Source organism: Burkholderia sp. 9120, assembly GCF_000745015.1.
Taxonomy (GTDB): domain Bacteria; phylum Pseudomonadota; class Gammaproteobacteria; order Burkholderiales; family Burkholderiaceae; genus Paraburkholderia.
Window position 1 is genome coordinate 1,033,106 of record NZ_JQNA01000001.1, and the last position, 57,671, is coordinate 1,090,776.

The 57,671-nt window shown below is 61.2% G+C and carries 49 protein-coding genes and 2 tRNA genes (2 of these 51 running past the window's edge); 25 read left to right on the forward strand and 26 right to left on the reverse strand.

Annotated elements, in window-relative coordinates:
• A protein-coding gene (locus FA94_RS04535; protein WP_035547179.1) for a peptidoglycan DD-metalloendopeptidase family protein crosses the window boundary here: on the forward strand, positions 1–528 show its 3' portion. Its footprint begins 192 nt before the window's first position; the window shows 528 of its 720 coding nt (coding positions 193–720); the start codon falls outside the window, past its left edge; the stop codon is at positions 526–528.
• 125 nt (positions 529–653) lie between these two features.
• Positions 654–980 carry a hypothetical protein gene (locus FA94_RS04540; RefSeq protein ID WP_035547182.1) on the forward strand — a complete coding sequence of 109 codons (327 nt, stop codon included), beginning with the start codon at positions 654–656 and terminating at the stop codon, positions 978–980.
• 692 nt (positions 981–1,672) lie between these two features.
• Here the strand turns inward: FA94_RS04540 and FA94_RS04545 are convergent.
• The gene (locus FA94_RS04545) at positions 1,673–2,413 is read right to left on the reverse strand and encodes a pentapeptide repeat-containing protein (protein WP_035547184.1); all 741 of its coding nucleotides are present in this window, start codon (positions 2,411–2,413) and stop codon (positions 1,673–1,675) included.
• Positions 2,414–2,522: 109 nt separating this feature from the next.
• On the opposite strand from FA94_RS04545, the gene FA94_RS04550 reads away from it, so the two are divergent.
• The gene (locus FA94_RS04550; RefSeq protein WP_035549300.1) at positions 2,523–2,831 is read left to right on the forward strand and encodes a DUF2288 domain-containing protein; all 309 of its coding nucleotides are present in this window, start codon (positions 2,523–2,525) and stop codon (positions 2,829–2,831) included.
• A 77-nt stretch (positions 2,832–2,908) separates the two neighbouring features.
• Entirely contained in the window at positions 2,909–4,276 is a 1,368-nt protein-coding gene (locus tag FA94_RS04555) for an MATE family efflux transporter (RefSeq protein WP_035549302.1), read from the forward strand.
• A gap of 30 nt (positions 4,277–4,306) precedes the next feature.
• Here the strand turns inward: FA94_RS04555 and FA94_RS39055 are convergent, their stop codons facing one another.
• Positions 4,307–4,477, reverse strand: coding sequence for a hypothetical protein (locus tag FA94_RS39055; RefSeq protein WP_197070175.1), 171 nt, complete (start codon positions 4,475–4,477; stop codon positions 4,307–4,309).
• A gap of 198 nt (positions 4,478–4,675) precedes the next feature.
• Between FA94_RS39055 and FA94_RS39060 the strand changes: the two genes are divergently transcribed.
• The 3 genes from FA94_RS39060 (at position 4,676) to FA94_RS04565 (ending at position 5,570) form a co-directional block, all read left to right on the forward strand.
• Positions 4,676–4,852: a hypothetical protein gene (locus FA94_RS39060; RefSeq protein ID WP_176058502.1), complete on the forward strand. Its 177-nt coding sequence runs from the start codon at positions 4,676–4,678 to the stop codon at positions 4,850–4,852.
• Between the two features lie 376 nt (positions 4,853–5,228).
• Positions 5,229–5,387: a DUF3309 family protein gene (locus FA94_RS37775; protein WP_035547187.1), complete on the forward strand. Its 159-nt coding sequence runs from the start codon at positions 5,229–5,231 to the stop codon at positions 5,385–5,387.
• A gap of 106 nt (positions 5,388–5,493) precedes the next feature.
• A tRNA-Pro gene (locus FA94_RS04565) sits at positions 5,494–5,570 on the forward strand.
• A 273-nt stretch (positions 5,571–5,843) separates the two neighbouring features.
• Here the strand turns inward: FA94_RS04565 and FA94_RS04570 are convergent.
• Complete coding sequence (locus tag FA94_RS04570; protein WP_051980373.1) at positions 5,844–7,112, reverse strand: hypothetical protein; 1,269 nt, start codon at positions 7,110–7,112, stop codon at positions 5,844–5,846.
• A gap of 451 nt (positions 7,113–7,563) precedes the next feature.
• Here FA94_RS04570 and FA94_RS04575 point away from each other — a divergent pair, with 451 nt between their 5' ends.
• The 10 genes from FA94_RS04575 (at position 7,564) to FA94_RS04615 (ending at position 19,200) form a co-directional block, all read left to right on the forward strand.
• Positions 7,564–10,074: a type VI secretion system Vgr family protein gene (locus FA94_RS04575; RefSeq protein WP_035547190.1), complete on the forward strand. Its 2,511-nt coding sequence runs from the start codon at positions 7,564–7,566 to the stop codon at positions 10,072–10,074.
• A 53-nt stretch (positions 10,075–10,127) separates the two neighbouring features.
• On the forward strand, positions 10,128–13,136 hold the full coding sequence (locus FA94_RS04580; protein ID WP_081935678.1) for a lysozyme family protein: 3,009 nt from the start codon (positions 10,128–10,130) through the stop codon (positions 13,134–13,136).
• Between the two features lie 3 nt (positions 13,137–13,139).
• Positions 13,140–13,715 (forward strand): lysozyme inhibitor LprI family protein, encoded by a 576-nt coding sequence (locus FA94_RS37780; protein WP_081935680.1) that lies wholly within the window; start codon positions 13,140–13,142, stop codon positions 13,713–13,715.
• A gap of 40 nt (positions 13,716–13,755) precedes the next feature.
• Positions 13,756–14,007, forward strand: coding sequence for a PAAR domain-containing protein (locus FA94_RS04590; RefSeq protein WP_035549308.1), 252 nt, complete (start codon positions 13,756–13,758; stop codon positions 14,005–14,007).
• 847 nt (positions 14,008–14,854) lie between these two features.
• A complete protein-coding gene (locus FA94_RS04595; RefSeq protein ID WP_051980374.1) occupies positions 14,855–15,526 on the forward strand; it encodes a hypothetical protein in 672 nt (223 codons plus the stop codon).
• Between the two features lie 38 nt (positions 15,527–15,564).
• The gene (locus FA94_RS38505; protein ID WP_156126521.1) at positions 15,565–16,194 is read left to right on the forward strand and encodes a hypothetical protein; all 630 of its coding nucleotides are present in this window, start codon (positions 15,565–15,567) and stop codon (positions 16,192–16,194) included.
• An 11-nt stretch (positions 16,195–16,205) separates the two neighbouring features.
• A complete protein-coding gene (locus tag FA94_RS04600; RefSeq protein ID WP_035547195.1) occupies positions 16,206–16,457 on the forward strand; it encodes a PAAR domain-containing protein in 252 nt (83 codons plus the stop codon).
• Positions 16,458–17,059: 602 nt separating this feature from the next.
• On the forward strand, positions 17,060–17,290 hold the full coding sequence (locus FA94_RS37785; protein WP_081935682.1) for a SymE family type I addiction module toxin: 231 nt from the start codon (positions 17,060–17,062) through the stop codon (positions 17,288–17,290).
• A gap of 320 nt (positions 17,291–17,610) precedes the next feature.
• Positions 17,611–18,069, forward strand: coding sequence for a phosphohistidine phosphatase SixA (gene sixA / locus FA94_RS04610; protein WP_035547201.1), 459 nt, complete (start codon positions 17,611–17,613; stop codon positions 18,067–18,069).
• Between the two features lie 318 nt (positions 18,070–18,387).
• Positions 18,388–19,200, forward strand: a complete 813-nt coding sequence (locus FA94_RS04615; protein ID WP_035547205.1) for a GNAT family N-acetyltransferase — start codon at positions 18,388–18,390, stop codon at positions 19,198–19,200.
• Positions 19,201–19,300: 100 nt separating this feature from the next.
• On the opposite strand, the gene ppx is transcribed toward FA94_RS04615, so the two are convergent.
• Positions 19,301–20,926, reverse strand: a complete 1,626-nt coding sequence (ppx, locus tag FA94_RS04620; RefSeq protein WP_035547208.1) for an exopolyphosphatase — start codon at positions 20,924–20,926, stop codon at positions 19,301–19,303.
• Between the two features lie 202 nt (positions 20,927–21,128).
• On the opposite strand from ppx, the gene ppk1 reads away from it, so the two are divergent.
• Complete coding sequence (gene ppk1, locus FA94_RS04625) at positions 21,129–23,192, forward strand: polyphosphate kinase 1 (RefSeq protein ID WP_035547211.1); 2,064 nt, start codon at positions 21,129–21,131, stop codon at positions 23,190–23,192.
• 91 nt (positions 23,193–23,283) lie between these two features.
• On the opposite strand, the gene phoR is transcribed toward ppk1, so the two are convergent.
• The 11 genes from phoR to FA94_RS04680 form a co-directional block, all read right to left on the reverse strand.
• Positions 23,284–24,597, reverse strand: a complete 1,314-nt coding sequence (gene phoR / locus FA94_RS04630) for a phosphate regulon sensor histidine kinase PhoR (RefSeq protein WP_035547213.1) — start codon at positions 24,595–24,597, stop codon at positions 23,284–23,286.
• 160 nt (positions 24,598–24,757) lie between these two features.
• Positions 24,758–25,459, reverse strand: a complete 702-nt coding sequence (gene phoB, locus FA94_RS04635) for a phosphate regulon transcriptional regulator PhoB (RefSeq protein WP_028199153.1) — start codon at positions 25,457–25,459, stop codon at positions 24,758–24,760.
• Between the two features lie 26 nt (positions 25,460–25,485).
• Positions 25,486–26,190 carry a phosphate signaling complex protein PhoU gene (phoU, locus tag FA94_RS04640; RefSeq protein WP_035547216.1) on the reverse strand — a complete coding sequence of 235 codons (705 nt, stop codon included), beginning with the start codon at positions 26,188–26,190 and terminating at the stop codon, positions 25,486–25,488.
• Positions 26,191–26,219: 29 nt separating this feature from the next.
• Positions 26,220–27,068 (reverse strand): phosphate ABC transporter ATP-binding protein PstB, encoded by an 849-nt coding sequence (pstB, locus tag FA94_RS04645; protein WP_035547218.1) that lies wholly within the window; start codon positions 27,066–27,068, stop codon positions 26,220–26,222.
• A 17-nt stretch (positions 27,069–27,085) separates the two neighbouring features.
• Positions 27,086–27,982 carry a phosphate ABC transporter permease PstA gene (pstA, locus tag FA94_RS04650; protein ID WP_035547222.1) on the reverse strand — a complete coding sequence of 299 codons (897 nt, stop codon included), beginning with the start codon at positions 27,980–27,982 and terminating at the stop codon, positions 27,086–27,088.
• Positions 27,979–28,980 carry a phosphate ABC transporter permease PstC gene (gene pstC / locus FA94_RS04655; RefSeq protein ID WP_035547225.1) on the reverse strand — a complete coding sequence of 334 codons (1,002 nt, stop codon included), beginning with the start codon at positions 28,978–28,980 and terminating at the stop codon, positions 27,979–27,981. Before pstC ends, pstA begins: the two co-directional genes overlap by 4 nt.
• 152 nt (positions 28,981–29,132) lie before the next feature.
• Positions 29,133–30,164 (reverse strand): phosphate ABC transporter substrate-binding protein PstS, encoded by a 1,032-nt coding sequence (gene pstS / locus FA94_RS04660; protein WP_035547226.1) that lies wholly within the window; start codon positions 30,162–30,164, stop codon positions 29,133–29,135.
• Between the two features lie 345 nt (positions 30,165–30,509).
• The gene (glmM, locus tag FA94_RS04665; protein ID WP_035547229.1) at positions 30,510–31,868 is read right to left on the reverse strand and encodes a phosphoglucosamine mutase; all 1,359 of its coding nucleotides are present in this window, start codon (positions 31,866–31,868) and stop codon (positions 30,510–30,512) included.
• Between the two features lie 25 nt (positions 31,869–31,893).
• On the reverse strand, positions 31,894–32,709 hold the full coding sequence (gene folP, locus FA94_RS04670) for a dihydropteroate synthase (protein ID WP_408306276.1): 816 nt from the start codon (positions 32,707–32,709) through the stop codon (positions 31,894–31,896).
• Between the two features lie 172 nt (positions 32,710–32,881).
• Positions 32,882–34,777 (reverse strand): ATP-dependent zinc metalloprotease FtsH, encoded by a 1,896-nt coding sequence (gene ftsH / locus FA94_RS04675; protein ID WP_035547231.1) that lies wholly within the window; start codon positions 34,775–34,777, stop codon positions 32,882–32,884.
• A 189-nt stretch (positions 34,778–34,966) separates the two neighbouring features.
• Positions 34,967–35,629, reverse strand: coding sequence for an RlmE family RNA methyltransferase (locus tag FA94_RS04680; RefSeq protein ID WP_035547234.1), 663 nt, complete (start codon positions 35,627–35,629; stop codon positions 34,967–34,969).
• Positions 35,630–35,830: 201 nt separating this feature from the next.
• Between FA94_RS04680 and FA94_RS04685 the strand changes: the two genes are divergently transcribed.
• Positions 35,831–36,361, forward strand: coding sequence for a YhbY family RNA-binding protein (locus FA94_RS04685; protein ID WP_035547237.1), 531 nt, complete (start codon positions 35,831–35,833; stop codon positions 36,359–36,361).
• A gap of 230 nt (positions 36,362–36,591) precedes the next feature.
• On the opposite strand, the gene FA94_RS04690 is transcribed toward FA94_RS04685, so the two are convergent.
• From FA94_RS04690 to gloB, 7 genes are all read right to left on the reverse strand, one after another.
• A complete protein-coding gene (locus FA94_RS04690) occupies positions 36,592–37,104 on the reverse strand; it encodes a DUF4149 domain-containing protein (protein ID WP_035547239.1) in 513 nt (170 codons plus the stop codon).
• Positions 37,105–37,124: 20 nt separating this feature from the next.
• Positions 37,125–37,601 (reverse strand): transcription elongation factor GreA, encoded by a 477-nt coding sequence (greA, locus tag FA94_RS04695; protein ID WP_035547241.1) that lies wholly within the window; start codon positions 37,599–37,601, stop codon positions 37,125–37,127.
• Positions 37,602–37,752: 151 nt separating this feature from the next.
• Positions 37,753–41,007, reverse strand: coding sequence for a carbamoyl-phosphate synthase large subunit (gene carB, locus FA94_RS04700; protein WP_035547244.1), 3,255 nt, complete (start codon positions 41,005–41,007; stop codon positions 37,753–37,755).
• Between the two features lie 148 nt (positions 41,008–41,155).
• Complete coding sequence (gene carA, locus FA94_RS04705) at positions 41,156–42,310, reverse strand: glutamine-hydrolyzing carbamoyl-phosphate synthase small subunit (RefSeq protein ID WP_035547247.1); 1,155 nt, start codon at positions 42,308–42,310, stop codon at positions 41,156–41,158.
• A 440-nt stretch (positions 42,311–42,750) separates the two neighbouring features.
• Positions 42,751–43,992: an MFS transporter gene (locus tag FA94_RS04710; RefSeq protein ID WP_035547250.1), complete on the reverse strand. Its 1,242-nt coding sequence runs from the start codon at positions 43,990–43,992 to the stop codon at positions 42,751–42,753.
• Between the two features lie 194 nt (positions 43,993–44,186).
• Positions 44,187–45,887 (reverse strand): transglycosylase SLT domain-containing protein, encoded by a 1,701-nt coding sequence (locus tag FA94_RS04715; RefSeq protein WP_035547253.1) that lies wholly within the window; start codon positions 45,885–45,887, stop codon positions 44,187–44,189.
• 156 nt (positions 45,888–46,043) lie between these two features.
• Entirely contained in the window at positions 46,044–46,835 is a 792-nt protein-coding gene (gene gloB / locus FA94_RS04720; protein WP_035547256.1) for a hydroxyacylglutathione hydrolase, read from the reverse strand.
• A gap of 19 nt (positions 46,836–46,854) precedes the next feature.
• On the opposite strand from gloB, the gene FA94_RS04725 reads away from it, so the two are divergent.
• The 5 genes from FA94_RS04725 (at position 46,855) to FA94_RS04745 (ending at position 51,477) form a co-directional block, all read left to right on the forward strand.
• The gene (locus tag FA94_RS04725; protein ID WP_035547258.1) at positions 46,855–47,730 is read left to right on the forward strand and encodes a class I SAM-dependent methyltransferase; all 876 of its coding nucleotides are present in this window, start codon (positions 46,855–46,857) and stop codon (positions 47,728–47,730) included.
• The gene (gene rnhA / locus FA94_RS04730) at positions 47,727–48,173 is read left to right on the forward strand and encodes a ribonuclease HI (protein ID WP_035547260.1); all 447 of its coding nucleotides are present in this window, start codon (positions 47,727–47,729) and stop codon (positions 48,171–48,173) included. Before FA94_RS04725 ends, rnhA begins: the two co-directional genes overlap by 4 nt.
• Positions 48,174–48,271: 98 nt before the next feature.
• On the forward strand, positions 48,272–49,006 hold the full coding sequence (gene dnaQ, locus FA94_RS04735) for a DNA polymerase III subunit epsilon (RefSeq protein ID WP_035547263.1): 735 nt from the start codon (positions 48,272–48,274) through the stop codon (positions 49,004–49,006).
• Between the two features lie 48 nt (positions 49,007–49,054).
• Positions 49,055–49,129, forward strand: a tRNA-Val gene (locus FA94_RS04740).
• Between the two features lie 470 nt (positions 49,130–49,599).
• Positions 49,600–51,477, forward strand: coding sequence for an ABC transporter ATP-binding protein (locus FA94_RS04745; RefSeq protein WP_035547266.1), 1,878 nt, complete (start codon positions 49,600–49,602; stop codon positions 51,475–51,477).
• Between the two features lie 97 nt (positions 51,478–51,574).
• On the opposite strand, the gene FA94_RS04750 is transcribed toward FA94_RS04745, so the two are convergent.
• The 3 genes from FA94_RS04750 to FA94_RS04760 all read right to left on the reverse strand — a co-directional run bounded on the left by FA94_RS04750 (position 51,575) and on the right by FA94_RS04760 (position 54,414).
• Positions 51,575–52,039 (reverse strand): DUF2214 family protein, encoded by a 465-nt coding sequence (locus FA94_RS04750; RefSeq protein WP_035547269.1) that lies wholly within the window; start codon positions 52,037–52,039, stop codon positions 51,575–51,577.
• A 151-nt stretch (positions 52,040–52,190) separates the two neighbouring features.
• On the reverse strand, positions 52,191–53,045 hold the full coding sequence (locus tag FA94_RS04755; protein ID WP_035549317.1) for a hypothetical protein: 855 nt from the start codon (positions 53,043–53,045) through the stop codon (positions 52,191–52,193).
• A 304-nt stretch (positions 53,046–53,349) separates the two neighbouring features.
• Positions 53,350–54,414, reverse strand: coding sequence for a glycosyltransferase family 4 protein (locus FA94_RS04760; RefSeq protein ID WP_035547271.1), 1,065 nt, complete (start codon positions 54,412–54,414; stop codon positions 53,350–53,352).
• Between the two features lie 696 nt (positions 54,415–55,110).
• On the opposite strand from FA94_RS04760, the gene FA94_RS04765 reads away from it, so the two are divergent.
• Positions 55,111–56,946 carry an ABC transporter ATP-binding protein gene (locus tag FA94_RS04765; RefSeq protein ID WP_035547273.1) on the forward strand — a complete coding sequence of 612 codons (1,836 nt, stop codon included), beginning with the start codon at positions 55,111–55,113 and terminating at the stop codon, positions 56,944–56,946.
• 148 nt (positions 56,947–57,094) lie between these two features.
• Here the strand turns inward: FA94_RS04765 and otsA are convergent, their stop codons facing one another.
• A protein-coding gene (otsA, locus tag FA94_RS04770; protein ID WP_035547276.1) for an alpha,alpha-trehalose-phosphate synthase (UDP-forming) crosses the window boundary here: on the reverse strand, positions 57,095–57,671 show its end. Its footprint extends 884 nt past the window's final position; 577 of the gene's 1,461 nt are visible here — the last part of the coding sequence; its start codon lies off the right edge, out of view; it ends in the stop codon at positions 57,095–57,097.

The window sequence follows — 57,671 nt, forward strand, 5'->3', positions numbered from 1 at the left end:
GACAGTATCGAAGTCGGCCAGGTGCTGCGCGTCGTGCCGCCCGGCGGCACGTCGACGAGCGGCGCCATCCGCAGCAGCGGCGGCGGCAGTGCTTCGGCCACGCCGCGCGCCGCGCCGGCGCCAGCCGCGGCGGATAGCGCACCGTCCGCAGCGCCGGCCTCGAGCATCTCGCTGGTCTGGCCGGCCGACGGCACGGTGATCCGGCGCTTCGACGGCAACAACTCGAAGGGCATCGACATTTCAGCGGCGGCGGGCACGCCGGTGATCGCCGCAGCGGCCGGCACCGTGGTGTATGCCGGTAACGGCTTGCGCGGTTACGGCAACCTGTTGATCATCAAGCACAACGCCGAGTACCTGACCGCCTACGCGCACAATCGGGCACTGATGGTGAAGGAAGGCCAATCGGTCACGCGCGGCGAGAAGATCGCCGAGATGGGCGACACCGATACCGACCGCGTGATGCTGCACTTCGAACTGCGCTATCAGGGCCGCTCGATCGACCCGTCGCGTTCGTTGCCGCCCCGATAGACGCGCGATCAGGCACGCTATCTGCAATCGGGGGTCAGGGAACCCGGCGCGCTTTAAAACGCCCAATCCGACACACGACGTGGCTTCGCGCCACGTCCTCCTCCGTTATCTGTAAGGAATTTGCCATGAAGAGCGCATTGGCGTCCGGCGCAACGGCCGCGGCGATCGGTCTCGGCCTGTTGAGCCTCGGCAGCCTCAGCGGCTGCTCAAGCACCACCACCATGACCTATCTGCCGAGCGGCGACACCGGCTTCGCGATCAACTGCAGCGGCAGCGACGCAAGCTCCAGCTGGGCCGAGTGCTACAAGCGCGCGGGTGAAGTCTGCGGCAACTACGGCTACGACGTCGTCTCGAAAGACGTCGACAACGGCGCGACCTCCGGCGGCACGATCGGTGGAATTTTCGGCGCCAACGTGAAAAACCGTTCGATGGTGGTTCGCTGCAAGCAGTAAGCGATTCGAATGGCGGCGCGCGTAAAGCCGCTATGAAGCCGCTATGAAGTCACTATGACCCACGTGAATCCCGTTGAAAAAAAGCCCGGCACAAGGCCGGGCTAACGGGGGTTCGGCGCATATCGGCAAAGGACCGGTTCACCATGCGCCAGAACGAAATCTAACAACCCGTCTTTACTAGCGCAATCTATTAATTTCGTCGTCAATGTGACACGACGCACGGATTCCGCATTACGTGAACCCTAAATGTCTGAAACAAACAGGATCATTTTGCCTTCAATCGCGGCGAGAAATGTTCTGGATATTGCGCGTCTAAATCCGCGAACCGCCCGCCCGGCGCTGCCTGACCGTCACTCGCCGGAATCGCGCTGAAAAGCCTGAAGAAAGGCGGCCGTCCGATTCCGGCTAGCGCACCGGGCCCAATCCCGCCATACCGCGCGCCGCATGGCTTTAGTGCGCCACCGCACCTTGCCGACGTATTAACCGATACTCAACCCATTCGAATAAAGCGAATTTCAATTCATCACAGGAAAATTCGCGAATAGCGAAAATATTAAATAGCTTTAAATCCCCCGACGAATTGCAAGTTGAAAATCCGCTGACATTATCGATTGATTCAACCCAATGATATGCAGAGACACGCGATCCTTCAAGCTGGCCGAACGGCTAATTCGACCCGCCTGAAAGCACGCTCACAACACCCGCAAACCCAGCTCCGTGATCAGCACCGCGGCCTGGCTATGCGAAATCGTCGCGCCTTTGAACAGCGCCGCGTCGACCAGACGCACGCCGCTCAGGTCCGCGTCGCGCAAATCGGCGCCGTCAAAGCGCGCACCCTTCAGATTCGCGTCCCGCAGACTGCCGCCGTCGAAAATCGCCTCGCGGAAATCCACGCCAGCGAGATCGGCGTCGGAGAAATCCAGTTGCTGCAGCGTGGCTTTGCGAAACGACAGGCCGCGCAGGTGCGCGCCGACCAGCAAGGTTTCGACGAAGCTCAAGCCCAGCGACGCGCACGCCTCGAAATTGGCGCCGGTCAGCTTGCAGCCGCGAAACGACGCCGACGCGAGCTTCGCGCGCCGCCAACTGGTGTTGTTCAGATCGCTGGACTGGAACGCGGCGTCGACCAGATCGGTGGATCCGAAATCGGCCTGACGGCCGCGGCAACGGACCCAGCGGGTATGCGACAGCGCCGCGCCGAAGAACGACGTCTCGACGATCGTGCAGCGCTCGAATTCGGCGCCACGCAGATCGAGCCGCGACAGATCGGCGCCTTCGAAATCGCAATCGGTGAAGCGCAGCGGCGCCCTGTTTCCGGCGGCGTTAGCGGCGTGATTGGCCGCGATCAGTTGTTCCACTTCGGCACGCGTCAGCGTGGCGTCGCTCACCGCCTGCGTTTGCGCGCCCGTTGCCGGCGCCGTTGAGTCCAATGACATGAAGGTTCAGAATCAGTTTCGAGAAACCCAAAGCGTACCGGAACGCGTGCCGCCCTGGCGGCTTACGCCGATGGTTTATAGTGACGGCCCCGTCAAACCCCGCCTTACGATGACTTCCAACGACGCTACCCACAGCCCGCTCTACGCCACGCTGCTCGCCGAAACCGCCAAAATCGGCTGGTCCGAACTCGAACGCTTTTTTGCGCGCGGCATCCTGCTGCGCGTCGCACGTGACCTCGATCTGGTGAGCGTCGCCGAAGCGATTGCGAGCGACGACACCACGCAGGTCACGCAATGGTTGTCCGCTGGGCTCGTCGAGCGTGTGCAGGCGGAAACCGCCGCCGATTTCGCCGCGCGCGACCCCAATCTGTGGGCGGTGGTCGTCTCGCCATGGGTGTGCGTGCAGGAACGCAGTTGAGCGACGGCGCGAAGCAAGAGCCGTTGGCGCGTGCCGCGGAGGCAGTCCCGTTGGGACTTGATCCGAAGGCGCCCTCCCTGGCGGCTACGCCGAACGACATTCCGTCGTCGACTCCTGCCGTTCCGGTCCACTGGCATCGTCGCGTGTTGACGCTGGCGTTCCCGATCGCGCTCGCCAATCTGACGCAACCAATCCTCGGCGCGGTCGACACCGCCGTCGCCGGTCATCTGGACGGCGCCTCCTACCTGGGCGGCGTGGCGCTCGGCGGGCTGTTCTTCAGCTTCGTGTTCTGGGGCTTCGGCTTTTTGCGGATGGGCACCACCGGTCTTGTCGCGCAAGCGCACGGTGCGGGCGATCAGGCCGCGCTGCGCAACGACGTGGTCCGCGCGTTGTTGCTGGCGGGCGCGATCGGCGCCCTGGTGCTGGTGCTGCAAGCGCCGCTGATCGACTACGCACTGCGCGCGCTCGGCGGCAGCGACGCCGTGCAGCGCCACGCGCGACTCTATTGCCACGCGCGTATCTGGGCCGCGCCGCTCGCGCTCGGCAACTACGTCGTGCTCGGCTGGCTGCTCGGTACGCAGCGGGTGCGGCTCGCGCTGCTGTCGCAGGTGTTTATCAATAGCGTGAACATCGGCGCGGTGCTGTTGTACGTGTATGGATTCGGCTGGGGCGTGGCCGGTATCGGCGCGGCCACCGCGACCGCGGACGCACTCGGCTTTGTACTCGGCGCCGCGCTGCTGTGGCACGGCAGGCCGCGCGGCCTGGCCGCGTTGAACCGCGTCGCGCTGTTCGACGCGACGGCGCTCAGACGGCTGGTGGTGCTCAATCGAGATATTTTCGTGCGCACGCTGTGCCTGCTGTCGTCGTTCGGCTGGTTCGCACATCTGGGCGCCGCTCAGGGCGACGCCACGCTCGCCGCCAACGCGCTGCTGCTCAATTTTCAGACCTTCATGGCGTATGGACTCGACGGCTTCGCGCACGCCGCCGAAGCGCTGGTCGGCGCGGCGATCGGCGCACGCGACCGGCATGCCGTCGCGAAAGCGATCAAGGTGACGGCGCTGTGGTCGGCGCTGGGCGCGCTCGGTTTTTCGCTGGTGTATTGGGGCGCGGGGACGTGGATCATCGAACGCCTGACCGATCAGGCCTCGGTGCGCGCGGTCGCGGAAACTTATCTGCCGTGGGCCGCGCTCATGCCGGTGATTTCGGTGTGGGGGTTTGTGCTCGACGGCGTGTTCATCGGCGCGACCCGCACGCGGGCGCTGATGATGTCGATGGTGGTATCGTTCGCGGTGTTCGTGGCGGCCTCCTGGGTGCTGCTGGCCTGGCACGGCAATCACGGCTTGTGGGCCGCGATGTCGATCTTCATGGCCGCACGCGGCGTCACGCTGGCGCGGTATCTGCCTGAGATGTTGCGCGGGATGCAGTCGCCTCCCGTTACGGCTTGAACTCAAGATAGGCGTACGCCTGAACGCCGCTCACGGGGCGGGCGGCGTGGGCATCATTGTGGGCGGCCGGTTGTCGGTCGGCACGCCGTGGTAGTCCGCAGGATCTTGCGGCGGCGGGCCACCGTGATGGCCGGACGGATCGTTCGCGCAGCCGGCGAGGCCAGCTAGCAGCAGCAATGCAATCATCGGAACGCGGATCATGAGGCGATAGTCTCTCGAATCGGAATGAAGTAACGGCAACCCGGCATACGGTGACGATGAAAATCGGACCGCCGTCCGGCGCGCCGAGAGTCTACCTGCAAAGCGGTTTCGACGACGCCGCAACCCACGCGCCAGCCCTCCCATTTTGCGATGCGTGACCTACTATAAAGTCACAGCCGCATGTCATAGGAGACTGCCATGGACGCTGAATCGATCGCGGGTCTGGTCGGACTCGCAATAGGCCTGCTCGTGCTGCTCGCCCTGTCCATTTTCGAATCGAGAACCTATCGACGCGAACACGACGGCGAAGGCATGCTGCATCACTGGGCTCATGCGCACGCGCATCGGCCGAACTGGATGCGGCGTCGGCATTGAGACGCTGGTTGCGCTTTGTCTCTGTCTGACGCGTTGACAGGTTGGTTGACGCACTGGCGGTCGCGACGGTGTCGCGGCGGGTGCGTCGCGCTCCTTCGCCTCGCCTGACCTCGTCTCATCTCGCGTCTCGACGCATCTCGACGCATCTCAATGCCGGGTGCGTTGAATGTTTGATGCGCGCGCCTGAAATTATCCTGGTCGCGTTGCCCGCCTCTTTCTCCGCCCCGCCGGAACATCAGACGCATTAGGCACATGCCTTGCTGAATTGCTCCCTGCAAGGGACGCGCACAACGCGTCGACTGTCCCGGCGCTGATGCGCCGAACCATCCGGACTATGCGGCCCAGCCATCCCGAGGGCCCGACAGGGAGAACTCGAATGACCATCGGAACCATCCTGCTTATCGTGCTCATCCTGCTGCTGATCGGCGCGTTGCCGAGCTGGCCGTACAGCAGTGGCTGGGGCTATCGGCCGACCGGCCTGCTCGGCGTCGTGCTGATCATCGTGATCGTGTTGCTGTTGATGGGACGGATATAAGGCTGCGTGTTTGGCGCAGTCCTTGGCCTCTTTGCACGCTCATTTCAGCCCGACGCAATTGGGCATTGACTCTGGCACCCAATGCCGCGTAGAATCCCGGCTTCGTCGGAGCGTAGCGCAGCCTGGTAGCGCATCTGATTTGGGATCAGAGGGTCGAAGGTTCGAATCCTTTCGCTCCGACCACGAAAAAAGCAGAACGAACAAGGACTTACGAGCTAACGCCGTAAGTCCTTTTTCTTTTCCCCATACCGACTTACCTCCCGTTACCTTCTGGCTACCGGATTTGCGGTAACTGCGAAACCGTTACTGTCCCGGTGCCGCATGTAGCCACGGTCGGACTCTGCACCTTGGGGATCAGTGTCCAGAAAAAACCCGTCCTGCATATCGATTCGCCAGTGAACTACCGGCCAGTCACTATGTTCGCCAAACCTTAGCCGCATGGGCATCATGACCGCATCAATCGGCTTGTGAAGCCGCTTCATACCGGCGCTTGCGGCGCGTCTTCTCGCGGGTAATCTGCGCCATGAAATTGCATTGGGCGCACCAGTTGCCCGACGTTATGTTTCTAGGCCGCGCCCACCATCGATGACCACGCGCGCACTCCCATTCCAGCCTTGCCTGGTTATCGACGTAGGTATCGGACAGACACCGCCCGCCACGCTCTTCCGCAACCGCATGCATTGTTTCGATGCCGCGCTGCTGCCGGTCCTCGGTGCGACAGGTCGGGCACCAGCTTCCTTTAAGAACCTCTGAGCCCCACGCCATCCATTCATGCTCTCGCTCGCACTGGAACGGATTGCGGCTCTTTATACGTAGATAACCTGACGCCAGGCATTTGCCGCCCCAACGTTCGGCGGCTTGCTGAAGCTCCGCCAAACCATCCGGTCGGCGCAACCGGTCTGCGAAGCATTGCGGGCACCATGCCTTGCGCATCACCTCCATACCGCACGCCTCCCATTCATGCCCCTGAGCGCATCGGAACAGGTATTGCGCCATCTTTCCGTTGTACGTCGTGGAGAGACATTCCCCGCCGCGCTCGCGGGCACGCTCCTGTATCGGGAGAAGCCCACCTTCGGCCCACAGCTGGCGCTCGGCCCTTCTTATGTTTGAGCACGCGGGACACCAACTGCCCCCCAACGTGATATCTGCTGTCGTCTGAAACTCATGTCCAATTGCACAAACGAACCGGTATCGGCCATTCAACCCAAGATACGAACGGGTCAGGCACTCACCGCCCGACTGAGTGGCAATATCGTGCATCCGCTTCATGACACCTTCGACCCGGCAATGTTCGCACGCGATGCGGGCAACGCGTAGCAGTTGCTGGCCGCCGCGCTCCCATTCGTGCCCTTGTGCGCATCGCAATCGATACCGGGCGTTCTGTCCGCGCCAATCCGTGTCAAACAAAGCTGTTCCCGCATCGACAAATTTGCGGCGAATCAAGTCCAACTGTTCGTCGCGGGAACGTTGGGCTGACAGAGCGGACGATTTCCGTTTTCGATAGTGGAGTAAAAGCAGAACCGCCTGGTAAGCGGTTGAAACGTGCCCTTCCTGCGCACGCGCGGCCTGCGTGATAGTCAAGCCGTCGACCAGCACAGATCGCGCCATCGCCGCGCTGCGATCAGAGATCGATCTTCCCCGCTTGCCCGGCTGCCTCGCCGCGGTGACCAGCATCTCGAATTCCTCGCGCGTCAGGCTCGGCAGGTTGGCGGACCGGCGTGGCATGCTGTTTTCTCTCCTGAAATTGATCGGGTTATGCGCTATGGGATAGCTCGCAGCCGTTCTTCGTAAAAAGGCCGTTGGTTTTGAAAGGGACTTGCTAAGGTTTCATGGAATCGTACAAAGATGCTTCCGGAATTTTAATAAAAATGTCGTGTTTTATTTGTCCAGTAGAGTCGAACAGTTTGTTTCCATTTACAAATTTTGACACGACCTCGATATGGCGTTCGCTATTGATTCCGGTAGAATCCCGCGCAGAACGAGGTAATCGATGATGCTGGGCGATTGCCTTTCATGCAATATGGATAAGTGAATTTGAATTGTATGTTGCAACAGGTTTGATAACGGACCCAATGCCCGAAGACTAGTCTTCCAGAGGCAATGATAGACGAAGTAAAAGAGGCCGCGCCACTCTGTATAGCGGCCAGGTTGTGTTTCCTGAACACGGGGTTTCCGCATGGCTTCCGAAGTGCTGGACAAAGCGCTGCGCGCCGGCTATACGCAGCTCGGCCGACTCATCAAACTCGATACGCCGCTTGGCGACGACTGGCTCGTACCGATGTACGTAAAAGGCTCGGGTCGCCTCGGGGGGAATTTCGAATTCACCGTTGATGCCGTGTCGACGTATGGCGAAAAGATCAAGCTCGGCGCGCTGGTGCTCAAGCCGGTCACCCTCTGGATTCAGCAGACCGACGGCAGCTATATGCCAATCCATGGTTATGTGCAGCATGCACGCCGTCTCGGCAGTGACGGACCACTGACTTCTTACCAGATTCAGTTTTCGTCGTGGCTGAGCCTCCTCAAGCTCAGCAGCGATTGTCGCGACTGGCAGGAAATCGACGGTAGGCAGATTCTCTCCGACGTGTTCGCAAAAAACCCGCAGTCTCAGGGACAGTATCGCTTTGATCTGCGCTCACCGATCCGCTCGTATTCGCAGCGGGTCCAGTGGGAAGACGACTGGAACTTTGTCTACCGCAGCATGGAAGAGGTTGGCGTCTTTCCACGCTTTGAGTTTGCGAAGGACGGTAAATCCCACACCGTTGTCATTACGGACGATCTGTATTTCGTGCCGCCATTGCCGCAACAGGTCGTGACATTCAGTCGTTCGGCGACAAACGAGGAGTTCGACGGCCTGACGCAGTGGAGCGAGCAGCAGGATTCGCAAAGCGAATCCATTACAACGAACACGTTCGACTACATGCGCCCTGACCTGCCGAAGGAAGTCAGTTCCCCAGCATTCAATCAGGACGAACTGCCCGCGCAAGGTGAGAAGTTCATTTATACCGGTGGCTATTCGTGGTCGGACAGCGACATGGGCGAACAACAGGCGCGCATCCGCACGGAGGAAATGGCAAGCCGTTCGAAGCGCTATTTTGGCGTCGGCAGTCTGCGGTGCGCACTGCCGGGCTATTGGTATCAACTCGACGGCCACCCGGTTCACGATAGCGAACCGGCAAACGACCGCGAAATGGCGATCATCGCCGTCGACTGGCTGATCCAGAATAACGTGCCGGGTATTGAAGCGCTCGCGCAATTCCCACGGAGCCTGCGCGCCGAAGTCGAACAGGTGCGCGCAGCGGGCGTCGGATCGACGGTTCGCCACACGGACGGCAGTACGGGATTCTTTCAGGTCGAGATCGAAGCACAGCGTCGGCGCGTACCGTTCCGTAGTCCGCTCTCCCATCACAAACCCGAAATGCATCTGCAAACGGGCATCGTCGGCACGCCGGATAACGAAGAGATTTTTATCGACTCCCTGAACCGCTCGAAGGTCTGGCTTTCGTGGAGTCGCAAGGACCGCAACGAACGGGCGTCGGCGTGGATACGCGCGGCGATGCCGGATGCGGGCAGCCAGCGCGGCGGACACTTCGCCTTGAGGAAGGGTGACGAAGTGCTGGTCGGCTTCGTGAATGGCGATTGCGATCGACCCGTAATCATCTCGAGGCTGCATGGGGGCGCGACGAAACCGGTGTTCCACTCGCACGGGCTGTTTTCTGGGCACCGTTCGAAGGAGTACGGGGGCGACGGGTTTAACGAATTCCTGATGGATGACGCAAGCGGACAGAACCGCATGAGCCTGTCCTCGACGAGCTATGCGACAGGTCTGCAGATGGGCTATCTGATCCAGCATACGGACAACACGCGTGGCGCATTCATCGGCACGGGCTTTGATCTGAAGTCGGGCGCTTACGGGGCGATCCGCGCCGCGCAGGGCATGGTCATTTCGACGCAGCCCGTCGCCGCACAGCCGCTGAACGTAGCGGCAACGACCGGGCAGTTGGCCGGTGCCGAGGCGGTCCTTGACACCGTCTCCAAGGCGAGCGAGACGAATCGGGGCGAGAGTCTGCAGGACGGGCATGACGCACTCAAGACCTTTACCGATTCGACCCAGCACAGCGTGGCGGCTTCGGTCGGCAAAGGTGGCCGCACGGCGGGCGGCGGCACGGGCAACGCGAACGGTTTTTCGAAGCCGGTCATGGTGCTGTCGAGCCCCGAGGGCATCGCGGCGACGACGCAGCAATCCGTGCATATCACGGCCGACGAGCACATCAACACCGTTGCCCGGAAGAACGTCATCTTCGCCGCAGGTAAGTCGTTGCTCGCGAGTGTGATGGACGGCATCAGCCTGTTCGCGCAGAACCTCGGCATCAAGCTGATTGCGGGCAAAGGGAAGATCGACATCCAGGCGCTCAGCGATGCGATGAACCTGCTTGCGCAACTGGACGTGAAAGTTGAGAGCGCAACGGGTCGGCTTGTCCTGACAGCGAAAGAGGAAGTGTGGATCGGTGCAGGCGGCTCGTATATCAGCATCAAGGGCGGGGGAATCGAGAACGTCACGACTGGGCACATCCTGGAACGCTGCGCGTCGTGGGACAAGCCAGGCGGGGCAAGTGCGACGAACCTCGACCCGTTGCAGGCGACTCCTGTTGCGACAAAGGGTGGCCGCGGCCTTGGGTTTTCGGGCTGAGCGAAACCTGACTACAGCACTTCACGCAGAAATAACAATCGGAACCGGGTTCTATGAGCAACACGCATCACCACCCTTCGCACCCCGCGCAGGCTCCCGCCGCCCCAGCCGCGCCCGCTACGCCGCCGTACAAACCGTTGCCCTTCAGCTATCCGTTTGTGCCCGCTGACAAAAGCGATGCCGCCGATCCGATGACTTACATGAAGGCACTCGGAAACGCCGGAGGCGGCTTTTATCCGCTCGGTGCGAATGGCCTGTGGCACGGTGGAGTTCACTTCGACGGACAAACCGGCGGTGTGCTGAAGCAGGACGGTGGCGTCCGCACGATTGCGGACGGTACGGTGGTCGCGTACCGGCTCGATCACAAATATCCCGAGCTCGAATACAGGGACAAACGCGCGGCGCTCTACTCGACGGGCTTCGTGCTGATCCGCCACGAGTTGACGTTGCCGCCAGTGCCGGCGCAACAACAGGGTGCGGCTCCGCCGCAAGGTGCGTCCAGCGCACCAGCGACTCCGGCCTCTGCTGCTGCCCCGGCTTCTGCTGCCGGAGCGGCGAGCGCGCCTGTGCAACCCGCACAACCGCCGAAGCCCCCAGCCGCCGACACGCTGGTATTTTTCAGCCTGTATATGCACCTGATGGACTGGGTGGGATATGAAATGGCGATGGAAGCCGGGAAGGAAGCTCCCGCCGACAAGAACGCGCCACACATCGAACCGATGCCGTTCTGGGAAGGCGATCGGTACTACCGGGTCGGAGCCAAGGCCAAGGGCAAACAGAAAGCACCGAAACCGAAGACAACGCAGCAACCTCAGAATGTCGACGACCCGATTGGAAGTTTGATCCAGGATAATTTCAAGCCGCCCGCTCAATCGGACGACGCCGATGACGCCCCGCCGCCATCGCCTGTTTCTGGCATTGGCATATATGATCTGGCCGGCGGCAAGATCATTGGCTTGCTCCCGATGGGATCGGAATTGTCCGTATCTGCAACGGAGAAATCAAACAAGCCCGACTGGGCGAAGATCGCGACGATCAAAAGCGGCACGCCGGTCGGCGCGGTCGCGGGTCAGGCAGCCTCGCCGCATGTCCCGTATGGGTGGGTGAACACGAAGGAGCTGGACATCGTGGTGGACCCCAAACCACTCGATCAGGTCGTGGTGTTGAAAACTCCGTTTCCCGTGAAGGCGGGCGACGTGATCGGCTATCTCGGCCAGTATCAGGATTACGCCAGTTCGAGTTCCTTGCCGCCGGGGCGCACCAATCCGATTCTGCATCTGGAAACGTTCGCTGGCCCGGATTTGCCGGCGTTCATCAGCAGAAGCAGGGATCGGGTCAAACAGTCACCCCAGGCACAGGCGAAGACGTTTCTGGAAATCTTGCCGGGTGCGCTGCTGGTAACGGACCTGCCCAAACCCGACCAGACGCTGAAGTCAACGCAAACGCAAACTCAGCCCAGCCTGCATCTGGTGCCGGTCGGTGAAGCCAAGGGTTCGCGCTGGGTCAAGGTGCAACCGAAAGTCCCCCACCAGCCGACGACGCCAGCGGCATCCGGTCAACCTCATCAGGGTAACCACAGCGGGCATCACGGCGGGCATCATCCGGCACCCGCACTCGATAATCTCGGGACACCGCTGTGGGTCGATGCCAGTCTGGCAAACACGGTCACAACCGCGGAGGTGAAAGGCTGGAGCGATTTCCCGCTGAAAGTCGCGAACGCGAAGGGCCCGGGCGCGGATTTCCGGGATGTCTTTCGTCGAGTCGATCTTGATAAGCTCGGCCCGGAGAATGTCGCGAAGGATGACAAGGGGCAAACCTGGTGGAACATTACCATCGGCACGAAGGACGGCGCGACGCGGCAGGGCTGGGTGTGTGATACCGGGCATCCGCTCACGCGCATGTGTGGGCCGTGGGACTGGCCTAGCTTTGATCTGGTTGATAGCAGCAGCACGAAGCCGGTCGACATGCTCAAGCGCTATTTGTACGTGACGGAACAGTTGATCGAAGGCGAGGAGAAGTCGGAGTTCGAGCCGAGCATGTCGCTGGTGAATGCGGGCGAACTGATCACGAAGCTGGAAAAGGCCATCGATACGAATCACGACGGCAAGATAACGGCGCAGGAACTGAAGGCCGCGCAGCAGACCCCGTGGTTGGCCGAAGCGATTTCGCATCTGGTGGTGCGATACGAAAGCGAGTGGGGTGGTGATCCGGGCAAATGGGACGCGTTGTCGCCGTTGATGAAGAAGCTGCTATGGCTCTGGAAGAGCGAGCTTGAGCGCATCGGCAAGTTGCAATGGTGGGAGCAGGTGACCGGCGTCGACGGCTTCCCGACGGAGCCAACGCCTTGGCATTTCCATCCGATTGGGTTGATTGGAAACTTTGCTGGTGCCTGTACCGAGGAGTGTAAGACAGAGGTGTTTGATTTTCAGACATCTGAGGGAACGTTCTATTGCTCGAAGGAAGCGTTTGCCCTTGTTCTGAGAAACGAAGGATATGGCGAAGTCCCCTATGTTCCCCATATGAGTGGCGATCAATCCAGCGGTGTGACGATTGGCTACGGCTATGATTTGGGGCAGCAAAACGCAGCTCAAGCATCTACCGATCTCGATGGGTTGTTAACTCCTGCGGAAATTACGAGGTTGCTAGGTGCCATAGGAAGGCACGGGGACAATGCACGGGCGCTGATTCCATCTCTTTCTGACATAAAAATTTCGAATCCTAACGCCCTCGAACTGGCAAAAAGGATGAAACGGCGCTACGCACAATATACCGTTGACGCGTTTCCAGGCGTTACGAATTTGCACCCCCACTGTCAGGGGGCATTGCTTAGCCTAGTTGTGAACCGTGGGTCGGGCTTGGTAGATAAACCAGGACAAAAAACGCGCGTACACATGAGGAATATAAGGACGGCAATCCAAGAAAATAATTTATCTGACGTGCCCACACAACTTCGCGGAATGAAGGTGCTTTGGAGTCCAGTGACTGAGCGAGGCTTGATAACAAGGCGGGAAGAAGAAGCTCAGTTGTTTGAAAAAGGTATTAATTGCAATTGTTGGAGATAATTTATGATAAAGATAATTTTTGTTTTGTTAATGGCATTAGTATCGAATCTCGCCTTTTCCAAGGCAGTATGTGATGGGCAGACGAACGCTGAACTTGAGAACTGCGCGCATGCTAATTTTGATGCGACAGACAAGGAGCTCAATCGAAGCTATAGTGAACTATTGAAGAGAATGCCTGCCTCAGATAAGCCGAATTTCGTTGCCACTCAAAGAGCATGGGTGAGCTATAAAGAAAAGTATTGCCAGTCTGCATATGATGCTACTAGCCCAGGGGAGGAAGCGGGCGTTGACAAATGGTCCTGTTTTGCCTCAGTGACAGAAACGAGAACGAAGGAAATTCACTACCTTGATTCGTCCGTTGGAATGGGCGACTTTAGAAAAGCATTGGCCGTCATGGCCAGCGTTTACGAGGGCGGGGACACTAACAAGGTGGTTTCGAAGCTGATAAACCAGACTCCAGACGGAAAGAATCCAGATTGGCGCAAGTATGTCGATTTGAACTGCAAAATGACGGCAGCGAAGCTCCAGGAAGAGCATGACGCCTGTGTCGCGAGACTTAATTTCTACAAGAATTGGTAGCCGAGACACGCGATTTATGAATTCTGATGCCGGTGACAACATGATGAATCTAATTCGTGTCGACGACGACACCGACCACGGCGGCAAGGTAGTGACTGGCTCGACGACGATGAGTTACGAGGGCCGCTTCGTTGCGCGCAAGGGGGATCATGTATCGTGCCCGAAGCATCCCGATGTTTCGCCGAACGTGATCGAGGAAGGCGATACATTGATGACGGACGGCGGCATCGCGATTGCACGGCACGGCCATCGCGCCACGTGTGGCTGTCATTTGATTTCGAGCTTAACCTGACTGCGACTTAACAGGATCGACGCTCGCGATCGACGGAATGGGCGGTGCTGGATTTCTGCGCGTTCGTCTTCGATAGGCTGAAGTCTTTCTGACTAAGGTTTCCCGATAGTGCGCACGGAGAGACCGCTGACGGTAAAGCCGGGACGCTATGCATTTTTCTCAGTTCGGCCAAGAGCTGTCATAGGTCCGCTCTCACCAAGCGGCAGTTGGTACGCGGAAAGCGGACGGACTTCGTCATACAATGACCAAGCGTTTTCGAACGAAAAATGGATGTGAACGAGATCGTCGTTGGACTGAATGCTTGGATTAATCCACGACGGAAAATATGCGAAATTCATACGCGGCAAGCTGCACAAAAGCTGCGAAAGAGGCGCAGCGTAGACTAGCCAAAGGCCCATAGTTGCATCCTCAAGGTTTCTACCTCGGACGCATCCAGCGTCATATTTTCTGCGCCCGGCAGCGCCCTGCTGAGCCATGTCACAACCTTCTGGGGTTAAGGCATACTTCATGTCGCTCTGATTCGCGAACTGCGCCACGCTTGAGCTTACGGGTAACGGTGACATCTCGTTGCCGGTAGAGGAACCAAAGAGTAACGGTTAGCATCGCGGGCGGGCACTATCAGTCGTCCAAGAATCCTTAAAGAACAAACCGGGAAAAATGATAGATCGCTTCACTGAAGGTCCCAACGCACGCGAGACGCTCATTCGCGCCCTGTTGAAGCAAACGTTGGTCGAACACGATGAAAATCGGGCCAACTTTCTAGCCAGTTGGTAGCAAATGACTCGACTCAGATCGTTTACCTCAAAGGTTGGCTAGATCGTGTGGATGACTGTCTTACGGTGAGTATATGAAAAAGACACGTTCGGCCCAGGTCTGGACAAAGGCGATTGCCGGCATCGCGCTCGCTTATTCAGTCAACGGCGCCTACGCTCAGGGTCCGTTCTCGGGCGACTGGAAATATGTGGAGCGTGCTGACGCCTCTGGAAAACCCTACTCGACGTTTGAGGTGAAGTTGACAGAGCTCGCCGATGGCCAACTCCAAGGGTCCTATTGTTTCGTAACACAGAGCGGCAACCGAATCGACTGTGACCCCGATCGGAAAGCGATCAACATAACGGGCCTTGTCGCGCCAGACGGCAAGTCAGCCGAAGTTCACTTCTATTCTTTCTTCGGCGCAAAGGACGGAGTTGCCGAGCTTGCGACACCGGGTAGCGATCTCAATTGGAGAGTCACCCAAAACCCCCGTGGCGATTTCTTTTATGGTCCGTACAAGGTCAAACTAAAAAGGACACCAACTGACGAGCATCGCGGCGAGCGTCAAGTTGTGACTGCCAAAGCGTATTTATACGATCAACCTTCCCCTTTGCCAGCCACTAAGACCTATGTGGTGAAGGGAGACTACGTAAAGCTACTAAGCGTGTCGGACGATTTTAAGTTTTGGAAAGTGGAGTGTGTCAGCGGCAATGGTGTCGTGATCGAACGCTGGATAGACTGCAATGCGATAGAGTCCTGTCCTTGAATGAAAGCCGCCCCTGTTTTCGACGGACGTACAAACCTATGTTTGTAAAATATGGCCTGATAGCATGGGTTACTGCTTTCACGTCGATAAGCGTTGTTGCCTCGGCTGCGCCGCCGCTGTTCGGTAGCTGTGACAACGACGGTGAGTGTTCGGCTGTGTTTGATCGTTCTGTGCCGGAGGCGCAATCGCTTTGTGGATCGAAAACTACATCAATAGCGTGGCGGAAAAACGCGACAGAGCTTTTACTTCAATGCACCGGTTCAGATACGGCCGAAAATAACAGGAACTATGTTGTTGACGACAGCAATGTGATCGGTCTGAGCTATGGTCGTTACGTGAAAATCAGCTTCCTACAGCAGAACCCAAGCGCAGCTGTCCCAGATAAATTTGGTTCGACACTGGTTTGCGCTGCTGCTGATATCGAGAAACTGCATACAAGTACGTTTGTTTTACTCGACAAACGGCCGGGCGAATCGGGAACCTCGTATTGCTATGGCATCACTTACCTAGCGTTCAAAAGTGGCGCGTTCCAACTTAGCACCAACAAAAATTCCATAAGTGCAAGTGACCACGAGCATTATTTGGCTCATGTTTCAAGTCAGACAAAGCAACGCGCCCAGCGTCTGTTAGAGGTATTCCGGAAGTGGCAGGGCGAACAGCCAAATTGAGGTCTGCAGGGATGATGAATCTGATTCGAATCGACGACGACACCGACCACGGCGGCAAGGTAGTGACTGGCTCGACGACGATGAGTTACGACGGCCGCTTTGTTGCGCGCAAAGGGGATCATGTATCGTGCCCGAAGCATCCCGATGTGTCGCCGAACGTGATCGAGGAAGGCGACACATCCATGACGGACGGCGGCATCCCGGTTGCGCGACACGGCCATCGTGGCACCTGTGGCTGTCGCTTGATTTCCAGCTTGACCTGACTGCGACTTTACAGGTTCGGCGCTCGCGATCGACGGAACGGGCCGTGCCAGGTTTTCGCAAACGGTTTCTCGGCAGTGCGCAGGAAAGGACCGCTAACGGCAGAGCCGAAACGTTATGCATTTGTCTCAGTTCGGCCGTCAAACGTCGTTCGCCATAGCAGAAACAGTGCCATTCACACCACCTAGGCTTTGAGATGTGCAGGCTCACAATAAGGAAATGAACGATGGCAAATCCCGTCTTTGACATGTTCAATGCAGCGATGACCCTAATGAACTACAGGGAAGCTCAGAAAAATATCTACAAAGAAATTATCGAGCCCCTCTTCAAAGATCTGCAGGAGTCGACCGCATATTTTCACGCTAGCGTAACGGACTGCCCCTCACGCGGAAGCGCTCTGCCCTCAAATGCTCAAAATCTCATACAACCCAATTTCATTTAACGATATAGATATTTCCATTAAAATACGACAAAGCCTTCCGCATTAAAAATCGCATAGATGATCGATTCAAAAGGCAAACCGTTGAAGTAAACGAAGCGCGGGCGATGAGTGCTACCAACACTCACCGCCCGCTAACCACCACCAACTTACAAGGAGTTGACAATGGCTGACGCCAATCTTAATGCATTCCCCGCTCATCCGGAGCGCCGCGCCACGGTACAGGAATTGATGCGCTGGCGCCCCTGCCCAAAACCGGGCCGCCCGTGGCGAACGCCTTCATTTTTTCCGTGGCTGCGCATCGCAGGCAAGTGGCTCGAACAGGCTGGCTTCCCACCTGGCCAGCGCGTGACGATCAAAGTTCAATACGGCCAGCTCGTGATTACGCCCGATTGACTTAAACCCAAGTAACAACAAACCCAGCTCGACAACTGGGTTTGTTGTTACTGGCTGGCGTTAGGCAAATAACACGGCAACACACGGGAAAAGAGACGACCTAACAGTGTCACCCCGCATACCAGCGCAAAAAAGGCTTCCACCCCACCCGTCATATCCAGACAGCCGCCCGCTCTTGCAGCCGCGACTCGCACCGCGCCTCCCCCGACAAGCTATACAGCCCATTAGCGCCACCGCCTTGCGGCCTCCCTCGCCCCCATGCGACAGTGCTCAAACCCGGCGCGCTCCCACGCGCCGCAACCAGAGTCAAGGAGACACTCATGGACCTGATCCTCTGGCGTCACGCCGAAGCCGAAGAATTCGCCGCCAGCGACCTGACACGCGCGCTCACCACGCGCGGCCGCAAGCAGGCGCAAAACGTCGCCAAATGGCTGCGCACTCGCCTGCCGGAAGACGCATTAGTACTCGCCAGCCCAGCCACCCGCACGATCCAAACCGCCGAGACCTTGAGCGACCAATACCGCGTAGTGCGCGAACTCGCGCCAAACGCCAGCGTGGACGACGTGCTCAACGCGGCCGGCTGGCCTAGGGGTGTAGCGCAGACGGTAGTAATCGTCGGCCATCAACCAACGCTTGGCCATGTAGCCGCGCGGCTACTCGGCAATAGCGACGCGAGCTGGCCGCTGAAGAAAGCCGGCGTGTGGTGGATCGCGAGCCGTGAGCGCGACGGCGACGATCAGGCGGTACTGCGCGCAGCGATCACACCCGACCTGATTTGACTCGAACTGAGCTGAAGCGCAGCGGATGAACAGCACGTGCGGCGCGCACCGCACTACCAGCAAGAACGCGCACGACAGGAGGCAACATCACTCGCCTCACGTGCCCTGGTGAACCGCGCAAACCACCCCACCCATCACGCATCACCCCCACACTTCGCACGAAAACAACACTCCCCGCTCCACCCCCGACATTACAACCCCCGCCCACGCAGCTTACGGGCCGTCACCCAATCGTCATGGCATTGCCATGCGAGCGTCACCAGGCGTTACTACATTGGCGAAAAAAGAAATCTCCCTTTTTTCGACCAGGACGCCCCAATGCGAGAACTGCCGACGCCCACCCCGCCCCTGGCTTCGCTCTTCGAAACGCGCCGTCTGCCGCGCGCCGAGGAAACGGTCACCGCCCAGCATCGCCTGCAAGTTACGTGGGCCCGTAGCGACGACGAACTGCGCGAAGCGCAGCGTCTGCGCTACCGCGTGTTCGCCGAGGAAATGGGCGCACGTCTGACCGGCCCCGCCGGTCTCGACGTCGATTCGTTCGATTCGTACTGTGACCATTTGCTGGTGCGCGATCTCGACACGCTGAAAGTAGTCGGTACGTATCGCGCGTTGCCGCCGCACCAGGCCGCGCGTATCGGCCGTCTGTATGCGGAAAGCGAATTCGATGTGTCACGTCTGACGCACCTGCGCCCGAAGATGGTCGAAGTGGGCCGCTCGTGCGTGCACCCCGACTATCGCAGCGGCGCCGTGATCATGTCGCTGTGGGCCGGCCTCGCCGCCTACATGAAGCACAACGGCTACGAGACCATGCTCGGCTGCGCGAGCGTCGCGATGGTCGACGGCGGCCACTATGCGGCGAACCTGTATTGCGCGCTGCGCGACACCGCGATGACCGCGCCGGAGTATCACGCGTTCCCGCACACGCCGCTGCCGGTCGACGAATTGCAGACCGGCGCCGACGTCACGCCGCCGCCGCTCGTGAAGGGCTATCTGCGCCTCGGCGCGAAGATTTGCGGCGCACCGGCGTGGGATCCTGATTTCAACTGCGCGGACTTTCTGACGCTGCTGCGTCTGTCGGAAATCAACGCGCGTTACGCTCGCCATTTCCTCGGCGATGCGGCATCGCGCTGAGCGCAATCGCACCGCGCGTCCAACGCGCGGGTAGACGAGACGATGCACGTAAAAAAGCCCGGGACGTACCGGGCTTTTTTTCATTCAACGAGCGATCGCGTCAATCGCCGGTATAAACCACACGATACGGAATGCCGACCTTTTCCCACTCGGCGGCTTCCTGAATCAGGCTGTAGTCGGTCAGCGGATTGTTGGCCACCCACTCGTTCGGCAAACGCACCTCGTAGCCGCTATTGACCTGCGAAACCGCGATGCCGGGCAACCCGACATCCGCACGCCGACGACACAACAACGCCGCGAGCCGCAGACAGAACAGCAACGGCCATTCCACTTCACGCGTTTGCGACAACTTACCGAGCTTGCCCGCATGCCCCAGCACGAGCGCAGCAAGCCGTGCCTGATCGGTGCGCGAAAAGCCCGGCATATCCGCATTGCTGGCGATATAAGCCGAATGCTTGTGATAGGCGCTATGCGAAATCGACAAACCGATCTCATGCAGCGCCGACGCCCAACTGAGGAACATGCGATTTTCCGCGCGACGCTCGTCGTCGGGTTCGGCAAACTGATCGTAGAAACGCACCGCGAGTTCGCCGATGCGCCCAGCCTGCGCACGATCCACGCCATAGCGGCGCATGAAGCCTTCCGCCGTCACCGTGCGCATGTCTTCGTGTTGCGAACGCCCGAGCAGGTCGTACAGCACGCCCAGACGCAACGCGCCGTCTGTCGTATCGACGTAATCGACGCCGAGTTCGTCGAACACCGCGATCATGATCGACAGCCCGCCGGCCAGCACCGGAATACGGTCACCCTTCAACGAGACCAGCTTCAGACGATTGACGTTCTCCGCCTTGATCAGCGCGCGCTTGAGCCGTTCGAGACCGCCGCGCGTAATGCCATGCGTGACACCCGGATCGTTGAAACCGTTCGCCTCGACCAGTTCGGCCAACGCGCGCGCGGTGCCCGACGAACCAATCGCCTGTTCCCAGCCGGTTTTCTTGTACTCGGCGGAAATGATCTGGATTTCGCGGCCCGCGGCGAGTTCAGCCTGGCGCATCGTGTATTCGTCGACATTGCCGGCCGGGAAAAACGCGCGGCTATGGCTCACGCAGCCGATATACAGACTCTCCATCTTGATCGGCGTGTAGTGCGAGCCGATGATGAATTCCGTCGAACCGCCGCCGATATCGACCACCAGACGCTTGCCTGCGCTAGCCGGCACGGAGTGTGCTGCACCGGCATAAATGAGACGTGCTTCTTCACGCCCGGCGATCACTTCGATCGGAAACCCGAGCGCGGCTTGTGCCTCGCCGAGAAATTCGCCGGCGTTCTTGGCGATGCGCAATGTATTAGTGGCGACCGCGCGAACGTGATCGGGATGAAAGTCGCGCAGGCGTTCGCCGAAGCGCTTGAGCGCGTCCCAGCCCCGCACTTGCGAGGCACGATCGAGCATCTTGTCACGCGACAGACCGGCGGCGAGACGCACCGGTTCACGCAAAGCATCGACCTGATAAATCTGGCTGCCCGCGTCGGTTTCCTCGACCCGGCCCACGATCAGGCGAAAGCTGTTCGAGCCAAGGTCGACGGCGGCGAGGAGTTGGGGCGTTGTGACCATCGAGTAAGCGGACTCCATGCGCGCGAGCGCGGCGGCGGTGGACGCCGAAGTTGGCGTATGTCCACCCGATGTTTTGGGCGCCTTATGGCCGGCCGCGCTGTTCAAAGACGCCATTCTAAGCGTACCGGGCCTCACGATGTCACCTCGCAGCAATGGGGGTGCCGTATGGTCCCATATGGACTGCGTCATATTGACGACACGTGACGAATCCAGCGTAGAATTTATAACATTCAAAATGTCATAACAACGTCATCATACTGTGAGAATTTCCGAGCGTCTTTCCGCCTCTCTTCCTGACATTCCATTCTCGCTGCCGATGTCCATCCGCTACCCCCTCTTGAATCGCGAGCTGGGCATTCTGGGTTTCAACGAGCGTGTGTTGGCACAAGCTGCCGACCCTGCCGTCCCCTTGCTCGAACGCCTGCGCTTCATCTGCATCACCAGTAGCAATCTCGACGAATTCTTCGAAGTCCGCATGGCCGGACTGCAGGAACAGATGCGCGACAACCCTGGCGCACTGTCGCCGGACGGTATGTCGTTGCAGCACGTGTACGACCTCGTGGTCGAGCGCGCACAGAAGCTCGTGCATCGTCAGTACACGATGCTGCACGACACCGTGCTGACCGCACTCGAACAGGAAGGCATCTATTTTCACGGCACCGAAGCGTGGAACGAAGCGCAGACCGAATGGGCGCGCAACTACTTCTTCGACGAACTGCTGCCGGTGCTCACGCCGATCGGTCTCGATCCGGCCCACCCGTTTCCGCGCGTGCTCAACAAGAGCCTGAACTTCGTCGTCGAACTCGAAGGCAAAGACGCGTTCGGCCGTCAAGCCATGATGGGCATCGTGCAAGCGCCGCGCGCGCTGCCGCGGCTCGTGCGCATGCCGCAGGACCTGTCGGGCTATCCGCACGGCTTCGTGCTGCTGAGCTCGCTGCTGCAACGCTTTGTCGGCGAGCTGTTTCCGAATCTGGTGGTGCGCAGTTGCAATCAGTTTCGCATCACGCGCAATAGCGAACTGTTCGTCGACGAAGACGAAATCACCAATCTGCGCGTCGCGTTGCAGGGCGAATTGCCGGCGCGCCATCTGGGCAATGCGGTGCGGCTCGAAGTGTCGGCGGAAACACCGTCGCATGTCGTGCGGCGCCTGCTCGACGAAAGCGATCTGTCCGATAAAGACTGCTATTACGCCGATGGCCCCGTCAATCTGGTGCGGTTGATGCAGTTGCCGGAGATGGTGGACCGGCCCGATCTGAAATTCGTGCCGCATATTCCGGCGATTCCGGCGCAGGTCGCCAACAGCGCCAGCATGTTCGACGTGATCGATCAGGGCGACGTGCTGCTGCATCATCCGTACGAGAGCTTTCAGCCGGTGCTGGAACTGCTGCTGCAGGCCGCCAAAGATCCGAACGTGATGGCGATCAAGCAGACCATTTACCGCACCGGCACCGATTCGCCGCTAATGGACGCGCTGATGCAAGCCGCGCGCAACGGCAAGGAAGTGACGGTGGTGGTCGAACTGCTCGCGCGCTTCGACGAAGAAACCAACATCAACTGGGCGTCGCAGCTCGAAGCGGTGGGCGCGCACGTCGTCTACGGCGTGGTGGGTCACAAGTGCCATGCGAAGATGATGCTGATCGTGCGGCGCGTGTCGTCGGGCGGCAAGACCACGCTCAAGCGTTACGTGCATCTGGGCACCGGCAACTATCATCCGCGCACGGCGCGTCTGTACACCGACTTCGGCCTGATGACCGCCGATCAGAAAATCTGCGAAGACGTGCATCACGTGTTCCAGCAACTGACCGGCATTGGCGGCGAGTTGAAGCTGCACGAGTTGTGGCAGTCGCCGTTCACGCTGCATCCGAAACTGGTCGAAGCGATTCGCGCCGAAGCCGAGCATGCGCGCGCCGGCAAGAAAGCGCGCATCGTCGCGAAGATGAACGCGCTGCTCGAACCTACCGTGATCGCCGAGTTGTATGAAGCGTCGCAGGCCGGCGTGAAGATCGATCTGATCGTGCGTGGCGTGTGTTCGTTGCAGCCGGGCGTGGCGGGTCTGTCGGAGAACATCACGGTGCGCTCGATCGTCGGGCGCTTTCTCGAACATCACCGCATTTTCTATTTCTACGACGGCGGCAAGGAACAGGTTTATCTGTCGAGCGCCGACTGGATGGACCGCAATTTCTTCCGGCGCGTGGAAGTAGCGTTCCCGATCACTAATCGTCGATTGAAGCGGCGCGTGATTGCCGAAGGTCTGTCGGCGTTTCTCGGTGACAACCAGTCCGCATGGCTGATGCAGAGCGACGGTCACTATCGTCGTCGGCGTCCGGGCAAGTCGTCGCGTAACGCGCAGATGAGCTTGCTGGGCAAGTTCTGTTCTTGACGCCGATCCTTCTCCGCAGGAAATAAAAAAACCGCCTTCATTCAGGCGGTTTTTTTTCGGACTGGCGGCGCGAGCGTACCCGCGACTAACCTCAAGCCGGCGTCGGATGGCGACGCGCCGTGCGATACACCGGAAAGCGCACGGTGAACGTGCTGCCGCGTCCCTCCTCGCTCTTCACGTCCAGTTGCGCATCGTGCCGCTGCAACACGTGCTTGACGATCGCGAGACCGAGGCCCGTGCCGCCCGTGTCGCGCGAGCGGCTGCGATCCACGCGATAGAAGCGCTCGGTCAGTCGCGGAATGTCGGCCGCCGGAATCCCCAGGCCGCTGTCCGTGACCGAAAACACCGCGCAACCACCCGTTGCATGCCAGTTCACCTTGATCCCGCCGCCGTCCGGCGTATAACGAATCGCGTTCGTGACGAGATTGCCCAGCGCGCTGAGAATTTCCGTTTCGACGCCGGTGACGGTGAGCCCTTCGTCGACGTCGAAACTGATCTTGTGATGGTCGCTCGACAGGTTGTCCGCGTCGTCCCGCAGATGGCGAATCACCGCGCGCATATCGATCATCTGATCGCTCGGCGGCTTGTTGTCGCCTTCGAGTTTGGCGAGCACCAGCAGGTCGTTGACGATATGCCGCATGCGCGACGCCTGCTGCTCCATCAACTCGAGATAGCGACCGCGCTCGGCTTCGCTCAATGGCAGTTCGCGCATGGTCTCGAGGAAACCGGACAGCACCGTGAGCGGCGTCTTCAGTTCATGCGAGACATTGGCGACGAAGTCACGCCGCATCGCGTCGGTCCGCTCCAGCTCGGTAATGTCTTGCGACAGTACCAGCTTGCGGTTCTCGCCGTACGGAAACACCTGCACCGACAGCACGTTCTGACGCTTCTCGCCCATGCCGCGCATGATCAGCATCTGCTCGTAGCGCTGCGAATTCAGATAACGGACAAAGTCGGGCTGACGCACCAGATGGGTGATGTGCTGGCGCAGATCGCGCTTCGCGTCGAGACCGAAATGGAGTTCGGAGATCGCATTGCACCACTCGATCTGATCGTGATCGTCGAGCATGGCAACGCCGTTCGGCGATGCCTGAATGGCCTGGATGAAACGCGAATGCTGCTGCTCGACCTGGCGCACCTGCGCATGCCAGCGCTTCGCGAGCTTATGCAGACGGTAATAGATTTCGCCCCAGATGCCGGGAGCGCTCGGCACTTCGCCGTACACCGGCGCGTCGAGCAGGCGCCACAGGCGCTGCTTGTGAAACGTGCTGAAGAAGCTCTGCGCGAGCAGCATGACGATCGCGAGGACGAGCGCTGCCTTGACGTTCACGAGTGCGCCGACCGCCGCGCACAGAACAGCCAGCAGCACGATCGACACGATGGAGCGCGCCCAGATGATGTTCATGTTCTAGCGATCGAAGAGAAAAGCGTACGCGCCGGAATAGGAGAAAGAATAACGCGGCGACTAGCGTGATGAAGATGAAGAACCCGACCTGGCGAATGCCGGTGGCGCGCCAGAACGGTAACGGACTACGTACGCGTTCCAACCTCGCCACCGTGACGCTTCAGGCGCTCTTCGCAAGCCGGTAGCCGCTGCCGCGAACCGTCTCGATCATAGCATCGCAGCCGGCCGGCTTCAGTGCCGCGCGCAGGCGCTTGATATGCACGTCGACCGTGCGCTCTTCAACGAACACGTGATCACCCCAGACCTGATCGAGCAGTTGCGTGCGGCTGTGCACGCGCTCCGGGTGCGTCATGAAGAAATGCAGCAGGCGGAATTCCGTCGGACCGAGATCGAGCTTGATCTCGCTGCCTTCGGCGTGCGCGGCCACCCGGTGCGTGGCCGGGTCGAGCTTCAGACCGTTGATCGCGACCAGATCTTCGGTGAGCTGCGGCGCGCGGCGGCGCAACACCGCCTTGATACGCGCCATCAGTTCCTTCGGCGAAAACGGCTTGGTGACGTAGTCGTCCGCGCCGATTTCGAGGCCTAGCACCTTGTCCTGCTCATCGCCACGTGCGGTCAGCATGATGATCGGAATGTGCTTCGTGCGTTCGTTGTTGCGCAGGTCGCGCGCGAACGCAATGCCGGACTTGCCCGGCAACATCCAGTCGAGCAGGACCAGATCGGGCAACACGTCGCTGATCAGGTTCTGCGCCTGCTCCGCGTTGTACGCGCGAATCGGGCAGTGTCCGGCGTGTTGAAGATTGACCGAAATCAATTCGGAAATGGCGGGCTCATCTTCAATGACGAGAATGCTGCTGGGCATCGGCACCTCTGGTCCTTATCTCTGGATTAGCTGAGTGCTTCGCGTTCGAGCGCGTCGCGCGACTTGTGCCGCACGTCGGTGCCCTTGACGATGTAAATGATGAATTCCGCGATGTTCTTCGCGTGGTCGCCGATCCGTTCGATTGCCTTGGCGATGAACAGAAAATCGAGGCCCACGGAAATGGAACGCGGATCTTCGGTCATGTACGAAATCAGCTTGCGCACGAACGCGCGGAATTCTTCGTCGATCGCTTTGTCGTCGCGCACGATCTGCGCGGCGGCAACCGTATCGAGACGCGCGAACGCGTCCAGCGCGCGGCGCAGGATCGACACCGCCATTTCGCCCGACAGCTTGATCTCGGCAATATTGATGGTGCGCGACGCGCCGTCTTCCATCAGACGCTTGGTACGCTTGGCGATTTTTTCGGCTTCGTCGCCGGCGCGCTCGAGGTTCGTGATGGTCTTCGAAATCGCGATCAGCAGACGCAGATCACGCGCGGCCGGCTGACGGCGCGCGATGATGTTGCTGCACTCTTCGTCGATATCCACTTCCATCTGGTTCAGACGAGCTTCAGCGGCGATCACCTGCTCGCAGATATCGAGGTCGAACTCGTTGAGCGCCTGCATGGCGTGGACGATCTGCGATTCGACGAGGCCGCCCATTTCGAGCACCTTCGAGGAAACCAGATTCAGATCGGCGTCGAACTGGCTGGACAGGTGTTTGTCGGACATGTCGTACTCCGTTGTTTTGGCTTGGCGGCTTAGCCGAAGCGGCCAGTGATGTAGTCCTCGGTTTCCTTGCGGACCGGCTTGATGAAGATCTTTTCGGTGTCGCCGAATTCGATCAGTTCACCGAGGTACATGTAGGCAGTGTAGTCCGAACAGCGAGCGGCCTGTTGCATGTTATGCGTGACAATCACCACCGTGTAATCGCTTTTCAATTCGGCGATCAGTTCTTCGATACGGCCGGTCGAGATCGGGTCGAGTGCGGAGCACGGTTCGTCGAGCAGCAGCACTTCAGGTCGAATCGCGATGCCGCGTGCGATACACAGACGCTGCTGTTGACCGCCGGACAGGCCGTAGCCGCTCTGGCCGAGCTTGTCCTTTACTTCGTTCCACAGCGCCGCCTTGGTCAGCGCCCATTCGACGCGGTCGTCCATTTCCGAGCGCGGCAGCGATTCGAACATCTTCACACCGAACGCGATGTTGTCGTAGATCGACATCGGGAACGGCGTCGGCTTCTGGAACACCATGCCGATCCGCGCGCGCAGCAGCGAAATGTCGCGCTTGGAGGTCAGCAGGTTTTCGCCGTCCATCAGGATCTCGCCTTCGGCGCGTTGTTCCGGATACAGTGCGTACATCTTGTTCAGCGTGCGCAGCAAGGTCGACTTGCCGCAGCCCGACGGGCCGATGAACGCGGTCACCTTGCCTTCGGGAATCGCCAGGTTGATGTTCTTCAGCGCGTGATACTTGCCGTAGAAGAAGTTCAGATCGTTGATCTCGATCTTCGGGCGGTTCGACGCCTGATTCTGGCCGCTTTGGGCGGGATCGAAACCGGCGGGCGCAGTCGGACGCACGGTCGGATTGAGTTGAGTTTCTGCCATATTCATCGGATTACACTCCGCCCTTACTTATTCGTGAAGATCGTGCGCGCGAGGACATTCAATCCCAGCACCGCGAGCGTGATCAGGAAGACGCCGGCCCACGCGAGTGATTGCCACTGCGCGAACGGGCTCATCGCAAACTTGTAGATCGTGACCGGCAGGTTCGCGACCGGTTGGCCCATGTCCCATGAGAAGAACTGATTGGACAGCGCCGTGAACAGCAGCGGCGCGGTTTCGCCGGCAATCCGTGCGACGCCGAGCAGCACGCCGGTGACGATACCTGCAATGGAAGCCTTCAGCGTGATCGACAGCACCATCTTCCACTTCGGCGTGCCGAGCGCGAAGGCCGCTTCACGCAGCGCGTTCGGCACCAGCTTCAGCATGTTTTCGGTGGTGCGGATCACGATCGGAATCTGCAGCAGTGCGAGCGCGAACACGCCGGCCCAGCCGCTGAAGTGACCCATCTTCGCCACCACCAACGCGTAGACGAACAGACCGACCACGATCGACGGCGCCGACAACAGAATGTCGTTGATGAAGCGCGTGAGGCTGGCAAACCAGCCCTTCTGACCGTATTCGGCGAGATAGACGCCGGCGAGAATCCCGATCGGCGTGCCGACGAACGTGGCAAGGCCAACCAGCATCAAGCTGCCGACGATCGCGTTGGCGAGACCGCCGCCATCGGTGTTCGGCGGCGGCGTCGACTGCGTGAACAGCTCAATCGACAAACCGCCGATCCCGAGACGCAGCGTCGTATAGAGAATCCACACGAGCCACAGCAGGCCGAACGCCATCGCGGCGAGCGACATGGTCAGCGCAACGGCGTTCTTGAAGCGGCGACGTCCTTGCAGACGCACGCGCATGGCTTCGAGCGCGACGGCGTCGTGCGAACCCGGCATATTCAGAGTGGGCTGGCTCATTTCGCGCCCTCCCCTTTTTCGAGGCGAAGCAGCATGAACTTGGAGATGGCCAGCACGATGAAAGTAATCACGAACAGGATCAGGCCGAGCTCCATCAGCGCCGACGTATGCAGGCCCGGATCCGCTTCCGCGAATTCGTTGGCGAGCGCCGACGTGATGCTGTTACCCGGCGAAAACAGCGAGACGTTATCGAGCAGATTGGTGTTGCCGATCACGAACGTGACCGCCATCGTCTCGCCGAGCGCACGGCCGAGGCCGAGCATCACGCCACCGATCACGCCGCTCTTGGTGAAGGGCAGCACGATCTTCCACATCACTTCCCACGTCGTGCAGCCGATGCCGTACGCCGATTCCTTCAGCAGCACCGGCGTGACTTCGAACACGTCGCGCATGACCGACGCGATGTACGGAATGATCATGATTGCGAGAATCACGCCCGCGCACAGAATGCCGATCCCGATCGGCGCGCCCTGAAACAGCGCACCCACGAACGGAATGCCGCCGAGCACGGTGCCGAGCGGCTTTTCGAACCACTCCGCGAAGATCGGCGCGAACACCAGCAGACCCCACATGCCGTACACGATCGACGGAATCGCGGCGAGCAGTTCGATCGCGATACCGAGCGGACGACGCAGCCAGGCCGGCGCGAGTTCGGTCAGAAAGAGCGCGATGCCGAAGCTGACGGGCACCGCGATGATGAGAGCAATGAGGGAGGTGGCAATCGTGCCGTAGATCGGCACCAGTGCGCCGAACTGCTTGCTGGGTGGATCCCAGTCCGCGGTCCACAGAAAGCTGAGACCGAATTGTTTGATCGACGGCATGGACGCGACGATCAGCGAAACGATGATGCCGCCGAGCAGCAATAGCGTGATGATGGCGGCGAGGCGCGCGAGGCCGCCGAAGATCACGTCGCCGGCACGGCTGGGCGCTTTCTGCTGCGAGGCGCTGCCGGGCGGGGTCGAGCGCGAGGCGCCAGACGCTAATTGGATATCGGACATGAGAGCCTGATGGACCTGTTTCCAGTTGCCGTTCGACACTTGTCGTGCGGCGGTAATGCCGGTTATGCGGGGTCAATGCCATTGGCCGTCCTCAACCGGGGACGGCCAATGTGTGGCGAGAAGCGCGTGCCTCTCGCGTCGCTTACTGTCGCTTACTCGGCGATTGCCTTGCCCGAAGCGTCTTTCACTTTCGACTTCCATTGCGAACGGATTTCAGCCGTCACCGAATCCGGCAGCGAGATGTAGTCCAGATCGTTTGCAGCCTGGGTGCCGTTCTTGAACGCCCAGTCGAAGAACTTCAGCGTTTCCGTGCCTTGCGCCGGCTTGTCCTGCGCCGTGTGCAGCAGCACGAACGTTGCGCCGACGATCGGCCATGCGTCCTTGCCCGGCTCGTTCGTCAGGATCTGATAGAACGACTTCGACCAGTCAGCACCGGCTGCCGCTGCCTTGAACGTTTCCGTCTTCGGCTCGACCACTGCGCCCGTCGAATTCTTCATCGCCACGTACGTCATGTGGTTCTGCTTGGCGTACGCCCATTCCACATAGCCGATTGCGCCCGGCAGACGTTGCACGAAGGCTGCGACGCCGTCGTTGCCCTTGCCGCCCGTACCCGTCGGCCAGCTGACCGTTGCGCCTTCACCGACCTTCGACTTCCAGTCTGCGTTGACCTTCGACAGGTAGTTCGTCCAGATGAACGTGGTGCCCGAACCGTCGGCGCGGCGAACCACGGCGATGTCCGTATCCGGCAGCTTGACCTTCGGGTTCAACGCGACGATTGCCGGGTCATTCCACTTCTTGATCTTGCCCAGGTAGATGTCGCCGAGCACTTCGCCCGACAGCGTCAATTCACCGGCCTTCACGCCCGGCACGTTGATCGCCGGCACCACGCCGCCAACCACCGTCGGGAACTGGAACAGACCTGCCTTCGCGAGTTCGTCGTCCTTCAGGGGAGCGTCCGAGCCGGCGAAATCAACCGTCTTCGCTTCGATCTGCTTGATACCGCCCGACGAACCGATGCCCTGGTAGTTGACTTTGCCGCCGCCGGTTTTCTGATAGGCGTCAGCCCACTTCGTGTAAATCGGTGCTGCGAAGGTGCTGCCCGCGCCGGTGATGTCTGCGGCTTGCGCTGCGATCGCGAAAAGCGCGCCAGCGACGCCAGCGAACACGGTTTGCATCAATTTCATGAGACTCTCCAAGGTGTGAGCGGTGTGAGCGAATAACACGAACACCGCGAAGCTTAGGGTCTCTTTGTGACAGTAACGTGACTTACCGTGAAACAGATGTGACAGTAGGATTACGAGGGTGAAAGGCGTTTTGACGGACAAAATGCCGATTTGACGGAATTGCCGACGCCGTTCTGAAGATTAGGCGATAAAGATGGGGCGCGAACGTTTGCGTGCGGGTTTTGGGTTTGGGTTTTGCTTTTTTGATTTTTTTGCTGCAGGGGGTCCGCTGGATTGTCTGGCGGTAAACGGTCAGCGGCGGGGCGACCTCTCGATCGCCCCGCCGCTGTTCGACACATCCGAAATTTAGGCCGTTGCCTGCTTGACCGCGCCGGCAATCGCTTCCGCGTGACGGATCGCGTCATCGGCATGCTCGGCTTCCACCATCACGCGCAGCACCGGTTCCGTACCGGATGCGCGAATCAGCACGCGGCCGCGGCCATGCAGCGCCTCCTCGGCATGACTGATCGCGCGACGGATCGCGTCGCTGCCCTTCCAGTCCGCGTCGGGCTTCATCCGCACGTTGATCAGCTTTTGCGGGAACAGCGTCACGCCGTCGAGCAGATCGGCCAGCGTCTGCTCGCTGCGCTTCATCGCGGCCAGCACGAGCAACGCAGAGACGATGCCGTCGCCGGTCGAATGGCGGTCAAGGGAGAGAATATGGCCGGAGCCTTCCGCTCCGAGTTGCCAGCCGTGCTCGCGCAACTGCTCGAGCACGTAGCGGTCGCCCACCGCCGCGCGGACGAACTTCACACCGTCTCGTTGCAGCGCGACTTCAACCGCCATGTTGGTCATCAAGGTGCCGACCGCGCCTTCCACCTTGCCCTCTGTCGCGACGCGATCCTTGACCAGCACGTACAGCAATTCGTCGCCGTTATACAGGCGGCCGGCTGCGTCGACGATCTGCAGACGGTCGGCGTCGCCGTCGAGCGCAATGCCGAGGTCGGCGTGGTTCGCGCGCACCGCGCGCACCAGCGCGTCCGGCGCGGTCGCGCCGACGCCGTCGTTGATGTTGAAGCCGTTCGGCGCGACGCCGATCGGAATCACGTCCGCGCCGAGTTCGTGGAACACGTGCGGTGCGATGTCGTAGGCGGCGCCGTGCGCACAATCCACCACCAGCTTCAGCCCGCGCAGGTCGAACGCGGCCGGGAACGTGCTCTTGCAGAACTCGATGTAGCGGCCGGCGGCGTCGTCGAGACGTCGCGCCTTGCCGAGTTGCTCGGAAGCCGCGCAGGAGAGCGGCAGATCGAGCTGCTCTTCGATCTGCAATTCCACTTCGTCGGGCAGCTTGTTGCCGTCGGCGGAGAAGAATTTGATGCCGTTGTCGTAGTACGGATTGTGCGATGCGCTGATCACCACGCCCGCGGCGAGCCGCAACGCGCGCGTCAGGTAGGCGACACCGGGAGTCGGCATCGGGCCGGCCAGCATCACGTCGACGCCTGCCGCCGAGAAACCCGCTTCCAGCGCGGCTTCGAGCATGTAGCCCGACACCCGCGTGTCTTTGCCGATCAGCACGGTCGGCCGGGCGCCGCTCTTAGCCCAGCGGTCCGCGCCCGCGAGCACCTTGCCGGCCGCGTAGCCGAGCCGCAACACAAACTCCGGCGTAATCGGGCCTTCGCCGACCTTGCCTCGAATCCCATCCGTTCCAAAATAACGACGTGCCATGTTTTATCTTCCTCCTTGGCTTTTTTCAGGTTCTAGCCTGCGGGCGGCTTATCGCCGCATCGCGCATGGCTGCCCACACTTTCAATGCATCCACTGTTTGCGCGACATCATGCACGCGCAGAATCGCGGCGCCCCGCTCGGCGGCACACACCGCCGCGGCGACGCTGCCGGCGACGCGCTCCGGCGCCGGACGCCCAATCACCGCGCCGACCATCGACTTACGCGACATGCCCGCGAGAATCGGATACGGCGGCTTGGCCCGCGGCGCCGTGTCCTGCAGATGCGCGAGCAAAGTGTAGTTGTGTTCGATGACCGCTTTACCGAAGCCGAAGCCCGGATCCACGCTGATACGCGCGCGCGCGACGCCTGCTTGCGTCAACGCGGCCACACGTTCCTCGAGAAACTGCCGGACTTCGCCGATTACATCATCGTAGACAGGCTCGCCGAGCTGCATGGTTTGCGGCTCGCCGAGCATATGCATTACACATAGGCCACAGTTGCTGTCGCGTACCGCGTCGATGGCGCCGGACATGCGGAAGCCCCAGATGTCGTTGATCAGATCGGCGCCTGCGCTCAACGCATGGCGCATCACTTCGGGCTTGTAGGTATCGATCGACAACGGCACGTTCGCCGCGCGAAGCTGCTCGACGAGCGGAATCACCCGTTCAAGCTCTTCGTCGAGCGGCACCGGCGGCGCGCCGGGCCGGGTGGACTCGCCGCCAATGTCGATGATGTCCGCGCCGTCGAGCAGCATACGCTCGGCCTGGCGCAGCGCGTCGCCGCGCATGGCGTATTGACCACCGTCGGAAAACGAGTCCGGCGTGATGTTCAGGATGCCCATGACCAACGGGCGTTCAAAGGTCAGCTTGAAGCGTCCGCATTGCAGCGGCTCGGGCAACGGAGCGGGAGATAAATCGACTGTCGACACGTAGCGATGCATTAAATAAAACGAGATAAATGCAAAACGGGCCGGTGTGAAAACACACCGGCCCGCACTTTCTACTTCTGGCTCATCAAGCCGGCGCGGTCGCGCTACCCGGCTTGACCTCGGTGCCCGGGCTGCCGCCCGACGAGGCGTCGCTTGCCGACGGTGTCGAGCTGCTGGTCTTCGGCGAACGCGGCGGAAGACCTGCCATGATGTCGTTGATCTGATCGGCGTCGATCGTTTCCCACTCCATCAAAGCGGCGGTCATGGCTTCGACCTTGTCGCGGTTTTCGTCCAGCAGGCGCTTGGCGAGGTTGTACTGCTCGTCCAGCACGCGACGGATTTCCGCGTCGACCTTTTGCTGCGTCGCTTCCGAAATGGTCCGCGTGAAACCGCGGCCAAACGGCGTGGCGTCGTTTTCGTCGTCGACGTAGACCATCGGTCCGAGCGCGTCCGTCATACCGAAGCGAGCCACCATGGCGCGCGCGGTTTGCGTGGCCTTGTTGAAGTCGTCCGATGCGCCGGTGCTGATCAGATTCAGGAACAACTCTTCCGCTACGCGACCGCCGAACAGGATCGCCAGACGATCCAGCAGATAGTCTTTCGAGTACGTTTCGTTGTCGTGCTCCGGCAACTGCCACGTCACGCCAAGTGCACGGCCGCGCGGAATGATCGTGACCTTGTGCACCGGATCGGCCTTCGGCAACAGCTTGGCGATCACCGCATGACCCGACTCGTGGTAAGCCGTGGCGCGCTTCGATTCTTCGCGGATCACGGCCGACTTACGCTCCGGACCCATGAAGATCTTGTCTTTCGCGTCTTCGAAGTCGTTCATCTCGACGATGCGCTTGCCGCGACGAGCCGCGAACAGTGCCGCTTCGTTCACGAGATTCGCGAGGTCAGCGCCCGAGAAGCCCGGCGTGCCGCGTGCGATCACCGCTGCGTCGACGTCGTTCGAAATCGGCACCTTGCGCAGGTGAACCTTCATGATGTGCTCGCGACCGCGAATGTCCGGCAGACCGACATACACCTGACGGTCGAAACGGCCCGGACGCAGCAGCGCCTTATCGAGCACGTCCGAACGGTTCGTTGCAGCGATCACGATCACGCCAGAGTTCGCTTCGAAGCCGTCCATCTCGACCAGCATCTGGTTCAAGGTCTGTTCGCGCTCGTCGTTACCGCCGCCCATGCCGGCGCCACGATGACGGCCGACCGCGTCGATTTCGTCGATGAACACGATGCACGGTGCGTGCTTCTTGGCCTGCTCGAACATGTCACGCACACGAGCCGCACCGACACCGACGAACATTTCCACGAAGTCCGAACCCGAGATGCTAAAGAACGGCACTTTCGCTTCACCGGCGATAGCGCGCGCCAGCAGCGTCTTACCGGTTCCCGGCGGCCCGACCAGCAGCACGCCGCGCGGTATCCGCCCGCCCAGCTTCTGGAACTTCTGCGGATCGCGAAGGAAGTCGACCAGCTCAGACACTTCTTCTTTCGCTTCGTCGCAGCCAGCAACGTCGGTGAAATTGATTGCGTTGTTGTTTTCGTCGATCAGACGCGCACGGGATTTACCGAACGAGAACGCACCGCCTTTCCCGCCTCCCTGCATCTGTCTCATCATGTAGAACCAGAAACCGATGATCAGGATCGTCGGCCCGAGATAGTACAGCGCCGACACGAGCGCATTCGGTTCGTCGTCAGCCTTGCCGCTCACCTGAACGCCGTACTTCATCAGATCGCCGACCATCCAGATGTCACCGGGCGACACGATCTGGTATTTCTGGCCGTCTGCTGGAGTGACCGTGAGGTTACGCCCCTGGACAATGACGTTCTTGACTTTGCCGGCCTTCGCGTCGTCCATGAACTGCGAATAGGAAACGCCTTCCTGGACACGGGGCTTGTCGAACTGCTTGAACACCGTAAACAGCACCAGTGCGATAACCAGCCACACTGCTGCCTTCGAAAACATATTGTTGTTCAAAGCACCACTCCTTCACTTAGACGGGCGCCTACATTTGCCTTGCGGCACCACGAAAGCATTCTAATCCAGTCCGCAGACCCCTGCCATAAGGTTTCGCTACCACAGAAATAGCGTAGCGGGCATTTACCGCGCCGATTTCCGACGCCATGAAGCCATTATCGGCAGATGCGGATCCGTCCTGCAGCTTCCCTATGCGGGCCGCTTGAGATGCTTACCCAAAATAAACGTTTCTGACGACTTGTCCCGCGACGCTTTCGGCTTGCGGGCCGCCACCACCTTGAACTGTTGCTTGAACTTTTCGACAATCTGGCTGTAACCGCTGCCATGGAAACATTTGACTAAAAGGGCACCATCCGGCTTCAGGTGATTTTGCGAAAATTCCATCGCAAGATCGCACAGATGCTCGATTCGCGCGGCATCCGCCACCGCCACTCCCGACAGGTTGGGCGCCATATCCGAAATTACAAGGTCGACCTGACGTTCTCCGACCAATTCTTCCAGTTGGAGCACCACCGAGTCTTCGCGGAAGTCGCCCAGGATGAAGTGAACGTCGGAAATCGGCTCCATGGGCAGCATGTCCAGCGCGATGATGGTCCCGTCGATGCCGCCCTGACGTTCGGCGTCGCGCTGCGAGCCCTTCGCCAGCTTGTTGCGTGCGTACTGGCTCCAGCTACCCGGCACTGAGCCCAGATCGACGATCACCTGCCCCGGCCGGATCAGCTTGTCCTGTTCGTCGATTTCCTTGAGCTTATAGGCCGCGCGGGCGCGATAGCCCTCCCGCTGCGCCATTTTCACGTACGGATCGTTGATGTGGTCGTGCAGCCACGCGGTATTGAACTTGTTTTTTGCCATTAAACGTTGAACTCTTGCTGCGTCATGTCGCGCTTTAGCGGATAATACGCGGTTAATTCGCGCGGACACCGCCAAAACTGGCTGCCATCCGCGATTCTGATGTTCTGACGCGCCGCCCTGCCGAACCGCCCCGATCGAGCCAATCGAACGACTGGATCGGAAACGCAGGTGCCGCCATTTTAGTCGAGTCTCCCACTTTCCATGTCTGCCCTCAAAGTCTCTACCGACCAACGCGCCGAGTTGCGCTCCCAGGCACATGCGCTCAAACCGGTCGTGCTCGTCGGCGCCGAAGGTTTGACCGACGCTGTGCTGACCGAAATCAAGGTTCACCTGGGCGCGCACCAGTTGATCAAAATCCGCGTGTTCGGCGACGAACGCGAAGAACGCATCGCGATCTACGAAGAAATCTGCGACAAACTGAATGCCGCGCCGATTCAGCATATCGGCAAGCTGCTGGTGATCTGGAAGCCGGAAGCGGCCGAAAAACCCGCAGCGAAGACCAAGCGCGGCGCCCTGCCGAGCGCTCGCGAAGCCGCTGTCGAAGCCAAGCCGGGTAAAGGCCGTGCACCGCGCGTCGTCACCGTGGTAAAGCCCAGCGAAATCCCGATGCGCAAGCCGAAGGCCAAAGCAGTCGTCGTGCGTGGCAATGAACGCGTCACGCAAGGCGGCAACATCAAGCGCGCCAAGAAGCGCCAAACCAGCGCGAAGCGCTCGCATCAGTCGTCGAAATAAACGGGTGATGAGAGGTGCGGGCGAGGTCCGCACCTTGGGTTCAGTCGGCACAGGTCCCGCTTTCCTGGACTTGTGCCGACAGCAGCAGCCGCCGGGAATTTAGCAGCGCGATCGTGCAGCACTGCATCGACCAGATTGCGGCTTGTTGAGCAACGCTATCAGCCAAGCCCAACTCAACCCGCCACGCGCGCACTAACCGGCGCCGCGGTTATAGCACACCACCGCCGCGCTCAGCCGGCAACCTTCCCCGCCGTATCGCGAGCAGCACCCTGCTCCGCTACTACAATGCCGGCGCCCGCGGGCAGCTTCCACACCAGCGCGACGCCCAGCAGGCTCTCAATCAGATAGAACAGACTCGACACGCCGTGCAGAATGCCAAAGCGAGTCGCGTAAGCCGAATGCCCGACATCCGTGCCCGCCTGCAGCGCGGCAATGCGTATTGCATTCATAAACGGCTGCAACGCGAAGTAGCCCACCAGCACACACACCAGCATGCCGACAATCAGCCAGCGCAACTGGCGATAAGCGTTAGCGCCACGCCGAACCAGCACGTTGGCCAGCCCCAGCAGCAAAATGCCGCACACGGCGCCCAGCACACCCTCGATGCGAAACAGTTGCGCCGCCACCGCGCCGGCCGAAATCCGGTCGAGCGATGTGAATAACACCGGCGCGACCGCATAGCCGATAGTCAGCAGACTACCGACCCAGACCACCGTCAAGAGGCGGAAGAAACGATGCGGCATCAAGGACACCGGAGCCGCTTTCAAACGTAGCTCACCGCGATGATTTCGTATTCGCGCACGCCGCTAGGCGCCTGCACCGAGGCCACGTCGCCTTCGGACTTACCGATCAATGCACGCGCGATCGGCGAGCTGATCGAGATCAGGCCGTGGTCGATGTCCGCTTCGTCGTCGCCGACGATCTGATACTTGACCGGCGCGCCCGAGTCCAGGTCTTCGAGCTCGACCGTCGCGCCAAACACCACGCGGCCGTCCGCGTCAACCAACGCCGGATCGATGACTTGCGCACCGGCCAGCTTCGATTCGATCTCGGCAATGCGGCCTTCGATAAAACCCTGCTTTTCCTTCGCCGCGTCGTATTCCGAGTTTTCCGACAGATCGCCCTGGGCACGCGCTTCGGAGATCGATTTGATCACCGCCGGACGCTCAACCGATTTCAGGCGCTGCAACTCATCGCGCAACATTTCCGCGCCGCGCTTCGTCAATGGAACAGTGCTCATAAACAACTCTATGCAAAAAACAGCCGTAAAAAAAATCACCGCGGTTAAGTGCATTCCGTGGGACGCGGCGACCCGGGCAAAACCCGGACCACAGCACCTGCGGAACGCCGCTTAACCGCGGCACTTACATCTTGGACAGGTATTCGAAGCCTTAGTTTAGGCGAGCGTGCAGCCCTTGTAAATCATAGACTTCGAGGTTCTTCAAATAGCGCAAACCCTCTACCGCGGCACGCGCGCCGGACATCGTCGTGTAGTACGTGACCTTGTTCGCCTGTGCACTCATGCGGATTGAACGCGAGTCGGCGATCGCTGCGCGGGTTTCGTCGACGGTCGTGAAGACCAGCGCGATTTCGCCGTTCTTGATCATGTCGACGATGTGCGGACGGCCGTCCTTCACCTTGTTGACGACCTTCACCGGCACACCCGCCGCTTCGATCGCGGCAGCCGTGCCCTTGGTCGCGACGATCGGATAGCCGAGTTCGTGCAGCATGCGTGCGACTTCGACCGCCTTCGGCTTGTCGGCGTCCATCACGGTCAGCAGCACCGTGCCCGTTTCCGGCAGACGCGAACCCGCCGCGAGCTGCGACTTGAACAGCGCTTCGCCGAACGTCTGACCCACGCCCATCACTTCACCGGTGGAGCGCATTTCCGGTCCGAGCACCGGATCGACCGCCGGGAACTTGACGAACGGGAACACGGCTTCTTTCACGCTGAAGTACGGCGGAATAATTTCCTTCGTCACGCCCTGGTCGGCGAGCTTCTGGCCGACCATCGCGCGCGCCGCGATTTTCGCGAGCGGCAGGCTGGTCGCCTTCGACACGTACGGCACCGTACGCGACGCACGCGGATTCACTTCGAGCACGTAGATGACGTCTTCTTTCGAGCCGTCAGCCTGCGGCACCTGTTGAATCGCGAACTGCACGTTCATCAGGCCGATCACGTTCAGCGCCTTCGCCATTGCGCCGGTTTGACGCTTCAATTCAGCGACGGTTTCCGGCGACAGCGAGTACGGCGGCAGCGAGCAAGCCGAGTCGCCCGAGTGGACGCCCGCCTGTTCGATGTGCTCCATCACGCCGCCGATAAACACCGCTTCGCCGTCCGAAATGCAGTCCACGTCGCATTCGATCGCGTCGTTCAGGAAGCGGTCGAGCAGCACCGGCGAATCGTGCGAGACCTTCACGGCTTCGCGCATATAACGCTCGAGGTCGCGCGGCTCGTGAACGATTTCCATCGCGCGGCCGCCGAGCACGTACGACGGCCGCACCACCAGCGGATAACCGATTTCGTCGGCGAGCTTGAGCGCTTCGTCTTCGGCGCGCGCGGTGCGGTTCGGCGGCTGGCGCAGACCGAGGTCCTGCAGCAGCTTCTGGAAACGCTCGCGGTCTTCCGCGGCGTCGATCATGTCCGGCGACGTGCCGACGATCGGCACACCGTTCGCTTCGAGGTCGAGCGCGAGCTTCAACGGCGTCTGACCGCCGTATTGCACGATCACGCCGACCGGCTTTTCCTTGTCGACGATTTCGAGCACGTCTTCGAGCGTCAGCGATTCGAAGTACAGACGGTCGGACGTGTCGTAGTCGGTCGAAACGGTTTCAGGGTTGCAGTTGACCATGATCGTTTCGTAGCCGTCTTCGCGCATGGCGAGCGCGGCGTGCACGCAGCAGTAGTCGAACTCGATACCCTGGCCGATCCGGTTCGGGCCGCCGCCCAGCACCATGATCTTCTTGTTGTTGGTGGGATTCGCTTCGCACTCTTCCTCGTAGGTCGAGTACATATACGCGGTTTTCGTTGCGAACTCGGCCGCGCATGTGTCGACGCGCTTGTACACCGGGCGCACGTTCAGCTCGATACGGCGCTGACGCACTTCCATCGGCTTCGCGCCGACCAGCTTCGCCAGACGGCGATCCGAGAATCCGCTCTGCTTCAGGTACTTCAGCTCTTCCTTCGTGAGGCTCGCGAGCGACCGGCCGCCCAGCGCCTTTTCCTTCAGGATGATCTGTTCGATCTGCGCGAGGAACCACGGGTCGATCGAGGTTTCTTCGAAGATTTCTTCAGCCGTCATGCCGATACGGAACGCGTCGCCGACGTACCAGATTCGGTCCGGACCGGCTTCGCCGATCTCGCGGATGATCTCGTCGCGGTTATCGGTCTTTTCGTCCAGACCGTCGACGCCGACTTCCAGACCGCGCAGCGCTTTCTGGAACGATTCCTGGAAAGTGCGGCCAATCGCCATCACTTCGCCGACCGACTTCATCTGCGTGGTCAGGCGCGAATCGGCTTCGCGGAATTTCTCGAACGCGAAACGCGGGATCTTGGTGACGACGTAGTCGATCGTCGGTTCGAACGACGCCGGGGTCTGGCCGCCAGTGATTTCGTTCTTCAACTCGTCCAGCGAGTAGCCGACCGCGAGCTTCGCTGCGATCTTGGCGATCGGGAAGCCGGTCGCCTTCGACGCCAACGCCGACGAACGCGACACGCGCGGATTCATTTCGATCACGACCATGCGGCCGTCTTTCGGATTGATCGAGAACTGTACGTTCGACCCGCCGGTGTCGACGCCGATCTCGCGCAGCACCGCGAGCGACGCGTTACGCAGGATCTGGTATTCCTTGTCGGTCAGCGTTTGCGCCGGCGCGACGGTGATCGAGTCGCCGGTGTGGATGCCCATCGGGTCCAGGTTTTCGATCGAGCAGACGATGATGCAGTTGTCCTTTTTGTCGCGGACCACTTCCATCTCGTACTCTTTCCAGCCGAGCAGCGATTCTTCGATCAGCAGTTCGCGCGTGGGCGACAGGTCCAGACCGCGCTTGCAGATCTCTTCGAACTCGTCGCGGTTGTACGCAATGCCGCCGCCCGAACCGCCCAGCGTGAACGACGGCCGGATCACGACCGGATAGCCGCCGCTGCCCGTCAACACAGCGATTTCCGCCTGCACCTGCAGCGCTTCTTCCATGGAATGCGCGGTGCCCGACTTGGCCGAACCGAGGCCAATCCTGGTCATCGCGTCCTTGAATTTCTGGCGGTCTTCCGCCTTGTCGATGGCTTCCGGCGACGCGCCGATCAGCTCGACCTTGTACTTCTCCAGCACGCCGTGCGCGTGCAGGTCGAGCGCGCAATTCAGCGCGGTCTGGCCGCCCATGGTTGGCAGGATCGCGTCGGGGCGCTCCTTGGCGATGATGCGCTCCACCACTTCCCACGTGATCGGCTCGATGTAGGTGACGTCGGCCGTGTTCGGGTCGGTCATGATCGTCGCCGGATTGCTGTTGACGAGGATGACCTTGTAGCCTTCCTCACGCAGCGCCTTGCATGCCTGCGCGCCCGAGTAATCGAACTCGCACGCCTGGCCGATGATGATCGGACCCGCGCCGATAATGAGAATGCTCTTGATGTCTGTCCGCTTGGGCATAACGCTCTCGCTAAATATTCCTGTGTTCTTTCCGTTGGCGCGCGCCGTTGCTACGTTGCGCGCGCTCTGCTGTGTGCGGTTTGCTTCGCGTTGTTCCGTCTCGCGCTGCGAACCGCGCGCCGCCGGAGCGGCGCGTCACATGCTCCGCTTAAGCCGCAGCGGTCTTGCCGGCCTTCTTCGTGTCCATCAACGCCGTGAAGCGGTCGAACAGATAGGCGATGTCGTGCGGACCGGGCGACGCTTCCGGGTGACCCTGGAAGCAGAACGCCGGCTTGTCCGTCAGCGCGAAACCTTGCAGCGTGCCGTCGAACAGCGAAACGTGCGTGGCGCGCGCGTTGGCGGGCAGCGTGGCGGCGTCGACCGCGAAGCCGTGGTTTTGCGACGTGATCACGACGCGGCCGTCGTCCAGATCTTTGACCGGATGGTTCGCGCCGTGGTGGCCGGTCTTCATCTTCATGGTCTTCGCGCCGACCGCGAGGCCCATGATCTGGTGGCCGAGGCAAATACCGAAGGTCGGAATGCCGCGCTCGATCAGCTCTTTGGTGGCCGCGATCGCGTAGTCGCACGGTTCCGGATCGCCCGGGCCGTTCGACAGGAACACGCCGTCCGGGTTGAGCGCGAGCGCGTCAGCGGCGCTGGCTTGCGCCGGCAGCACGGTGACGTGGCAGCCGCGTTCGGCCAGCATGCGCAGAATGTTGTACTTGACGCCGTAGTCGAACGCGACGACGCGGTACTTCGGCGCCTTCTGCGTGCCGTAGCCCTCGCCCAGACGCCATTCGGTCTGGGTCCATTCGTAGGTTTCCTTCGTCGACACGACCTTCGCGAGGTCCATGCCCGAGAGGCCCGGGAACGAGCGCGCGAGTTCGATGGCCTTGGCTTCGTCGTCGGAACCGGCGAGGATCGCGCCGTTCTGCGCCCCCTTGTCGCGCAGCACGCGGGTCAGCATGCGGGTGTCGAGACCGGCGATGGCGACCACGCCTTCGTCTTTGAGGTATTGCGGGAGCGTGCGCTCCATGCGGAAGTTCGACGCAAGAACCGGCAGATCACGGATGATCAGGCCGGCGGCATGGACTTTCGTGGCTTCGACGTCTTCGGCATTCACGCCGACGTTGCCGATATGCGGATACGTGAGGGTCACGATCTGGCGCGCGTAGCTCGGGTCAGTCAGGATTTCCTGATAGCCGGTGATAGCGGTGTTGAACACGACTTCGCCGATGGTATGCCCGGGGGCGCCGATCGAGTAACCACGAAAGACCGTGCCGTCGGCGAGCGCGAGCAGAGCGGGAGAAAATGACGGCAACACGGGAAACTCCTTGGAGGAACACCCTGTTGCCGACCTGTCTATCCGACTGCGAGCCGCAGCGGAACGCATCCATGAGGATGCACGCGCAGACTCGCTCGCGTACTGCCGTTGACGTTGCAAGGGGCGCGATGGGTCCATTGTGTGGACGGATCGGCTGGGTGCGGGGCCCTTCTTGCTACGCCAGTGGCGCGCGGCGGATGAACGGTATGGGAGAGGTAGGCGCTAGGGTGCGGGTTGATAAGCTCAAACCTTAAAATTATAGCGTGAAACACCCCTTCCCGCCAAATCCGAGATGGCAGGCGCGCCGTGGGAGGCTCGCTTTGAATGCACTCAAAGCCTTGCTGCGTCGGGGTTTGAACCCATCGGACAGAATTTATGCGGCGTAAATCAGGATAGTGCCGGTCAATATGACCGGCACTATCAATACCGGTACCGAGGGCTTAGGCGTCTTGCGGCTCGCGAGCGCCGACCGCCTTGACCGGCTTCCTGGCAGGCAGGGCGAACCAGATCGCGCTCAGTATCTGCAGCACGATGAGAATGCCCCAGGCAGTCAGATGCGCGGACACCGGATAGTGCCCGCCGCTCGCCGGCCAGTGCGACAACACCGCGCCGACGCCAATCTGAAAACCGAAAATCAGCAAGAAGATAATCAGATTCAACGTCGTGTTGACGCGGCCCGTCATCTGCGGCGGAAAGTGCCGTGCCATCACCGCGTAGATCAGAATGCCGGTGCCGCCGAACGCCCCATACGCCGCCCACAGCAGGCCGGCAGGCAGCGGCGCCTTGAACACGATCAGCAATTGCGTCACGACGAACAGCGCCATGCCGATCCCGCAAAAGGCATACAGCGAGATGCCGCGCCGCTCGAGACTACGCGCCGCTGCGCCAAAGCCGATGCAGCCAGCCATCATCGCGAAACCGAGAATCGACACCAACGCCGCCGCCTCGCGTGGCGCGAAGCCCTGCACGTCGCGCAACCAGGCGCCGACCCACAGCGACTGCATCGCGTAAAAGACGCCCTGCGTGACGACCGAAAACGACGCGATCTTCCAGAACGCAGCGCTGCCGAGAATGTGCAACGTGCCCTTGAACTGCGTGCTTATGCTCGCCTGATGATGGGTTTCCTTCGTATCGGGCGCGAGCGTCCACAACGCCAGCGCCACCAGCACCGTCATCAGGCCTAGTCCGACACAGACCGTGCGCCACGTGGCGAGACCCAGCACCCAGGTAAGCGGCGAGCCGACCATGACGCCGCCCAGGCCGCCGACCGCCATCACGAGTCCGTTCATCAACGGCAGGCGTGCGGTGGCGAAATGCTGCGCCAGCGCCTTGAACGCGCCGCCGAGGCAGACCGAGACACCCATGCCGATCAGCAGACGCCCCACCATCATCATGCCGACGCTGTGCGCCGCGCCGAACACCCAGATGCCGAGCGCGGCGAATAGCAACGTGCCCGCCGTGACCCGCCGTGAGCCGAAATGATCCAGCAGCACGCCGGCCGGAATCTGCGCGCCCGCGAACCCCAGGAAATACAGACTGGTCAGCACGCCGAGGTTGGCAGCCGACAAACCGAGGTCGTGCGTAATGAATGGCGCAAAACCGAGATTGACGCCGCGAAACACGTAGGAAACGAAGTAGCCCGCGGAAAACAGGAGAAAAACGCGCAGTTGGGTCGGCGACATAAGCTATGAGTGAAACAGCGAGGCAGAACGGAGCTCGAAAGATAAAGCAAATCGGCCGGGCCTGCCGTCAATCTTCCGATCAATGAAAAACGCCGTCACCATAGGTGACGGCGTTGGAAATAACACGGTGCGTGATCGGAGCGCAATTCATGCGCTGCCCCCGCAACGCATGTGGTCACTACCGTGGCAGCCGCTTATTGGTTTTGCTTACCCTTCTTCGCGCTGGCCGCGGTCTTCGGGCGGCTATCCGCCGCGGCCTTCGACGCCTTGCTGGACGTGGAAGCCGATACCTTCGTCACTTTGCCCTTGCTGGCGACGGACGCTGTCGGCTTGCTGACCTTCCCTACCGGCTCGGAGACTTTCACCACGGGCGAGCGGCCACGACCTCTCTTCTTATCGTAACGCGAATCGCTGCGGGTGTCCGCGACGCGGGTGCCGATCTTCTCGACGCCACCGCCTTGCACGTTGGTCGCGATCGCTTCCGGACCGGGCTCGCTCGGCATGGCCTTGCCGACCGGCACGTGCAGCACGATCACCTGGCCGCGCGACACGCCGTCGCGATGCGTACGATTCCACGCCTTCAACTGGCCGACCGAGACGCCGTAACGCACGGCGATTGCCGCCATCGACTGATTGCGGCGCACGCGGATCAGCATCTTGCGGGTGTCGGGGACATCCGGCTCCATGGCCAGCACCGCGCTTTCGGCGACGTCGGCGCTGATGTCTTCGTCGTCGTCCGAACCGCGCGGCACGACGATCGTGGAGCCCGGCTTCAGGCGCATGCCGGCCGGAATCTTGTTCACTTCCATCAGCGTATCGGCGTCGACGCCGATCTTCTGCGCAATCGCCGCGGGCGCCGCGCGCTCGGTGACCGTGTAGGTGGTCCACGACGACAGCGAGCCGGAGTACGCCTTCAGATTGCGTTCGAACGCGCTGGCGTTGTCGAACGGCAGCAGGATCTGCGGCTGCGTGGCGCCGAGAATCACCGGCTTCCTGAACGACGGGTTCAGCGAGCGGAACTCGTCGGGAGAAAGATTCGCGAGCTTGGCGGCCATTTCCACATCGATATCGTGCGAGGTGGTCACCGTCACGAAATACGGGTGGTTCGGAATCGGCGGCAGCGTGAGCCCGTACATCTGCGGGTTCATGATGATGTTCTTCACCGCCTGCAGCTTCGGCACGTAATTGCGTGTCTCGTTCGGCATGCGCAGGCTGAGGTAGTCGGTGGGCAAGCCCGCCGCTTCGTTGCGGGCGATCGCGCGCTGCACGTTGCCCTCACCCCAGTTGTACGCGGCGAGCGCGAGTTGCCAGTCGCCGAACATGTCATGCAGATTCGACAGATAGTCGAGCGCGGCGCTGGTCGACGCCAGCACGTCGCGGCGCTCGTCCTGCCACATGTTCTGCTTGAGGTTGTAGGTGCGGCCGGTGCCCGGCATGAACTGCCACATGCCGGCCGCCTTCGCCACCGACAACGCCTGCGGGCTATACGCCGATTCGATGAACGGCAGCAGCGCGAGCTCGGTCGGCATATGGCGCGCTTCGAGCTCTTCGACGATGTGGTACAGGTATTTCTGCGAGCGCTCGGTCATGCGCTGCACGTAGTCGGGACGCTGCACGTACCAGTTGACCTGCATGTCGACGAGGTCGGTCTGCAAATCCGGCATCTGGAAACCACGCCGAATACGGCCCCACAGATCGGCGTCCGCGCTCGTCAGCTGAGTGACCGAGCCCTGGTCGACGTTGATCGTCTCTTTGGCGGTGGCTGTCTTGCGAAGGGCGTCGGAGACTGCTTGCTGACTGGCGGGATTATTGGCGGAAGAACTATTCGTCGCTGGTCCCTGACTCGCGCAGGCGGCGAGTGTTAGGACCAACAACGCACTAAAGATAAATCGCATGAACGTCTCGGCTTCCACAAGGGCTGGAATTTGCAGCCGATAGTACGAAACGGCGACGTTTACGTCAATCTAAAAATACCGAAAAAATCAAGCAAATCTTAGGCTTGGCGAATTTTTCCGATTCTTCGCGTGAGGAATACCCTTATGCGGGTGCGGTCAACGGAAGCGGTTTTTCCATTCGCGCATCAGCGTAAATGCGGCGAGTCGATCGGGCACTTTTTCATGCAATTGATCTTGCAGGCTCGCCTGGACCGCCGGTTCGTCGGCGCGTAAAAACGGATTCACCGCGCGTTCATGGGCAATCGTGGTCGGCAGCGTGGGCACGTGACGCGCCCGCAACTCGGTCGCTTTGTCGCGCCAGGCCTGCAGCTCGGCGTTGTCCGGCTCGCACGCGAGCGCGAAGCGGATGTTCGACAGCGTGTACTCGTGCGCGCAGTGAACCTCGGTGGCGCCGGGCAGCGCGGCGAGCGCGTCAAGCGACGCCAGCATCTGCTTCGGCGTGCCTTCGAACAGCCGGCCGCAGCCGCACGCGAACAGCGTGTCGCCGCAAAACACGTGCGGCGTGCCGCGCGGATCGGCCGTCTGGAAATACGCGATGTGGCCGCTCGTGTGACCGGGCACGTCGAGCACCGTGAAGTCGAGCGCGGGCGCCGCGATCGTGACGCGATCGCCATTTTCAAGACGCTGCGTGAGGTGCTCGATCGCTTCACCGGCGGGGCCATAGACGGGTACGGCCTGGCCATTCAGCAGATCGGCCACTCCACCGACATGGTCGTGATGATGGTGCGTGAGTAAAATAGCGCTCAGCCGCCACCCCCGTTTCGCCAGATACGCGCGCACGGGGGCGGCCTCACCCGGATCGACGACGACCGCGTGATGTCCGTCGGAAACGACCCAGATGTAATTGTCTTCAAACGCCGGGACCGGTACGTACTCGAGCGCATTCATAGGCGACGCATTCTTTGATATGACTGACCGAGCGATTATAGACTGGCCCGCGTGGACCGATTCGCCACCTGGCCGCTACGTGCTGGACTGGGAGCAAACCCAGCTCGACCGCGTGGTGTCCGACGTGTTCGGCTACCACGCGCTGCAACTCGGCCTGCCGCAACTCGACGCCTTGCGCGAGAACCGCATGCCGTGCCGCGGCCTCGTGCTCGACGCCGCGAGCGGTGCGAGCGCGCCCTACTCGTATCCGCGCGGTTTGCGGCATGGCGGCAATAGCCACTCGGCGAACAACGGCGCGGGTCTGTGGCCCCAGCCCGGGCAAAACGGGCTCGCCGGCCTGCCCGCGCCGGCCGGACGCAGCGCGGTCTGGTGCGACCTGCTCGACTTGCCGTTCGAAGCTCAAAGCGTCGACCTGATCGTGATGCCGCACACGCTGGAATTCACCAGCGACCCGCACCGGCTGCTGCGCGAAGCCGAGCGCGTACTGATGCCCGAAGGGCAACTGATCATTCTCGGCTTCAACTCGCTGTCGCTGTGGGGCGCGCGGCAATCGGTCGGCAAGGTGACCGGGCGGCCGTTCGTGCCCGCCGCCGTCGACCTGATCGCCTTCACGCGGCTCAAAGACTGGATCAAGCTGCTGGGTTTCGACCTTGAACGCGGGCGCTTCGGCTGCTATCGTCCGCCGCTCGGCAGCGATCAATGGCTGTCCCGCTATGGTTTCATGGAAGCCGCCGGCGACCGCTGGTGGCCGATTTTCGGCGCCACCTACATGATCAAGGCGATCAAGCGCGTGCGCGGCATGCGGCTCGTCGGTCCGCTGAAAGTGAAGAAACCAGTCCTCGCCGCGGGCCTCGCGCCCGCCGCCACCCCGAATACACGCAACCACACTCAATGACTTCCGATCTCATCGATATTTATACCGACGGCGCCTGCAAGGGCAATCCCGGCCCCGGCGGCTGGGGCGCGCTGCTGCGCTTCGGCGACCAGGAAAAAGAACTGTTCGGCGGCGAGCCCAACACCACCAACAACCGCATGGAGTTGATGGGCGTGATCGGCGCGCTGGAAGCGCTGAAGCGTCCGTGCAAAGCGGTCGTCCACACCGACTCGCAGTACGTACAGAAAGGCATTAGCGAGTGGATTCACGGCTGGAAGAAGAAAGGCTGGATCACCGCCGCCAAGCAGCCGGTGAAGAACGCCGATCTGTGGAAACGGCTCGACGCGCTCGTCGCGCAACACGAAATCGAATGGCGCTGGGTCCGTGGGCACAATGGGCATCCGGAAAACGAGCGCGCCGATCAACTGGCCAATCGCGGCGTCGCGTCGCTCACGCAGGCGTGACGACGGCTGCGATGCGTGTGCGCGGAGCGCACGTGCACCCTTCCCGCCTGATTTTTTCGCGGCAATTTTTTTCGAATTTTGAAGCAGGCTAAACCGACATGCGTCAACTCATCCTCGATACCGAAACCACCGGCCTGAATGCGCGCACCGGCGACCGGATTCTCGAACTCGGCTGCGTCGAAATGGTGAACCGCCGGTTGACGGGCAACAACCTGCACTTCTACATCAACCCGGAACGTGACAGCGATCCGGGCGCGCTGGCCGTGCACGGCTTGACCACCGAATTCCTCAGCGACAAGCCGAAGTTCGCCGAGATCGCCGATCAGATTCGCGACTTCATTCAGGACGCGGAACTGATCATTCACAACGCGCCGTTCGACATCGGCTTTCTCGATGCCGAGTTCGCGCTGCTCGGGTTGCCGCCGGTCAGAACCTATTGCGGCGAGATCATCGACACCTTGGCGCGCGCCAAGCAGATGTTCCCCGGCAAGCGTAATTCGCTCGACGCGCTGTGCGACCGTTTCGGCGTCAGCAACGCGCACCGTACGCTGCACGGCGCGCTGCTCGACTCGGAACTGCTCGCGGAAGTCTATCTGGCGATGACGCGCGGCCAGGAGAGCCTCGTCATCGACATGCTCGGCGACTCGCACGGCGGGGGTGACGCGCATGCCCCGCGCGTCGCGTTCGAATCGCTCGATCTGGTCGTGGTCGCCGCCAGCGACGACGAACTCGCCGCGCACCAGGCGGTGCTCGACGGTCTCGACAAAGCGGTCAAAGGTACGAGCGTTTGGCGCCTCGAACCGACGCCGTCCGCGGATGAGCAAACCGCTTAAAAAGTACTAGACGAGCCTTAAAATCCCTGACATAATTCGGCTCTCTTCGGGTGGTTAGCTCAGCGGTAGAGCACTGCCTTCACACGGCAGGGGTCACTGGTTCGATCCCAGTACTACCCACCAGAATTTTGGTGTGTCGATCACCGAAGATAAAAGGGCTTACGCAGCAATGCGTAAGCCCTTTTTCAATTGGTCTCTCGGGTTCGGACGAGACGTTGTTTTGAAGCGCTCGCATTGCAAGGCTTCGCCGTCAATACCGAATCTTCGTACGATTGCGGCGGCCAAATACTGCTGATATAGTTGGTTTTCGGGCAATCGCCCGCTCTTCTTTCTCCACCTCACCAACCTCAGGGAGGCGTCACATGTTCAGCATGCATCTCGCTTTCCTCGGCATGGTTTCGCGAGCGTTTTCGCGACCGTAACGGTCGCCACTACGTCGCTCACGCGGTTTGGCCTGAACAGGTACGCCGCGCAATTTCCAGACAGTCCGTAGTCCCGTTGCCGGTTCGATTCGTTCCGACGCGGATTAACTGTCTCTTCCTTTCGCTTCTGACTGGAACCCCGGTGCGCTCGCGCGCCATCGGGTTGTGGCAATGACTAAAAAGAAACTCGACTTTCGTGGACAAGCCTTCAAGGACGTCCTCGGCTTTACCTTCCTTCACTGGGCGAAGCAGCCCTGGCGCGTCTGCGTCATCACGGCGCTGGTGCTGCTCTCTGCATTGGCCGACGTGCTCACGCCGCTGTTCGCCGGGCGCCTCGTCGAAGCGATCGCGTCCGGTTCGGCACACGACGCGCTCGCGTGGCAAGCGGCGGTCACGGCCTTCTGCGTGCTCGCCGCGCTGGGTCTCGGTGCTACGCTGCTGAGGCAAGGCGTGTACTTCAACATCATCCGGCTTTCGTTGAGGATGATGAGCGAGATCGCGGCGAACGCGTTTCATCGCGTGCAGCGCTTTTCGACCGACTGGCACGCCAACAGCTTCGCCGGCTCCACGGTCCGCAAGATCACGCGCGGCATGTGGGCGCTCGACCTGCTCAACGACACGCTGCTCATCGCGCTGCTCCCGTCCATGGTGATGCTGATGGGCGCCACCTTCCTGCTCGGCTGGCGCTGGCCGATGATGGGCGCGGTGGTCGGTATCGGCTCGGTGCTGTACATCGCGGTGACCGTGGCGCTGTCGCTCGGCTTCGTGGCGCCGGCCGCGCGTCTCGCGAATGCGTGGGACACGCGCATGGGCGGCGCGCTCGCCGACGCGGTCAGTTGCAACGGCGTGGTCAAAGCGTTCGGCGCGGAAGATCGCGAGGAAGCACTGCTGGCGCGCGTGATCGACAAGTGGCGCCATCGCACGCGTCGCACGTGGATGCGCGGCACGATCAACGGCGGCGTACAGGGCGGCATGCTGGTGGCGATCCAGGCTTCGATTCTCGGCGTCGCGCTGCTGCTGTGGGCGCGCGGCGAGGCGGGGGTGGGCGACATCACGTTCGCGCTGACCATGTTCTTCATGTTGCAGGGGTATCTGCGCGAAGTCGGGATGCACATCCGCAATCTGCAACGCTCGGTCAACGACATGGAAGAACTGGTCTCGCTGGACAGCCAGCCGCTCGGTATCGAAGACCATCCCGGCGCGGGTTCGATCGCGATCGGCAAGGGCGAGATCCGCTTCGAGCACGTCACGTTCCACTACGGTGCGAGCGGCCGGCCGCTGTACGACAACTTCTCCGTGCGTATCGCGCCGGGTGAACGCATCGGACTGGTCGGGCATTCGGGCTCGGGGAAGACGACCTTCATCAAGCTGATCCAGCGGCTCTACGACATTTCGGGTGGCCGGATCACGATCGACGGTCAGGATATCGCCGGGGTGCGGCAAGCGTCGTTGCGCAGCCAGATCGCGATCGTTCAGCAGGAGCCGGTTCTGTTCCACCGGTCGCTGGCGGAGAACATCGCGTATGCACGGCCCGGCGCGAGTCGCGCCGAGATCGAGCGGGCCGCGCGGCTCGCGAGCGCGCACGACTTCATCGTCGAGCTGCCGAACGGTTACGACACGCTGGTCGGTGAACGAGGCGTCAAGCTGTCGGGGGGTGAACGTCAGCGGGTGGCGATTGCACGCGCGTTTCTCGCCGACGCGCCGATCCTCATTCTGGACGAAGCGACATCGAGCCTCGACAGTGAAAGCGAAGTGCTGATCCAGCGCGCCATGGAGCGGCTGATGACGGGCCGCACCACGCTGGTGGTCGCGCATCGTCTGTCTACCGTGCGGGCGCTCGACCGGTTGCTCGTGCTGGACAAGGGCAAGGTCATCGAGGAAGGCAGTCACGAAACGCTGATCAGGCTCGAGAATGGCCTCTACCGGCGGCTGTTCGAACGTCAGGCGCTGGAGTTGATCAAGGGTCTGGGCGAGTCGGACATCATGCTGGACGGTGCCGGCAGCAGGGCTAACCGAACCGATGATTCCAGCTTGCTGGTCGGGAAGTAAATAGCAGCAAATGGGTGGGACGCCAGGCAGAAGCCGTCGCTAACCGGCGCTTTATTCCGGCGTTCCTCCTACACCCATCACTTCAAATCACCGCACCTCACACCACGCCCGCCGGCAGGCCAATACCGCGCGCCATGCCGGTCGCGGCAAACACCATCAACACCAGCAGCACGGTCTGAATCACGCTGTAGCGCGCATACGAACGCGCCTTGCGCAGATCCGGCGGCACGCCGTTCCGGACCGCCGCGCGCCAGCGCAGCAACGCAAGCATGGAAGGCACTTCGAGGATAAGAATCACCACCAGCAGCGTCATCTTCACGTGGAAGAGCGGCTCGTGGAGATAGTAATCGGCGCCCTTCTCGTAACCGCCGAAAGCGCGCATCAAGCCAGTCACGATCAACACCAGTGCAGACAGGCCCCAGCGCGTATCGGCGCGGAACACGGAGCGCAAGGCAGCGGGTACGGCGGCGCGGCGCAGCGCCCAGGTGCGCCGCAGAATCGACGCGAGCGCAAAACCATAAGCGAGCAGATGAAGGGCGGCAAGCAACCAGCGAACCAGCATGGCGACTCCTGGAAAAGACGCAATACGATCGTTGTACGTCTGACTCGCCCGTCGTGAAGCGCCGGGCGGCATGACGTCATTATCGACTAATGCTGACTTTACGATGCGCACGCCGGCCACCGGTGTGGCCGACTGCACAGAGCTTACGGGATCAAACCTGCCGCAAGGAAGTGTCGAGTGCTCGAGCGGCGACGCGATCGCCTTCGGTCGTCAACGCGGCGCGAAATACGGTTTGCCGGTTGTGACCCGCGGCGGCCGGCGAATCCCACAGCAATTCGATCTTCGGACGGCGGCCGAAAATGCCCCGCGTCATCGCGGGAGCGGCGGCCGATCCAAGCGACGCAGCCGCGCCGCCCGGCTCGCCGGCCGCGCTGAAGGCCACCACCGGCGTCGGCGTCGGCGTTACGCGGGCGTCCTGCCCCAGCGCCCAGCGCACGGACAATTCGCGCGCGTCGTACTGACCGACCTTGCGACGCTCGGCCCACACGATCACGGTGCGCGTGGCCGGATCGAGCGCGACCGCGTAGCGGCCAATCGCGAAACGGCGCGCGGCGATATTGGTTCGCCACAACGCGCGCGGGCGGCAGATCCACACCACCGCCGCATACAACGCCGGCGCGACGAGCAGCCAGCCGTTGGTGGAGGCCACCGCTTGCGCCGCGCGCCGCCAGCCGGCGCTCGCCGCAAAGGCGCCGACCGACCAGACCGCAAACAGCAAACCGAGGAAAGCAAACAGACGCACTGCTTGCCGCAGCCATTGCGGCAGCGGATGAAGCGGTCGCTCGGCCACGGCGCGCGCGCCGGGCAGAAAGATCAACAGGAACAGGAACACCAGGTTGATACACGCCCACGGCGACGACACCATCGCCGACAACGACGCGCTCAGGTCCATCTGCGCCATCGAAAAAAGCCAGCGAGCCAGCAGCACGAGACCGACGGCGCGCAACGCGAAAATCGTTCCGGCGCCAGGCGCCGCGTTCGCACGCGTCTCTTTCGTTCTCGCCAAGGCATCCTCCTGTCGTCGGCGGCGCCGCAGCCAAATTTGCGGCACGGCCATTATAGGGATATTACGGAGAGTGGCTCATTCTTGCCGCCCCGAAAACCCCACTTTCCATCGCTTGTCGCAAAAAACGCGGCGCGCATGCAACAACGCCCCGCGAGCGGTTAGCGCGCGAGGCGTTGTGGGTGGCTTCGGCGTGCGTGAAGCACGCTTGCGGCCGGTCTGTCTGGATGGCGAGTGCGTTGCCGATGCCTTATCGACCAGGCATTAATCGGTTACCCGCGAGTCACCGCGGGCCACCCGCCAGCCATTAGCTGGCGTTGACTTCGCGCAGCACCGAGCGGTGCTTCTGACGCAGCAGCTCTTCGTACGTGGCGACGTAGTTCTGCGCCATGACCTTCGACGAGAAGCGCGATTCGAACGCCTTGCGCACGTTGGCGCGCGGCAGCGTGTGCAGGCGCTTGACCGCCGCGACCGCGCTGATTTCGTCTTCGACGACAAAGCCCGACACGCCGTTCTCGATCACTTCCGGCACCGAACCGCGATTGAACGCGATCACCGGCGTGCCGCATGCCATCGCTTCGATCATGACCAGACCGAAGGGCTCCGGCCAGTCGATCGGGAACACCAGTGCATGCGCGTTGCCGAGGAACTCACGCTTTTCGGTCTCGCCGATTTCGCCGATGTACTCGACGTGCGGGAGCGCCATCAGCGGCTTGATCACTTCTTCGTAATAGGCGCGGTCAGCCTTGTCGATCTTGGCGGCGACCTTGAGCTTCATGCCCGCCTGGCCGGCGATACGGATCGCGCGGTCGAGGCCCTTCTCCGGCGACACGCGGCCGAGGAAAGCGAGGTAGCCCGGCTCGACGTCGGGGATCGGCGTGAGCACGTGTTCCGGCAGGCCGTGATACACGGTTTGCAGCCAGTTAGCCTGTTGCAGCGGAATGCGCTGGTTGTCCGAAATCGACACGACCGGCACGTCGCTGAACGTGTTGAAGACCGGTTGCAGTTCCGGCAGGTCCAGACGGCCGTGCAGCGTGGTCAGGAACGGCACCGGCTGACGCGCGAACAGCGAGAACGGGTAGTAGTCGATGTGGAAATGCAGCACGTCGAATTCGTCCGCGCGGCGGCGCACTTCTTCGAGCAGCAGCATATGCGGCGCCATCACGTCGCGGATCGTCGGGTCGAGGCGCAGCGCCTGCGGCCAGAAGGCTTCGAGCTTTGCCGAGGTGATCGAATCGCCGCTCGCAAAGAGCGTGACGTCGTGGCCCTGCTCGACCAGCGCTTCAGTCAGGTAGGACACCACGCGTTCCGTCCCGCCATACAGCTTGGGAGGAACCGCCTCGTGCAACGGAGCGATTTGAGCGATTCGCATAATGAAAGTCCTCGTAAAAAATCAGGCAAAGATACTGCGTTTGTTAAAAGCGACTCGCTTGCTCGCCAGGGCAGTCTGGCCGGGATCGCCGGCGCGGGCCTGATTCTTTCGAGAAATCCTGCGATGGATCGCTTGGGGTAGTGAGCCCAGATCAGTGGGTCACCGTCTGCGCCTGTGCCGGTAAACGCACACGCACCCGCTACGTTGACAAACTGTCAGATATTTCATGGGCCTACGAAGCATGCATTATCGATGCCGGGCATCTCGCTGCACCACAACATTTCAAAGTCTTTACGTTGTTACACACGCGAAACACTTTGCAAACCCTTGTTTTCTATGACAGTTCTACAGTGGCAACTGGTTTGCGGGATGAACCGCCTGGACGGCCCCGCAAGGCTCTGCGTCAACTTTGCCGGCAAGCGTTGAAGAAATGCCGCAGCGCGGTTGAATGCAATTTGTAATTATATCTCGAAATTTTCCGCAACTTGTGTGAACCACCGGGCGGTTCTCGGGGTCGAGCACCAGTAGGTTGCGGAGGTCTATCGCGAAATCAGTCGCGTCAACGCCCGGATACACAGGGCGCAATCGCTTTTGCATGTTTACAATGCGAAGCATCGGCCTCGCGGCGACAGTTTTTTCCGTCTGGCCCGCGCATTGCATGCACAACCCGACTCACATCGACCTACTCACGATCAATTGGAACACTTAACCATTGCCCAACGTAACGCCGAAAACGCAAAGCTCGCGAGCTTTGCGCACCGGCCGCTTGCGTTTCTCTTCCGCTTTATCCGCCGCCATCCGCTCGCGCACGCGATCGTCCTGTGCAGCGTGTTTGCGGCCGTGGGCTGTGCGCTCGCTTCGCAATACGCGATCAAACATCTGATCGACGTGCTCGGCGAAGGCCGGCACCATCCGGGTCCGCTGTGGGGCGCGTTCGCGATCCTGGTCGGCCTGATCGCCGCGGACAATCTGTTGTGGCGGGTCGGCGGCTGGGTCGCCGCGCATACGTTCGTCGCCGTGACGGGCGATCTGCGGCGCGATCTGTTCCAGTATCTGAGCGGCCACTCGCCCAGCTATTACTCTGAGAAGCAACCGGGGATGCTCGCCAGCCGCATCACGGCCACGTCGAACGCGGTCTACACCGCCGAGAACACCACCGCGTGGAACGTGCTGCCGCCGTGCATCGCGGTGCTGGGCGCGATCGTCATGATCATCGCGGTGAATCCGCTAATGGCGGGCGGCCTGATGCTGTGCTCGGCGATTCTGTCGGTCGTGCTGTACAAACTGGCCGGGCGCGGCTCGGCGCGGCATCACCATTTCGCGACCAAGGCGGCTTCGGTAGACGGCGAGCTGGTCGACGTGATCAGCAACATGGGTCTCGTGCGCGCCTTCGGCATGACGTTTCGCGAGCAGCAACGGTTCGGCGCGACGGTCAAGGCGGAGATGGACGCCCGTCAGCAGAGCCTGCTGTATCTGGAAAAGCTGCGCCTGCTGCACGCGGTGATCACCGCGCTGCTGTCGGCGGGCTTGCTGGGCTGGGCGCTGTGGCTGTGGGATCAGGGCAAGGCGACCTCGGGCGACATCGTGCTCGTCAGCTCGCTCGGCTTCACGATTCTGCACGGCACGCGCGATCTGGCCGTGGCGCTGGTCGACGTGACGCAGCACGTTGCGCGTCTGGCGGAAGCGGTGCGCACGCTGCTCGAACCGCACGGCATGCCGGACCGCGACGGCGCGTCCGAACTCGTGCCGCAAGGCGGTCGCATCGCGTTCGAAGGCGTGACGTTCGCCTATCCGCGCCGCCGGCCGATTCTCGACCACTTCGATCTGCATATCCAGCCGGGGCAACGAGTCGGTCTGATCGGCAAATCGGGCGCGGGCAAATCCACCGTGCTGGCGCTGCTGCAACGGTTCTATGAAACCCAGGGCGGCGCGATCAAGATCGACGGTCAGGACATCGCCACGATTAGCCAGGACAGCTTGCGCCACGCGATCGCGCTGGTGCCGCAGGATATTTCGCTGTTCCATCGCTCGGTGTACGAGAACATTGCCTATGGCCGCCCCGAGGCGACGCGTGAAGAAGTGCTGGCGGCCGCGCGCGAAGCGCGTTGCGCCGACTTCATCGAAGCGATGCCGGAAGGCTACGACACGATCGTCGGCGACCGTGGCGTGAAGCTGTCCGGCGGACAGCGTCAACGGATCGCGATTGCGCGGGCCATCCTGAAGAACGCGCCGATCCTGCTGCTCGACGAAGCCACGTCGGCGCTCGACAGCGCATCCGAAGAAGCGATCCAGAAAGCGCTCGATCGGCTGATGGTGGGCCGCACCGTCGTCGCGATCGCGCACCGGCTGTCCACGCTGAACAACTTCGACCGGATCATCGTGATGAGCGCGGGCAAGGTGATCGACGACGGCAGTCCCGAAGAGCTGCGCCAACGTCCGGGCCTGTATCGCGATCTGCTCGCGAAGCAATACGGCAAGGGCACGACGCTGCACGTCGGCGGTAAGAAGGTCGACGAACAGCACGTGGTTTGAAGTCACGCGCGCTGAAGCTGCCAGGCGGCAAACCTGGCGGCAGCCGTCGCCCTCATCGTCACGGCAGCCAGCCGACAAAAAAGCCGCTCATCCGAGCGGCTTTTTTTACAACTCGCGCCTCAATCAAACCAGGCGCCCGAGAAACAGACTAGCCAACCAGACTCGCACTCGCCGCCTTCTTGCCCGGCGCCGTACGCTTCTTCCCGTTTCCGGTGCGCTTCGCACCATCCGCGCCCTGCAGATCGCGCATGAAGTTATCGCGCCACACCGACACATTGTTCTCGCGCAACTGCACCATCATGTCGCGATGACGCGCCTGACGCTCGGCGAGCGGCATCTCGAGCGCTCTCGCCAGCGCCTCGGCCATGCCGTCGATATCGACCGGATTGACGATCAGCGCACCGTCCAGCTCCTGCGCGGCGCCCGCAAAACGCGACAGCACCAGCACGCCCGGATTCTCCGGATCCTGCGCCGACACATATTCCTTGGCGACGAGGTTCATGCCGTCGCGCAGCGGCGTCACATAGCCGACGTGCGCGGTACGGAACAGCGCGGCCAGCACCGAGCGCTCGTACTGTTTGTGGATGTACAGGATCGGCGTCCAGTCGAGTTCGGCAAAACGTCCGTTGATCCGCCCCGACTCGCCTTCCAGTTGCAGGCGAATGTCCTGATACGCGTGCAGGTCGGCGCGCGTCGGCGGCGCGATCTGCAGGAACGACACCTTG

Excerpts from the sequence above, each read along its gene's own strand:
- FA94_RS04540 (WP_035547182.1), top strand. The coding sequence starts at position 654 with ATGAAGAGCGCATTGGCGTCCGGCGCAACGGCCGCGGCGATCGGTCTC.
- FA94_RS04545 (WP_035547184.1), bottom strand. The coding sequence starts at position 2,413 with ATGTCATTGGACTCAACGGCGCCGGCAACGGGCGCGCAAACGCAGGCG.
- FA94_RS04550 (WP_035549300.1), top strand. The coding sequence starts at position 2,523 with ATGACTTCCAACGACGCTACCCACAGCCCGCTCTACGCCACGCTGCTC.
- FA94_RS39055 (WP_197070175.1), bottom strand. The coding sequence starts at position 4,477 with ATGATCCGCGTTCCGATGATTGCATTGCTGCTGCTAGCTGGCCTCGCC.
- FA94_RS39060 (WP_176058502.1), top strand. The coding sequence starts at position 4,676 with ATGGACGCTGAATCGATCGCGGGTCTGGTCGGACTCGCAATAGGCCTG.
- FA94_RS37775 (WP_035547187.1), top strand. The coding sequence starts at position 5,229 with ATGACCATCGGAACCATCCTGCTTATCGTGCTCATCCTGCTGCTGATC.
- FA94_RS04570 (WP_051980373.1), bottom strand. The coding sequence starts at position 7,112 with ATGCCACGCCGGTCCGCCAACCTGCCGAGCCTGACGCGCGAGGAATTC.
- FA94_RS04575 (WP_035547190.1), top strand. The coding sequence starts at position 7,564 with ATGGCTTCCGAAGTGCTGGACAAAGCGCTGCGCGCCGGCTATACGCAG.
- FA94_RS04580 (WP_081935678.1), top strand. The coding sequence starts at position 10,128 with ATGAGCAACACGCATCACCACCCTTCGCACCCCGCGCAGGCTCCCGCC.
- FA94_RS37780 (WP_081935680.1), top strand. The coding sequence starts at position 13,140 with ATGATAAAGATAATTTTTGTTTTGTTAATGGCATTAGTATCGAATCTC.
- FA94_RS04590 (WP_035549308.1), top strand. The coding sequence starts at position 13,756 with ATGATGAATCTAATTCGTGTCGACGACGACACCGACCACGGCGGCAAG.
- FA94_RS04595 (WP_051980374.1), top strand. The coding sequence starts at position 14,855 with ATGAAAAAGACACGTTCGGCCCAGGTCTGGACAAAGGCGATTGCCGGC.
- FA94_RS38505 (WP_156126521.1), top strand. The coding sequence starts at position 15,565 with ATGTTTGTAAAATATGGCCTGATAGCATGGGTTACTGCTTTCACGTCG.
- FA94_RS04600 (WP_035547195.1), top strand. The coding sequence starts at position 16,206 with ATGATGAATCTGATTCGAATCGACGACGACACCGACCACGGCGGCAAG.
- FA94_RS37785 (WP_081935682.1), top strand. The coding sequence starts at position 17,060 with ATGGCTGACGCCAATCTTAATGCATTCCCCGCTCATCCGGAGCGCCGC.
- sixA (WP_035547201.1), top strand. The coding sequence starts at position 17,611 with ATGGACCTGATCCTCTGGCGTCACGCCGAAGCCGAAGAATTCGCCGCC.
- FA94_RS04615 (WP_035547205.1), top strand. The coding sequence starts at position 18,388 with ATGCGAGAACTGCCGACGCCCACCCCGCCCCTGGCTTCGCTCTTCGAA.
- ppx (WP_035547208.1), bottom strand. The coding sequence starts at position 20,926 with ATGGCGTCTTTGAACAGCGCGGCCGGCCATAAGGCGCCCAAAACATCG.
- ppk1 (WP_035547211.1), top strand. The coding sequence starts at position 21,129 with ATGTCCATCCGCTACCCCCTCTTGAATCGCGAGCTGGGCATTCTGGGT.
- phoR (WP_035547213.1), bottom strand. The coding sequence starts at position 24,597 with ATGAACATCATCTGGGCGCGCTCCATCGTGTCGATCGTGCTGCTGGCT.
- phoB (WP_028199153.1), bottom strand. The coding sequence starts at position 25,459 with ATGCCCAGCAGCATTCTCGTCATTGAAGATGAGCCCGCCATTTCCGAA.
- phoU (WP_035547216.1), bottom strand. The coding sequence starts at position 26,190 with ATGTCCGACAAACACCTGTCCAGCCAGTTCGACGCCGATCTGAATCTG.
- pstB (WP_035547218.1), bottom strand. The coding sequence starts at position 27,068 with ATGAATATGGCAGAAACTCAACTCAATCCGACCGTGCGTCCGACTGCG.
- pstA (WP_035547222.1), bottom strand. The coding sequence starts at position 27,982 with ATGAGCCAGCCCACTCTGAATATGCCGGGTTCGCACGACGCCGTCGCG.
- pstC (WP_035547225.1), bottom strand. The coding sequence starts at position 28,980 with ATGTCCGATATCCAATTAGCGTCTGGCGCCTCGCGCTCGACCCCGCCC.
- pstS (WP_035547226.1), bottom strand. The coding sequence starts at position 30,164 with ATGAAATTGATGCAAACCGTGTTCGCTGGCGTCGCTGGCGCGCTTTTC.
- glmM (WP_035547229.1), bottom strand. The coding sequence starts at position 31,868 with ATGGCACGTCGTTATTTTGGAACGGATGGGATTCGAGGCAAGGTCGGC.
- folP (WP_408306276.1), bottom strand. The coding sequence starts at position 32,709 with ATGGGCATCCTGAACATCACGCCGGACTCGTTTTCCGACGGTGGTCAA.
- FA94_RS04680 (WP_035547234.1), bottom strand. The coding sequence starts at position 35,629 with ATGGCAAAAAACAAGTTCAATACCGCGTGGCTGCACGACCACATCAAC.
- FA94_RS04685 (WP_035547237.1), top strand. The coding sequence starts at position 35,831 with ATGTCTGCCCTCAAAGTCTCTACCGACCAACGCGCCGAGTTGCGCTCC.
- FA94_RS04690 (WP_035547239.1), bottom strand. The coding sequence starts at position 37,104 with ATGCCGCATCGTTTCTTCCGCCTCTTGACGGTGGTCTGGGTCGGTAGT.
- greA (WP_035547241.1), bottom strand. The coding sequence starts at position 37,601 with ATGAGCACTGTTCCATTGACGAAGCGCGGCGCGGAAATGTTGCGCGAT.
- carB (WP_035547244.1), bottom strand. The coding sequence starts at position 41,007 with ATGCCCAAGCGGACAGACATCAAGAGCATTCTCATTATCGGCGCGGGT.
- FA94_RS04710 (WP_035547250.1), bottom strand. The coding sequence starts at position 43,992 with ATGTCGCCGACCCAACTGCGCGTTTTTCTCCTGTTTTCCGCGGGCTAC.
- FA94_RS04715 (WP_035547253.1), bottom strand. The coding sequence starts at position 45,887 with ATGCGATTTATCTTTAGTGCGTTGTTGGTCCTAACACTCGCCGCCTGC.
- gloB (WP_035547256.1), bottom strand. The coding sequence starts at position 46,835 with ATGAATGCGCTCGAGTACGTACCGGTCCCGGCGTTTGAAGACAATTAC.
- FA94_RS04725 (WP_035547258.1), top strand. The coding sequence starts at position 46,855 with ATGACTGACCGAGCGATTATAGACTGGCCCGCGTGGACCGATTCGCCA.
- rnhA (WP_035547260.1), top strand. The coding sequence starts at position 47,727 with ATGACTTCCGATCTCATCGATATTTATACCGACGGCGCCTGCAAGGGC.
- dnaQ (WP_035547263.1), top strand. The coding sequence starts at position 48,272 with ATGCGTCAACTCATCCTCGATACCGAAACCACCGGCCTGAATGCGCGC.
- FA94_RS04745 (WP_035547266.1), top strand. The coding sequence starts at position 49,600 with ATGACTAAAAAGAAACTCGACTTTCGTGGACAAGCCTTCAAGGACGTC.
- FA94_RS04750 (WP_035547269.1), bottom strand. The coding sequence starts at position 52,039 with ATGCTGGTTCGCTGGTTGCTTGCCGCCCTTCATCTGCTCGCTTATGGT.
- FA94_RS04760 (WP_035547271.1), bottom strand. The coding sequence starts at position 54,414 with ATGCGAATCGCTCAAATCGCTCCGTTGCACGAGGCGGTTCCTCCCAAG.